The sequence below is a fragment of the Bradyrhizobium sp. CCBAU 11361 genome, from assembly GCF_028128935.1.
Lineage (GTDB): Bacteria > Pseudomonadota > Alphaproteobacteria > Rhizobiales > Xanthobacteraceae > Bradyrhizobium > Bradyrhizobium niftali.
This window is the reverse complement of the sequence record NZ_LBJZ01000180.1, coordinates 1-54,672: the sequence shown is the minus strand read 5'-3', so window position 1 is coordinate 54,672 and position 54,672 is coordinate 1. Positions and strand designations below refer to the sequence as shown.

At 65.0% G+C, this 54,672-nt stretch carries 59 protein-coding genes; 28 read left to right on the top strand and 31 right to left on the bottom strand.

The features are described from left to right. The first annotated feature begins 52 nt into the window (after positions 1 to 52). Entirely contained in the window at positions 53 to 520 is a 468-nt protein-coding gene (locus tag XI08_RS23315) for a winged helix-turn-helix transcriptional regulator (protein ID WP_271576114.1), read from the top strand. Positions 521 to 614: 94 nt separating this feature from the next. Continuing rightward, positions 615 to 1,169, top strand: a complete 555-nt coding sequence (locus XI08_RS23310) for a flavodoxin family protein (RefSeq protein ID WP_271576113.1) — start codon at positions 615 to 617, stop codon at positions 1,167 to 1,169. Positions 1,170 to 1,478: 309 nt separating this feature from the next. Here XI08_RS23310 and XI08_RS23305 read toward each other — a convergent pair whose 3' ends face one another. Beyond that, entirely contained in the window at positions 1,479 to 1,718 is a 240-nt protein-coding gene (locus tag XI08_RS23305; RefSeq protein WP_027547206.1) for a hypothetical protein, read from the bottom strand. 228 nt (positions 1,719 to 1,946) lie between these two features. Here XI08_RS23305 and topA point away from each other — a divergent pair, with 228 nt between their 5' ends. From topA to XI08_RS23285, 4 genes are read left to right on the top strand one after another with little or no spacing between them, the layout of a single operon-like run. Beyond that, complete coding sequence (gene topA / locus XI08_RS23300) at positions 1,947 to 4,700, top strand: type I DNA topoisomerase (RefSeq protein ID WP_271576112.1); 2,754 nt, start codon at positions 1,947 to 1,949, stop codon at positions 4,698 to 4,700. Positions 4,701 to 4,707: 7 nt separating this feature from the next. Next, on the top strand, positions 4,708 to 7,056 hold the full coding sequence (rnr, locus tag XI08_RS23295) for a ribonuclease R (RefSeq protein WP_271576111.1): 2,349 nt from the start codon (positions 4,708 to 4,710) through the stop codon (positions 7,054 to 7,056). After that, positions 7,050 to 7,490: a DUF983 domain-containing protein gene (locus tag XI08_RS23290; RefSeq protein WP_271576110.1), complete on the top strand. Its 441-nt coding sequence runs from the start codon at positions 7,050 to 7,052 to the stop codon at positions 7,488 to 7,490. The genes rnr and XI08_RS23290 overlap by 7 nt, the downstream gene beginning before the upstream one ends. Before the next feature lie 26 nt (positions 7,491 to 7,516). Next, entirely contained in the window at positions 7,517 to 8,266 is a 750-nt protein-coding gene (locus tag XI08_RS23285) for an NUDIX hydrolase (protein ID WP_271576109.1), read from the top strand. Between the two features lie 56 nt (positions 8,267 to 8,322). Here the strand turns inward: XI08_RS23285 and XI08_RS23280 are convergent, their stop codons facing one another. Continuing rightward, entirely contained in the window at positions 8,323 to 8,865 is a 543-nt protein-coding gene (locus tag XI08_RS23280) for a hypothetical protein (protein WP_271576108.1), read from the bottom strand. Positions 8,866 to 9,156: 291 nt separating this feature from the next. Here XI08_RS23280 and XI08_RS23275 point away from each other — a divergent pair, with 291 nt between their 5' ends. From XI08_RS23275 to XI08_RS23265, 3 genes are all read left to right on the top strand, one after another. Further along, a complete protein-coding gene (locus XI08_RS23275; RefSeq protein WP_271576107.1) occupies positions 9,157 to 10,482 on the top strand; it encodes an LLM class flavin-dependent oxidoreductase in 1,326 nt (441 codons plus the stop codon). 207 nt (positions 10,483 to 10,689) lie between these two features. Continuing rightward, entirely contained in the window at positions 10,690 to 10,857 is a 168-nt protein-coding gene (rpmG, locus tag XI08_RS23270) for a 50S ribosomal protein L33 (protein ID WP_007603295.1), read from the top strand. Between the two features lie 703 nt (positions 10,858 to 11,560). Continuing rightward, a complete protein-coding gene (locus XI08_RS23265) occupies positions 11,561 to 11,842 on the top strand; it encodes a DUF3551 domain-containing protein (protein ID WP_333928011.1) in 282 nt (93 codons plus the stop codon). 21 nt (positions 11,843 to 11,863) lie between these two features. Here XI08_RS23265 and XI08_RS23260 read toward each other — a convergent pair whose 3' ends face one another. After that, positions 11,864 to 13,102: an MFS transporter gene (locus XI08_RS23260; protein ID WP_271576106.1), complete on the bottom strand. Its 1,239-nt coding sequence runs from the start codon at positions 13,100 to 13,102 to the stop codon at positions 11,864 to 11,866. Between the two features lie 129 nt (positions 13,103 to 13,231). Between XI08_RS23260 and XI08_RS23255 the strand changes: the two genes are divergently transcribed. Next, on the top strand, positions 13,232 to 13,849 hold the full coding sequence (locus XI08_RS23255; protein WP_333928009.1) for a TetR/AcrR family transcriptional regulator: 618 nt from the start codon (positions 13,232 to 13,234) through the stop codon (positions 13,847 to 13,849). Between the two features lie 295 nt (positions 13,850 to 14,144). Here XI08_RS23255 and XI08_RS23250 read toward each other — a convergent pair whose 3' ends face one another. Both XI08_RS23250 and XI08_RS23245 read right to left on the bottom strand, forming a co-directional pair. Continuing rightward, positions 14,145 to 15,518: a PleD family two-component system response regulator gene (locus XI08_RS23250; protein WP_271576104.1), complete on the bottom strand. Its 1,374-nt coding sequence runs from the start codon at positions 15,516 to 15,518 to the stop codon at positions 14,145 to 14,147. A 14-nt stretch (positions 15,519 to 15,532) separates the two neighbouring features. Then, positions 15,533 to 15,898, bottom strand: coding sequence for a response regulator (locus XI08_RS23245; RefSeq protein ID WP_027547216.1), 366 nt, complete (start codon positions 15,896 to 15,898; stop codon positions 15,533 to 15,535). A gap of 237 nt (positions 15,899 to 16,135) precedes the next feature. On the opposite strand from XI08_RS23245, the gene XI08_RS23240 reads away from it, so the two are divergent. Both XI08_RS23240 and XI08_RS23235 read left to right on the top strand, forming a co-directional pair. Beyond that, positions 16,136 to 16,447, top strand: coding sequence for a DUF3572 domain-containing protein (locus XI08_RS23240; protein WP_011087883.1), 312 nt, complete (start codon positions 16,136 to 16,138; stop codon positions 16,445 to 16,447). Further along, positions 16,444 to 17,748 (top strand): DNA polymerase IV, encoded by a 1,305-nt coding sequence (locus tag XI08_RS23235; protein ID WP_271576103.1) that lies wholly within the window; start codon positions 16,444 to 16,446, stop codon positions 17,746 to 17,748. The genes XI08_RS23240 and XI08_RS23235 overlap by 4 nt, the downstream gene beginning before the upstream one ends. Before the next feature lie 16 nt (positions 17,749 to 17,764). Here XI08_RS23235 and XI08_RS23230 read toward each other — a convergent pair whose 3' ends face one another. Next, complete coding sequence (locus XI08_RS23230) at positions 17,765 to 17,920, bottom strand: hypothetical protein (RefSeq protein WP_271576102.1); 156 nt, start codon at positions 17,918 to 17,920, stop codon at positions 17,765 to 17,767. A gap of 199 nt (positions 17,921 to 18,119) precedes the next feature. Between XI08_RS23230 and XI08_RS23225 the strand changes: the two genes are divergently transcribed. Next, a complete protein-coding gene (locus XI08_RS23225; RefSeq protein WP_271576101.1) occupies positions 18,120 to 18,527 on the top strand; it encodes an ACT domain-containing protein in 408 nt (135 codons plus the stop codon). Between the two features lie 68 nt (positions 18,528 to 18,595). Next, complete coding sequence (locus XI08_RS23220) at positions 18,596 to 19,006, top strand: nuclear transport factor 2 family protein (RefSeq protein ID WP_271576100.1); 411 nt, start codon at positions 18,596 to 18,598, stop codon at positions 19,004 to 19,006. Here the strand turns inward: XI08_RS23220 and XI08_RS23215 are convergent. The 3 genes from XI08_RS23215 to XI08_RS23205 all read right to left on the bottom strand — a co-directional run bounded on the left by XI08_RS23215 (position 18,983) and on the right by XI08_RS23205 (position 21,023). Continuing rightward, positions 18,983 to 19,423 carry a MerR family transcriptional regulator gene (locus XI08_RS23215; protein ID WP_271576099.1) on the bottom strand — a complete coding sequence of 147 codons (441 nt, stop codon included), beginning with the start codon at positions 19,421 to 19,423 and terminating at the stop codon, positions 18,983 to 18,985. The genes XI08_RS23220 and XI08_RS23215 overlap by 24 nt on opposite strands. 58 nt (positions 19,424 to 19,481) lie before the next feature. Beyond that, positions 19,482 to 19,883 (bottom strand): RidA family protein, encoded by a 402-nt coding sequence (locus tag XI08_RS23210; RefSeq protein WP_027547220.1) that lies wholly within the window; start codon positions 19,881 to 19,883, stop codon positions 19,482 to 19,484. Between the two features lie 294 nt (positions 19,884 to 20,177). Beyond that, complete coding sequence (locus tag XI08_RS23205) at positions 20,178 to 21,023, bottom strand: cell envelope integrity EipB family protein (RefSeq protein ID WP_271576098.1); 846 nt, start codon at positions 21,021 to 21,023, stop codon at positions 20,178 to 20,180. 246 nt (positions 21,024 to 21,269) lie between these two features. On the opposite strand from XI08_RS23205, the gene XI08_RS23200 reads away from it, so the two are divergent. From XI08_RS23200 to XI08_RS23185, 4 genes are all read left to right on the top strand, one after another. Beyond that, positions 21,270 to 21,737 carry a RidA family protein gene (locus tag XI08_RS23200; protein WP_271576097.1) on the top strand — a complete coding sequence of 156 codons (468 nt, stop codon included), beginning with the start codon at positions 21,270 to 21,272 and terminating at the stop codon, positions 21,735 to 21,737. Positions 21,738 to 21,747: 10 nt separating this feature from the next. Beyond that, the gene (locus XI08_RS23195; protein WP_271576096.1) at positions 21,748 to 22,494 is read left to right on the top strand and encodes a glycerophosphodiester phosphodiesterase; all 747 of its coding nucleotides are present in this window, start codon (positions 21,748 to 21,750) and stop codon (positions 22,492 to 22,494) included. Between the two features lie 218 nt (positions 22,495 to 22,712). After that, positions 22,713 to 23,969, top strand: a complete 1,257-nt coding sequence (locus tag XI08_RS23190; RefSeq protein WP_271576095.1) for a GNAT family N-acetyltransferase — start codon at positions 22,713 to 22,715, stop codon at positions 23,967 to 23,969. A gap of 59 nt (positions 23,970 to 24,028) precedes the next feature. After that, positions 24,029 to 24,457 carry an HIT domain-containing protein gene (locus tag XI08_RS23185; RefSeq protein ID WP_271576094.1) on the top strand — a complete coding sequence of 143 codons (429 nt, stop codon included), beginning with the start codon at positions 24,029 to 24,031 and terminating at the stop codon, positions 24,455 to 24,457. Between the two features lie 121 nt (positions 24,458 to 24,578). On the opposite strand, the gene tsaA is transcribed toward XI08_RS23185, so the two are convergent. The 4 genes from tsaA to XI08_RS23165 form a co-directional block, all read right to left on the bottom strand. Continuing rightward, complete coding sequence (gene tsaA, locus XI08_RS23180; RefSeq protein ID WP_011087894.1) at positions 24,579 to 25,070, bottom strand: tRNA (N6-threonylcarbamoyladenosine(37)-N6)-methyltransferase TrmO; 492 nt, start codon at positions 25,068 to 25,070, stop codon at positions 24,579 to 24,581. Between the two features lie 31 nt (positions 25,071 to 25,101). Next, entirely contained in the window at positions 25,102 to 25,452 is a 351-nt protein-coding gene (locus tag XI08_RS23175) for an AzlD domain-containing protein (protein WP_027548116.1), read from the bottom strand. Next, entirely contained in the window at positions 25,449 to 26,189 is a 741-nt protein-coding gene (locus XI08_RS23170; protein ID WP_271576093.1) for an AzlC family ABC transporter permease, read from the bottom strand. The genes XI08_RS23175 and XI08_RS23170 overlap by 4 nt, the downstream gene beginning before the upstream one ends. 235 nt (positions 26,190 to 26,424) lie before the next feature. After that, positions 26,425 to 27,447 (bottom strand): lytic transglycosylase domain-containing protein, encoded by a 1,023-nt coding sequence (locus tag XI08_RS23165; RefSeq protein WP_271576092.1) that lies wholly within the window; start codon positions 27,445 to 27,447, stop codon positions 26,425 to 26,427. A gap of 39 nt (positions 27,448 to 27,486) precedes the next feature. On the opposite strand from XI08_RS23165, the gene XI08_RS23160 reads away from it, so the two are divergent. Next, entirely contained in the window at positions 27,487 to 28,503 is a 1,017-nt protein-coding gene (locus XI08_RS23160) for a TRAP transporter substrate-binding protein (RefSeq protein WP_271576091.1), read from the top strand. A gap of 70 nt (positions 28,504 to 28,573) precedes the next feature. Here the strand turns inward: XI08_RS23160 and XI08_RS23155 are convergent, their stop codons facing one another. The 8 genes from XI08_RS23155 to XI08_RS23120 all read right to left on the bottom strand — a co-directional run bounded on the left by XI08_RS23155 (position 28,574) and on the right by XI08_RS23120 (position 34,442). Next, positions 28,574 to 28,774 carry a hypothetical protein gene (locus XI08_RS23155; protein WP_011087899.1) on the bottom strand — a complete coding sequence of 67 codons (201 nt, stop codon included), beginning with the start codon at positions 28,772 to 28,774 and terminating at the stop codon, positions 28,574 to 28,576. A 44-nt stretch (positions 28,775 to 28,818) separates the two neighbouring features. Beyond that, on the bottom strand, positions 28,819 to 29,061 hold the full coding sequence (locus tag XI08_RS23150) for a hypothetical protein (RefSeq protein ID WP_027548121.1): 243 nt from the start codon (positions 29,059 to 29,061) through the stop codon (positions 28,819 to 28,821). Positions 29,062 to 29,121: 60 nt separating this feature from the next. After that, positions 29,122 to 30,420: a glycoside hydrolase family 130 protein gene (locus tag XI08_RS23145; RefSeq protein WP_271576090.1), complete on the bottom strand. Its 1,299-nt coding sequence runs from the start codon at positions 30,418 to 30,420 to the stop codon at positions 29,122 to 29,124. A 34-nt stretch (positions 30,421 to 30,454) separates the two neighbouring features. Further along, positions 30,455 to 32,740, bottom strand: coding sequence for a glycosyltransferase family 4 protein (locus XI08_RS23140; protein WP_271576089.1), 2,286 nt, complete (start codon positions 32,738 to 32,740; stop codon positions 30,455 to 30,457). Next, entirely contained in the window at positions 32,737 to 33,663 is a 927-nt protein-coding gene (locus XI08_RS23135) for a class I mannose-6-phosphate isomerase (protein ID WP_271576088.1), read from the bottom strand. The genes XI08_RS23140 and XI08_RS23135 overlap by 4 nt, the downstream gene beginning before the upstream one ends. A gap of 12 nt (positions 33,664 to 33,675) precedes the next feature. Next, complete coding sequence (locus tag XI08_RS46420) at positions 33,676 to 33,837, bottom strand: hypothetical protein (protein ID WP_442869855.1); 162 nt, start codon at positions 33,835 to 33,837, stop codon at positions 33,676 to 33,678. A gap of 75 nt (positions 33,838 to 33,912) precedes the next feature. Next, positions 33,913 to 34,161 carry a hypothetical protein gene (locus XI08_RS23125; protein WP_271576087.1) on the bottom strand — a complete coding sequence of 83 codons (249 nt, stop codon included), beginning with the start codon at positions 34,159 to 34,161 and terminating at the stop codon, positions 33,913 to 33,915. 86 nt (positions 34,162 to 34,247) lie between these two features. After that, positions 34,248 to 34,442: a hypothetical protein gene (locus XI08_RS23120; protein ID WP_135177275.1), complete on the bottom strand. Its 195-nt coding sequence runs from the start codon at positions 34,440 to 34,442 to the stop codon at positions 34,248 to 34,250. Positions 34,443 to 34,743: 301 nt separating this feature from the next. Between XI08_RS23120 and XI08_RS23115 the strand changes: the two genes are divergently transcribed. Beyond that, positions 34,744 to 35,382 carry an HAD family hydrolase gene (locus XI08_RS23115; RefSeq protein ID WP_271576086.1) on the top strand — a complete coding sequence of 213 codons (639 nt, stop codon included), beginning with the start codon at positions 34,744 to 34,746 and terminating at the stop codon, positions 35,380 to 35,382. Here the strand turns inward: XI08_RS23115 and XI08_RS23110 are convergent. Continuing rightward, the gene (locus XI08_RS23110) at positions 35,379 to 36,419 is read right to left on the bottom strand and encodes a phenylacetaldoxime dehydratase family protein (protein WP_271576085.1); all 1,041 of its coding nucleotides are present in this window, start codon (positions 36,417 to 36,419) and stop codon (positions 35,379 to 35,381) included. The genes XI08_RS23115 and XI08_RS23110 overlap by 4 nt on opposite strands. A 19-nt stretch (positions 36,420 to 36,438) precedes the next feature. After that, positions 36,439 to 37,455 (bottom strand): carbon-nitrogen hydrolase family protein, encoded by a 1,017-nt coding sequence (locus tag XI08_RS23105; protein WP_271572424.1) that lies wholly within the window; start codon positions 37,453 to 37,455, stop codon positions 36,439 to 36,441. Positions 37,456 to 37,652: 197 nt separating this feature from the next. On the opposite strand from XI08_RS23105, the gene XI08_RS23100 reads away from it, so the two are divergent. From XI08_RS23100 to XI08_RS23080, 5 genes are all read left to right on the top strand, one after another. Beyond that, the gene (locus tag XI08_RS23100) at positions 37,653 to 38,609 is read left to right on the top strand and encodes a helix-turn-helix domain-containing protein (RefSeq protein ID WP_271576084.1); all 957 of its coding nucleotides are present in this window, start codon (positions 37,653 to 37,655) and stop codon (positions 38,607 to 38,609) included. Positions 38,610 to 38,713: 104 nt separating this feature from the next. Then, on the top strand, positions 38,714 to 38,950 hold the full coding sequence (locus tag XI08_RS23095) for a hypothetical protein (protein WP_027548131.1): 237 nt from the start codon (positions 38,714 to 38,716) through the stop codon (positions 38,948 to 38,950). A 115-nt stretch (positions 38,951 to 39,065) separates the two neighbouring features. Beyond that, entirely contained in the window at positions 39,066 to 40,091 is a 1,026-nt protein-coding gene (locus tag XI08_RS23090; protein ID WP_271576083.1) for an aldo/keto reductase, read from the top strand. A 182-nt stretch (positions 40,092 to 40,273) separates the two neighbouring features. Then, complete coding sequence (locus XI08_RS23085) at positions 40,274 to 41,695, top strand: MFS transporter (protein ID WP_271576082.1); 1,422 nt, start codon at positions 40,274 to 40,276, stop codon at positions 41,693 to 41,695. A gap of 127 nt (positions 41,696 to 41,822) precedes the next feature. After that, entirely contained in the window at positions 41,823 to 42,281 is a 459-nt protein-coding gene (locus XI08_RS23080) for a PEGA domain-containing protein (protein WP_271576081.1), read from the top strand. Positions 42,282 to 42,351: 70 nt separating this feature from the next. On the opposite strand, the gene clpA is transcribed toward XI08_RS23080, so the two are convergent. Together clpA and clpS are read right to left on the bottom strand one after the other, a co-directional pair. Then, a complete protein-coding gene (gene clpA / locus XI08_RS23075; protein ID WP_027548134.1) occupies positions 42,352 to 44,760 on the bottom strand; it encodes an ATP-dependent Clp protease ATP-binding subunit ClpA in 2,409 nt (802 codons plus the stop codon). Positions 44,761 to 45,053: 293 nt separating this feature from the next. After that, positions 45,054 to 45,386, bottom strand: coding sequence for an ATP-dependent Clp protease adapter ClpS (gene clpS / locus XI08_RS23070; protein WP_027548135.1), 333 nt, complete (start codon positions 45,384 to 45,386; stop codon positions 45,054 to 45,056). 487 nt (positions 45,387 to 45,873) lie between these two features. Between clpS and XI08_RS23065 the strand changes: the two genes are divergently transcribed. Beyond that, entirely contained in the window at positions 45,874 to 46,194 is a 321-nt protein-coding gene (locus tag XI08_RS23065; protein WP_271576080.1) for a hypothetical protein, read from the top strand. 77 nt (positions 46,195 to 46,271) lie between these two features. Here the strand turns inward: XI08_RS23065 and XI08_RS23060 are convergent, their stop codons facing one another. Beyond that, positions 46,272 to 46,610 carry a phasin family protein gene (locus XI08_RS23060; protein ID WP_027548137.1) on the bottom strand — a complete coding sequence of 113 codons (339 nt, stop codon included), beginning with the start codon at positions 46,608 to 46,610 and terminating at the stop codon, positions 46,272 to 46,274. Between the two features lie 389 nt (positions 46,611 to 46,999). Between XI08_RS23060 and XI08_RS23055 the strand changes: the two genes are divergently transcribed. Beyond that, positions 47,000 to 48,832: a D-alanyl-D-alanine carboxypeptidase gene (locus tag XI08_RS23055; RefSeq protein ID WP_271576079.1), complete on the top strand. Its 1,833-nt coding sequence runs from the start codon at positions 47,000 to 47,002 to the stop codon at positions 48,830 to 48,832. Between the two features lie 220 nt (positions 48,833 to 49,052). Here the strand turns inward: XI08_RS23055 and XI08_RS23050 are convergent, their stop codons facing one another. The 4 genes from XI08_RS23050 to XI08_RS23035 all read right to left on the bottom strand — a co-directional run bounded on the left by XI08_RS23050 (position 49,053) and on the right by XI08_RS23035 (position 52,854). Further along, positions 49,053 to 49,778: a DnaJ domain-containing protein gene (locus tag XI08_RS23050; protein ID WP_135177286.1), complete on the bottom strand. Its 726-nt coding sequence runs from the start codon at positions 49,776 to 49,778 to the stop codon at positions 49,053 to 49,055. A gap of 75 nt (positions 49,779 to 49,853) precedes the next feature. Beyond that, positions 49,854 to 50,603: a hypothetical protein gene (locus XI08_RS23045; protein ID WP_027548140.1), complete on the bottom strand. Its 750-nt coding sequence runs from the start codon at positions 50,601 to 50,603 to the stop codon at positions 49,854 to 49,856. Positions 50,604 to 50,723: 120 nt separating this feature from the next. Next, entirely contained in the window at positions 50,724 to 51,584 is an 861-nt protein-coding gene (locus tag XI08_RS23040; RefSeq protein ID WP_027548141.1) for an alpha/beta fold hydrolase, read from the bottom strand. A 346-nt stretch (positions 51,585 to 51,930) separates the two neighbouring features. Continuing rightward, positions 51,931 to 52,854 carry a division plane positioning ATPase MipZ gene (locus tag XI08_RS23035; protein WP_271576078.1) on the bottom strand — a complete coding sequence of 308 codons (924 nt, stop codon included), beginning with the start codon at positions 52,852 to 52,854 and terminating at the stop codon, positions 51,931 to 51,933. A gap of 283 nt (positions 52,855 to 53,137) precedes the next feature. Between XI08_RS23035 and panC the strand changes: the two genes are divergently transcribed. After that, positions 53,138 to 53,989 carry a pantoate--beta-alanine ligase gene (panC, locus tag XI08_RS23030; RefSeq protein ID WP_271576077.1) on the top strand — a complete coding sequence of 284 codons (852 nt, stop codon included), beginning with the start codon at positions 53,138 to 53,140 and terminating at the stop codon, positions 53,987 to 53,989. Between the two features lie 83 nt (positions 53,990 to 54,072). On the opposite strand, the gene XI08_RS23025 is transcribed toward panC, so the two are convergent. Continuing rightward, the gene (locus tag XI08_RS23025; protein WP_027548144.1) at positions 54,073 to 54,513 is read right to left on the bottom strand and encodes a DUF1489 family protein; all 441 of its coding nucleotides are present in this window, start codon (positions 54,511 to 54,513) and stop codon (positions 54,073 to 54,075) included. Positions 54,514 to 54,672 lie beyond the last annotated feature (159 nt).

Here is a 54,672-nt window from a genome sequence, read left to right as displayed (position 1 = left end):
CACAAGCGCGTGATCACCACCGGAATCGGGCGAACGCGAAAGGACCAAGACGATGGTGAAACGAACCAGCTTCGAGGGCGATACCTGCCCGATCGCGCGCTCGCTGGAGGCGATCGGCGATTGGTGGTCACTCTTGATCATCCGCGAGGCGCTGTTCGGCCTGCGCCGCTTCGGCGAGTTTCAGAGCAAGCTCGGCATGGCCAAGAACATTCTGGCCGCGCGGCTGCGCGCGCTGGTCGATCACGGCATTCTGGAGACCGCCCCCGCCTCCGACGGCAGCGCCTATTCTGAATATGTGCTGACGCCGAAGGGCCGCGGCACCTTCCCGATCCTGGTCGCGCTCCGGCAATGGAGCGAGGAATTCGACGACCACCCCGAGCAGATCGCAACCATTCTGGTCGATCGCGCGAAGGACCGCCCGGTGCGCAAGCTGGAGCTGCGCGCCGAGGACGGCCGGCTGCTCAGCCAGGCGGACACCGCGGTGAAGCCGCGGCCTGCGCCGCGGCGGCGATCGGCCTGACGACGCACGGCTGCCACGACACGACTGCGTGGGGGGACTTGTACAAAATATCGACGGCGTCAAAGATGGCTGAACATCCCAAAGTGGCGCCGCTATGCCCCTGCTCGCGATCGTCTATTTTTCCATCTCGGGCACCACTGAGAAGCTGGCGCATGCGGTGGCGCGCGGAGCGGATGGCACGGCGGACGTCGCACTTTGTCGCATCACAGGCAGCGACATCGTGTCGGGCCGCTTCCAGAACGAGAGGTTATTGGAAACGATCGACCGCGCCGGCGCGGTCGCATTCGGCAGCCCCACCTACATGGGCGGACCCGCGGCCCAATTCAAAGCTTTTGCGGACGCTTCGAGCGACAGATGGAGCAAGCAAGCCTGGGCCAACAAGATCGCAGCCGGGTTCACCACGGGCGCCTGCGCAAGCGGGGATCAACTCCACACGCTGACCTACTTTTCCATTCTGGCCGCACAGCACGGCATGCTCTGGTGCGGGCTTGATATCCCCGGCGGAGAGGATCCAAGCGGCCGTAACCGTTTGGGCAGCCAGCTTGGCCTGGCGACCCACCTGGTCGACGGCGCGTTGCCGCAGAGCGACGCCAGCACAGCCGAATATCTCGGCCAGCGATTGGCCAGAATAGCAAGCCGCAACGGCTAGCCTCAGCGTCATTGCGAGCGCAGCGAAGCAATCCAGCGTCTTTCCGCGGAGGCAGTCTGGATTGCTTCGCTACGCTCGCAATGACGGCGTTGAAGCAGCATGCTCAAATCTCTCACCGTCACCCTGAGGTGTGAGCCGCGGTGCGCAGCAGCGCGAGCGAGCCTCGAAGGGCGACGGCCCGGCTGTATCCCGGCCGTTCATCCTTCGAGGCTCGGCTTGCGATGCGTTCGCATCTCTAGCCTCACACCTCCAGCGACGAGCGCTACGCGCTCGCGCGGGGATGACGGGGCTGATATTGGCCGCGCCCCCTCACGACAGCTTGCGCCTGGTGCGCAGCCGCAGGTGCTCGTCGGCCTCCAGCTGCGTCATGCCCAAGAGATAATGCAGCACGTCGAGCCTGTGGCGCTCGGCGAGCTTGCGCAGCACCGCCACCTGCTCGGCGATATAGGCCACCGCCTCGTCGGCGCCGCCCTCCCCCGGTTCCTCGTGACGCGAGCCTCCCGGCGCGCCTGATGCGGCGCGCGCCCGTTTCCTTCCTGGCTTAGTCACCAGACCCCACCCCGAATCCATGCCCCGCGGCAACATTACGCCCACATCGATCGCAACTCCAAGGTGGTAATTTGCAACTTTCTCGATATGAAACTTTTCCCATCGCGGCGGCTTTCTACACCCCTCGATTTGACAGCGACGGCCTCACCACCCATGTTCGGTTCGAAACGGCCGACCCGAATCTCGTCGAATTCGGCCCAGAATTTCCCCGTAAGTTACTGGAACTACATGAATATCGTCATTGTGGAGTCGCCGGCGAAAGCCAAGACGATCAACAAGTATTTGGGCTCGTCCTACGAGGTTCTGGCCTCGTTCGGCCATGTCCGCGACCTCCCGGCGAAGAACGGTTCCGTCGATCCAGACGCCAATTTCAAGATGATCTGGGAGGTCGATCCCAAGGCGGCCGGCCGGCTCAACGATATCGCCAAGTCTCTGAAGAACGCCGACCGCCTGATTCTCGCCACCGACCCTGATCGCGAGGGCGAGGCCATCTCCTGGCACGTGCTGGAGGTGTTGAAGGAGAAGCGCGCGCTCAAGGACCAGAAGATCGAGCGCGTGGTGTTCAACGCCATCACCAAGCAGGCGGTCACGGACGCGATGAAGCATCCGCGCCAGATCGACGGCGCGCTGGTCGACGCCTATATGGCGCGCCGCGCGCTGGACTATCTCGTCGGCTTCACCCTCTCCCCCGTGCTGTGGCGCAAGCTGCCTGGCGCCCGCTCGGCCGGCCGCGTGCAGTCGGTGGCGCTGCGCCTCGTCTGCGACCGCGAGCTCGAGATCGAGAAATTCGTGCCGCGCGAATATTGGTCGCTGATCGCGACGCTGCTGACGCCGCGCGGCGATGCGTTCGAGGCGCGCCTCGTCGGCGCCGATGGCAAGAAGATCCAGCGGCTCGACATCGGCACCGGCGCGGAAGCCGAAGACTTCAAGAAGGCGCTGGAAGCCGCCGCCTACGCGGTCACCACGGTCGACGCAAAACCCGCCCGGCGCAATCCGCAGGCGCCCTTCACCACGTCCACGCTGCAGCAGGAAGCCAGCCGCAAATACGGCTTTGCGCCGGCGCATACGATGCGCATCGCCCAGCGCCTCTATGAAGGCATCGACATCGGCGGCGAGACCACCGGACTCATTACTTATATGCGTACCGACGGCGTGCAGATCGATCCGTCCGCGATCACCCAGGCGCGCAAGGTGATCGGCGAGGATTACGGCAACGCCTACGTGCCGGAGGCCCCGCGCCAGTACCAGGCCAAGGCCAAGAACGCCCAGGAAGCGCACGAAGCGATCCGCCCGACCGACATGTCCCGCCGCCCGGACAGCATGAGCCGCAAGCTCGATTCCGATCAGGCACGGCTCTACGAGTTGATCTGGAAGCGCACCATCGCGAGCCAGATGGAAGCGGCCGAGCTCGAGCGCACCACCGTCGACATCACTGCGAAGGTGGGCGGCCGTACGCTGGAGCTGCGCGCCACCGGCCAGGTCGTCAAGTTCGACGGCTTCCTCGCGCTCTACCAGGAAGGCCGCGACGACGAGGAGGACGAGGACTCCCGCCGCCTGCCCGCCATGAGCGCCGGCGACGGCCTGAAGCGGCAGTCGCTCGCCGTCACCCAGCATTTCACCGAGCCGCCGCCGCGCTTCTCGGAAGCCTCGCTGGTCAAGCGCATGGAAGAGCTCGGCATCGGCCGGCCCTCGACCTATGCCTCGATCCTCCAGGTCCTGAAGGACCGCGGCTACGTCAAGCTGGAGAAGAAGCGCCTGCACGGCGAGGACAAGGGCCGCGTCGTGGTCGCGTTCCTCGAAAGCTTCTTCAGCCGCTACGTCGAATACGACTTCACCGCCAATCTGGAAGAGCAGCTCGATCGCATCTCCAACAACGAGATCTCCTGGCAGCAGGTGCTGAAGGATTTCTGGAGCGGCTTCATCGGCGCCGTCGACGAGATCAAGGATCTGCGCGTGGCGCAGGTGCTTGATGTGCTCGACGACATGCTCGGACAGCACATCTACCCGCCCCGCGCCGACGGCGGCGACATCAGGCAGTGCCCGAGCTGTGGCAATGGCCGGCTCAATCTCAAGGCCGGCAAGTTCGGCGCCTTCGTCGGCTGCTCGAACTATCCGGAGTGCCGCTACACCCGCCAGCTTGCCGCCGACAGCGAGGCGACCGCCGACCGTTCGCTCGGCCAGGATCCCGACACCGGCTTCGACGTCTGGGTCAAGGCCGGCCGCTTCGGGCCCTATATCCAGCTCGGCGAACAGAAGGACTATGCGGAGGGCGAGAAGCCGAAGCGCGCGGGCATCCCGAAGGGCACCTCGCCCGGCGATGTCGAGCTCGAGCTTGCGCTCAAGCTGTTGTCGCTGCCGCGCGAGATCGGCAAGCATCCTGAAACCGGCCAGCCGATCACCGCCGGCCTCGGCCGCTTCGGGCCGTTCGTGAAGCACGAGAAGACCTATGCCAGCCTCGAGGCCGGCGACGAGGTGTTTGACATCGGCCTCAACCGCGCGGTGACGCTGATCGCGGAAAAGGTCGCCAAGGGCCCGAGCCGCCGCTTCGGCGCCGACCCCGGCAAGGCGATCGGCGATCATCCGACGCTCGGCACCGTCACCGTGAAGAGCGGCCGTTACGGCGCCTATGTCACCGCGGGCGGCGTCAACGCGACGATCCCGGCCGAGTTCGAAAAGGACACCGTCACGCTGCCGCAGGCGATCGCGCTGATCGACGAACGCGCGGCCAAGGGCGGCGGCAAGACCAAGGCGAAGAAGGCGAAGCCGGCCAAGGCCAAGAAGGCCGCAGCGAAGGCCGCCGACGGCGATGATGCCGCGCCCAAACCCAAGAAACCGGCCGCGAAGAAAGCCGCGGCCAAATCCGAATCCACCAGCAAGGCGCGCGCCGCCGTGTCGTCGACCGCAAAGACGTCGCCGACCAAGGCCGCCGCCAGCAAGAATCCTGCAAATACTCCGGCCAAGAAGAGTGCCGGCAAGAGTTAGAGGTTAAGTGAAACGCAAGAATGACCGTGGCTTTCCCGACAGGCAAGCCATCGTCGCCTTCATCAAGGCAAATCAGGGAAACGTCGGCACCCGCGAAATTGCGCGCGAGTTCGGCCTGAAGAACGCCGATCGCGTCGAGCTCAAGCGCATGCTGCGCGAGCTCGCCGACGACGGGACCATCAAGAAGAAGCGCCACAAGGTCTCGGAACCGGACACCCTGCCATCGACGCTGGTCGCCGACATCACCGGCCGCGACTCCGATGGCGAACTGATCGCCTCCCCCACCGAATGGGACGAGGTCGAAAGCGGCGAACCGCCAAAAATCCTCATCGTCATGCCGCGCCGGCCGAAGCCCGGCACCGCCGCCGGTGTCGGCGACCGCGCGCTGCTGCGCGTCGAGCGCCTCGACGAGGCCGAAGGCCCGGCCTATCGCGGCCACATCATCAAGGTCTTCGACAAGGCCAAGAGCCGCATCCTCGGCGTGTTCCGCGAGTTGCCCGAAGGCGGCGGACGGCTCGTCCCCGTCGACAAGAAGTCTGCCGACCGCGAGCTGAACATCGCCGCGGCCGACACGCAGGGCGCGCAGGACGGCGACCTCGTCAGCGTCGACATCATCCGCTCACGCGCCTTTGGCCTCGCCTCAGGCCGCGTCAAGGAGAAGCTCGGCTCGGTCAAGTCGGAGAAGGCGATCAGCCTGATCGCGATCTACGCGCACGACATCCCGCTGCAATTCCGCCCCGCGGCAGAGCGCGAGGCGGAAGCCGCAGAACCCGCGAACCTGAAGGGACGCGAGGACTGGCGCGACGTCCCGCTCGTCACCATCGATCCGCCCGATGCGAAAGATCATGACGACGCGGTGCATGCGCAGGCCGATGACGATCCCAACAACAAGGGCGGCTTCATCGTCAACGTCGCCATTGCCGATGTGAGCTTCTACGTCCGGCCCGGGACCGCGCTCGACCGCGACGCGCTCGACCGCGGCAACTCGGTCTATTTCCCCGACCGCGTCGTGCCGATGCTGCCGGAGCGCATCTCCAACAATCTCTGCTCGCTGGTGCCGGGCGAGCCGCGCGGCGCGCTCGCGGTGCGGATGGTGATCGGCCCCGACGGCCGCAAGCGCTCGCATACCTTCCACCGCATCCTGATGCGATCGGCGGCCAAGCTCAATTACGCGCAGGCGCAGGCCGCGATCGACGGCCGGCCGGATGACACCACCGGCCCCCTGCTCGATCCGATCCTGAGGCCGCTCTACGCCGCCTATGCCTGCGTCAAGCGCGCCCGCGACGAGCGCGATCCGCTCAATCTCGATCTGCCCGAGCGTAAGATCCTGCTCAAGAGCGACGGCACCGTCGATCGCGTCGTCGTGCCGGAGCGTCTCGATGCGCACAAGCTGATCGAGGAGTTCATGATCCTCGCCAACGTCGCGGCGGCGGAAATGCTCGAGAAGAAGTCGCTGCCGCTGATCTACCGCGTGCATGACGAGCCGACGCTGGAGAAGGTCCACGCGCTCGCGGAGTTTCTGGAGACGCTCGACGTTCCCTTCGCCAAATCAGGCGCGCTGCGCCCGGCCCTGTTCAACCGCGTGCTGGCGCAGCTCGAAGGCCACGACCACTTCCCGCTGGTGAGCGAAGTCGTGCTGCGCGCGCAGGCGCAGGCCGAATATTCCGCCGAGAATTACGGTCATTTCGGCCTCAACCTGCGCCGCTACGCGCATTTCACCTCGCCGATCCGCCGCTATGCCGACCTCGTCGTGCACCGCGCGCTGGTCCGCGCGCTCGGCCTCGGCGAAGGCGCGCTGCCGGACAGCGAGACGCCGGAAAGCCTCGGCGAGGTCGCCGCCCACATCTCGGTGACCGAGCGGCGCGCCATGAAGGCGGAGCGCGAGACCGTGGACCGGCTGATCGCCCATCACCTCGCCGACCGCATCGGCGCCAGCTTCCAGGGCCGCGTCTCCGGCGTCACGCGCGCCGGCCTGTTCGTCAAGCTCACTGATACCGGCGCCGACGGCCTGATCCCGATCCGATCCCTTGGCACGGAATATTTCAACTATGACGAGAGCCGCCATGCCCTCGTCGGCACGCGCAGCGGCACCATGCATCAGCTGGGTGACGTGGTCGACGTCCGTCTGATAGAAGCAGCCCCCGTCGCAGGCGCGCTGCGCTTCGAGCTGCTGTCGTCGAGCGGCGAGACCGCGCCGCAGGGCCGCAGGCGGCCTGGTCCGCAATGCCGCCCCTCGTTCAAGGCGCATCCCGGACGCAGTCCGGCGAAGAAGCACAAGCCGGCGAAGCCGAAGAAGCCCGGCAAGGGCAAGAAGAACAAAGGAAAGGGCAAGGGCCAAAAGGGCAAGGCATGGTGACGATGAGCACGGCCCCAAAGATCTGGACGCGCGAGACCGGCCTCGTCGAGAAGCGCGACGTCTGGACGGCGATGAAACGCGGCTTCCGCGGCCGCTGCCCGCGTTGCGGCCAAGGCAAGCTGTTCCGCGCCTTCCTGAAGACTGCTGATCATTGCTCGGTTTGCGGCCTCGACTTCACGCCGCATCGCGCCGACGATTTGCCCGCCTATCTCGTCATCGTCATCGTCGGCCACATCGTGGTGCCCGGCATCCTCTGGATCGAGACCAATTACACAACGCCGGTCTGGCTCAGCTTCGCAGCCTATCTGCCCTTCACGTTCTTCGCCTCGCTCGCGTTGCTCCAGCCGGTCAAGGGAGCCGTGGTCGGATTGCAATGGGCTCTGCGCATGCACGGCTTTGACGACAACCCTCCGGATGGTATTCCGCCGGTGTAAGCAAATAAGAAGCGTTGGGTGAGGACATGACGGATACGGCGCAGGTAGCGGACAAGGCAAAGGTCCACGAGGAGAAGGAAGCCGACCATCATCCCTATTTCCGCCCGAAGGATGCGGCGACACTGATCCTGGTCGATCGCAGCGGCAACATTCCAAAAGTCCTGGTCGGCAAGCGCCACGACAAGGTGGTGTTCATGCCCGGCAAGTTCGTCTTCCCCGGCGGCCGTGTCGACAAGGCCGACTACCGCGTCCCGTGTGCTGCCCCCATCACCTCCGAGCTCGAAGCCAATCTCGCCAAGGGCAGCCCGAAGACGCCGGCCTCACGTGCCAAGTCGCTGGCGATCGCCGCGATCCGCGAGGCCTGCGAGGAGACCGGCCTCTGCCTCGGGCGCAAGGCCGAGGGCAAGGCCAGGCTCGAAGGCCCGTGGCAACCATTCGCTGATGCGGGCCTGCTGCCCGACCCCTCGAGCCTGTTCCTGATCGCGCGCGCCATCACCCCGCCCGGCCGCGTCAAGCGGTTCGACACGCGCTTCTTCACCGCGGATGCCTCAGCGATCACCCACCGCGTCGAGGGCGTGATCCATGCCGATGCCGAGCTGGTCGAGCTGGTCTGGGTCGAGCTCGGCTCGAAGCCGCTCGCCGATCTGCATCCGATGACCCGCAACGTGCTCAACGAGCTCGACACGCGCCTTGCCACCGGCCCGCTCCGCCACGATGCGCCGGTGCCGTTCTTCCATTTCTACGGCGGCAAGATGCAGAAGGATATTTTGAGCTAGGCCGTCATTCCGGAGCGCGCGAAGCGCGACCCCGGAATCCACGAGGAAGTTCCTTCTCAGTCCGCGTCCGGCTCGGTGCCGATATAGTCGCGCGCCGGAAGTTTGAGCGCCCGCCCGAGTTCGTTGGCAAGCTTGTCGGCCTCCTCGCGCCTGGTGAAACTCATCAGGTTGATCGGCTCGGTGCCCTTGCTGCCGCAGAGATTGACGTCATAGGTCGTCAGATCCGCGTCGTAGTCGTCGGTGATGCTGATGAAATGATAGTCGGCGAGATTGCGGTGCTTGCGAATATTCAGCGGGCCGAACTGGCTGGTGATGACGATCTGGCGCAGCGTCTCGTTGAGCACGACGAAATAGCGGAAGGTTAGCAGGATCAGGCCGGGGATGCCGACGAGCAGCCCGAGGCCGGTGAACACCAGCACCGGCACGAGGTCATCGGCGAGCCGGCCGAAGCCGGAAAAATCCTGGCGCAGGCCGAGCGCGACGTTCCAGAGCAGATAGCTGCTCGCCGCCAGCAGCGGCAGCGACAGCAGCCGGCCGATCCAGGGCATGGGGCGGTCGATGCGGACCATGCCGCCATCCACTGTCATCGCGCCTGCCATTCAACGTCTCCTCACGAGGTCATGGCTTGGTCGGAGCGAGCGGCGGATTGGTTCGAGGGAGCGTCCCCCTTTCTCCCCGTCATTTCGGGGCGCCGCGTAGCGGCGAGCCCGGAATCCATCGGGCCGCAGAGACTGCCGAGCGATGGATTCCGGGCTCGCGCCAAGGGCGCGCCCGGAATGACGTGCTGAGAGTTGATCGAAAAACAAAATAATCTTCCCGCCTCCCCCAATGGCAGAGTTCCTCCGCGTCCCTATGTCTTTGCGAACGACACCCAGAACGGATACGGGGCGATGGCACAACGGCAACTCAAGCTTGGCGCGTTCATGCGCCCGATCAGCATCCACACCGGCGCCTGGCGCTATCCGGGGGCCTGGCCGGACGCCAATTTCAATTTCGGTCACATCAAGACGCTGATCCGGAAGCTCGAGGCCGGCAAGTTCGACGCCTTCTTCATGGCCGATCATCTCGCCGTGCTGAACATGCCGATCAACGCGCTCAAGCGCAGCCACACGGTGACATCGTTCGAGCCGTTCACGCTGCTGTCGGCGCTCTCGGCCGTCACCGAGCGGATCGGCCTGATCGCGACGGGCTCGACCACATTCGACGAGCCCTATCACGTCGCGCGCCGCTTCGCCTCGCTCGACCATCTCAGCGGCGGGCGTGCCGGGTGGAACATCGTCACTACCTCGAACCCGGACGCGGCACTGAATTTCGGTCTCGACGACCACATGGAGCACGCCGAGCGCTACAAGCGCGCGCGCGAATTCTATGACGTGGTCACGGGCCTGTGGGATTCCTTCGCCGATGACGCCTTCGTGCGCGATGTCGAGGATGGGCTGTTCTTCGATCCTTCGAAGATGCACACGCTCGATCATGACGGCAAATATCTGAAGGTGCGCGGGCCCCTCAACATCGCCCGCCCGGTGCAGGGCTGGCCGGTGATCGTGCAGGCCGGCGCCTCCGAAGACGGCAGGCAGCTCGCGGCCGAGACCGCGGAAGCCGTGTTCACCGGCGGCGGCAGCCTTGCCGACGGGCAGAAGCTCTATGCCGACATCAAGGGCCGCATGGAGAAGGTCGGCCGCGATCCCGAGCATCTCAAGATCCTCCCCGGTGCCTTCGTCGTGGTCGGGGACAGCGTCGATGAAGCCAAAGAGAAGCGCGCTTTGCTCGACAGCCGCGTGCACTACGACAGCGCCATCGCCTCGCTCTCGGTCATCCTCGGCACCGATGCCTCCGGCTTCGATCCGGACGGACCGCTCCCCGAAATCCCCGAGACCAACGCCAGCAAGAGCGGCCGCCAGCGCATGGTCGATCTCGCCGCGCGCGAAAAACTCACCGTGCGCCAGCTCGCCCAGCGCGTCGGCGGCTATGGCGGGCTCGCCTTTGTCGGCACCGCCAAGACCATCGCCGACCAGATGGAGGAATGGCTGGTCGGGCGCGGCTCGGACGGCTTCAACATCATGTTCCCGTTCCTGCCCGCCGGCCTCGACGATTTCGTCGACAAGGTGGTCCCGGAGCTCCAGCGCCGCGGGATTTTCCGGAAAGAGTATGAAGGGACCACTTTGAGGGAGAATCTGGGCCTGCCGCGGCCGAAAAACCGCTTCTTCGAGGGGTAATCGGCCCGATTTGAGTGGTTTTGGAGCCCTAGAGCCCCTACGGGGCTCTAGGTTGTTGTTTTTGACGCGTTTTCTTGACGCGAACCGGTGCCCACGTCGCTGGAAAACGCTTCGAAACCTTGACATCAGGCGGTTTCTGGCTAGGTTGCCGGCCAACGCGGGCCGTTTGGCCGGCTCCAGATTCCCTTCATTTCTGAGGTTCAGAACATGGCCAAAGCGGTCACCATCAAGGTCAAGCTCGTGTCCTCGGCCGACACCGGCTTCTACTACGTCGCCAAGAAGAATTCGCGCACCATGACCGACAAGCTGGTCAAGAAGAAGTACGACCCGGTCGCGCGCAAGCATGTCGAATTCCGCGAAGCCAAGATCAAGTAAGATCGCGGGATACGCTGAAGGACTTTGACGGGGCCTCACGGCCCCGTTTTTATTTGTGCCGCTCTCGTGTCCCGGGCGCGCTGCTGCGCAGAACCGGGACCGAGAAAGCCGCACAGCACGATGCAAAGGCATGGGCCCCGGCTCTGCAGCGCAGCGCATTGGACGATGCTTCGCATCGCCAGCAGCGCTGCGCTGCGTCCGGGGCACGAGCGCTGAGCCAGCGGCGTCCCTGACGGCGGCAAACCAAGTGTGACCCACCTCAAAGAGCGCAGTAACGGGATTCAATATTTCCAGCGGGATCGTTGCATGAATTTGGTCCATTCCCGTGAAGAGCCATTTGCCGTTGCTGGATCCGCTGCGCCTCGGGGCCGCCTTCGGAGTCGCCATTCTTTGCGCTGGGGATCTGGCTGTTCATATCCGCGAACAAACAATTGACGGCGCTCGAACAGGTCGCCGTTGCCGTCACATGTCTTTCGGGCGCCGCAGAAACCTACTTCTTCGCGTCCTTCTTTTTGGAGTCCATCCCGCCATCTCGGATCAATCGGCCCTTGTGCCAATCATGGTCTGGGCGGCCGCGGTGCTCCTCATTGCCCTCGCCGCGAACAGGGCAGGCGCTCTCCTAGGCAGCGGCCAGCCAAGCTGGACCGGCGCCTTATCCAGGCTCCAATTGTTTTCAGAATGCTCTATGATCTGTCGGCTTTAGATGATGGAGGGTCGAATGCGACTCGCTTTGTTCGTTGTATTCACGCTGGTGGGGCTTTCGTCCGCCGCAAACGCTGAACGCGACTATCCTTGGTGCGTCTTCGGTGGCCAGCTCGGCTATTCCGGCGACTGCATGTATGTGACGAGAGAGCAGTGCCTGGCATCGGCGTCCGGCCGGTCGAACACCTATTGTGATATCAACCCGCGCGTGAGGTTCAGGCAGGAAGCTCCGCGTTGGACGACGTGCGACTCCCAGGGTCGCCGATGCGCGCCAAAACCGTGAGCCTTGTGAGCTCGCGTCCGGTTAAGCCGTCCGCAGCACCGGCGCCGGCGGTTGCGACGGCCGGATCAGCGCGAATGCGACCTGCACGATGCCGCCGGCGAGGCCCAGCGCCACGCCGATGCGCCAGGCCATCGTGTACGAGCCGAGCGCGTCATACAGCACCCCTCCCCCGTAAGCGCCGAGGAAGCTGCCGATCTGGTGGCTCATGAAGGCAAGGCCCTGGATCATGGCCTGCCAGCGCAGGCCGAACATCTCGGCGACCGCGCCTGCCACCAGCGGCCCTACTCCCATCCACAGGAAGCCCATGATGGCGCCGAACAGCAGCGTCGAGAACGACGTCGCCGGCAGCATGAAGTACCAGGCGAGCGCGAGCGAGCGCAGGATGTAGATCGCGCCCAGCAGCGCCAGCTTGTTCCAGCGCTGGCCGGCCCAGCCGAAGAACAGCGAGCCCAGCACGTTGAAGCCGCCGATCATGCCGAGCGTCTGCGCGCTCAGCATCGGATCGAGACCGCAGATCGCGAGATAAGACGGCAGATGCGTGGTCAGGAACACGAGCTGCATGCCGCAGACGAGATAGGCGCAGGTCATCACCACGAAGGAGGCATTGCCGAACGCCGTCTTCGCCGCCGTCGCGGCCGTGGCATCGCCGATGTCGTCGGCGGACGGCTTCGGCAGCGGAATCCCGTCGACGCGCCCGGCATACCAGGCGGCGGGGATCATCAGCACCGACATGATGACGAAGCCGGCGAGCCCGACGCGCCAGCCAAAGCCTTCGTTGAGCAGCTGCCCGATCGGCGCCGACAGCAGCGCGCCGAGCGAGCCCGCGCCGGAGACGATGCCGAGCACGGTGGAGCGCACCGTCTCGGGCACCGCGCGCGCCGCCACCGACATCGCGATCGCGGCCGCCGTGCAGGCCAGCGACGTCCCGATCAGCACGCCGGCGCCAATCATGATGCTGACGAGCCCGTTCGCGGTCGCCATCAGGATCAGGCCCACGATGTACATCAGCGCGCCCACGATCATGATCGGGCGGAAGCCGTAGCGCACCGTCATCGCGCCCGCGAGCGGCTGGAGAAAGCCCCAGGCGAGGTTCTGCACGGCCAGCGCCAGCGTGAAATCCGAGATCGAAATGTGGATGTCATGTGTCAAAGGCTGCATGAAGATCCCGAGGCTCTGCCGCAGCCCCATGCTCAGCGTCAGCATGATCGAGGCGCCGATCAGGATGGGCAATGTCGGACGCAGGACCTGCAACAGGGGCATGTTCTTCTCCCTCGTCGGCGCGGCACGCGCACCGGCGTCTGCAATATCAGTTGATTTTGGTTACACAGACCTGTGTACTTAGGCTATGAAAGGCGAAGGCTGTCAAGCGAAGAGGACGCGCGCTGTTGCATGGCTCCCCCGCCGACCAAACAGACGATGAAAGAGCGGATCCTCGAGACCGCCGACAAGCTGTTCTATCTGCAAGGCATTCGCGCCATCGGCGTCGACACCATCGCGGCCGAGATCGGCATCTCCAAGCGCACGCTCTACAACCACTTCCCCTCCAAGGACGCGCTGATCGCGGCTTACCTCGAGCGCCGGTTCGTGCAGCCGCGTCCGTCCGACAAGCCGCCGGCCAAGCAGATCCTCGCCACCTTCGATTCGCTGGAGCGGCGCTTTGCGGCCAAGGATTTTCGCGGCTGCCCGTTCGTGAATGCGGTCGCTGAGCTCGGCCCGGCGGACCGCGCCGTGAAGAAGATCGCAATCGCCTTCAAGGAAAGCCGCCGCGTCTGGTTTCGCGAGCGGCTCAACGAGCTCGGCGTCACGGAGGCGGATGCACTCGCCACCCAGCTCGTGCTGCTCGTCGACGGCTCCATCGCCCAGGACCTCGTGCGCGACGACCCCGCGATGGCGCGCGCCGCGAAGGAAGCGGCGACCGTACTGCTGCGGAATGCGGGGGTGGATGTGGGGGATGGTGGTGATGGTACGGTGAAGCAGGTGAAGCAGCACAAGCGCGCTCCACAATAATCGCTGTCGCCGTACCTTACGGTGTCATCACCCGCGAAGGCGGGTGATCCAGTATTCCAGAGACAGTGAGGCTAGAACCGAGAGGCCGCGGCGTACTGGATTCCCCGCCTTCGCGGGGAATGACAGCGGAACTTGTGGAGCTTCGCGCCACACCACCCGCACTTCTCGATCCTACTAAAATGCGCCTGTCTTGCCCGACGAGTGAAACGGCGTTGCCACCTGCGCAAGTCATTGATCCGACTAGCGCCGGCTACTGTGCATGGGGTTGTTTTCGCAGTTTTTGTTGCAGCCGGCCTCACGCCGCCTGCGACACCACGCGGTTGCGGCCGTCGTGCTTGGCTCGATAGAGCGCGGTGTCGGCGCGCTTGAGGACGTCGGCGACCGCCTCGCCCTTCTGCTCCAGCGTGGTGAGGCCGATCGAGATCGTGACCTCGATGCGCTTGGTGCCCTTGTGGATCGCGAACGGTTCGCCCGCGATCGAGCGGCGCAGGCGCTCGGCGACCATGCCGGCGACATGGAGATCGGTCTCCGGCATCACGATGACGAACTCCTCGCCGCCGTAGCGGCAGGCCAGATCAATGCCGCGGATCGACTTGCGGACGCGCACCGCGAATTCGCGCAGCACGTCGTCGCCGGCATCGTGGCCGTAATTGTCGTTGATCGACTTGAAATAGTCGATGTCCAGGATCATCAGCGCCAAGGGCTTGCCGCGGGTCGCGGCCTGCTCGGCGAGGGTCGCCAGATGACTCTCCATGTAGCGGCGATTGTGCAGGCCGGTGAGCGCGTCGGTGATCGCCATCTCGATCGAGTTCTGCACGTTGTCGCGCAGATGATCGGTGTAGCGGCGGCGGCGGATCTGGGTGCGGGCGCGCGCCAAGAGCTCGGTCTTGTCGATCGGGCGCAGCAGATAGTCGTTCACGCCAATCTCGAGGCCGCGGAGCAGCCGCGTCGAGTTCTCGGGGTCCGCGATCGCCAGGATCGGCACGTGGCGCGTGCGCTCCAGCGAGCGCGCCTGGCTGCAGAGCCTGAGGCCGTCGAAATTGTTGAGGTCGAGCGAGACGATCAGCAGGTCGTAATTGCCCTCGGCGGCGTGGAACAGCGCTTCGGTCGGGTTCGGCTCGACATCGACGGTGTGCTCGGCGGCGAGCAGGCTCGCCAGCCGCTCATAGGAGGACTGGCGGTCGTCGACCAGGAGGATGCGACCGCCCTTGCCGGTGTCGGCGACCGCAGTGCGCTCCGGCGCCTGCATGCCGATCTCGAGCGAAGTGATGGCGCGCATGCGCAGCTCGTCGGTCATCATCTTCAGCCGCGTCAGCGAGCGCACGCGCGCGATCAGCACGACGTCGGAGACGGGCTTTGTGAGGAAATCGTCGGCGCCGGCTTCGAGCCCGCGGTTACGATCGGAGGGGCTGTCGAGCGCCGTGACCATCACGACGGGGATGTGGTGCGTGGCCGGATCGGTCTTCAGGCGGCGGCAGACCTCGAAGCCGTCCATGTCGGGCATCATCACGTCGAGCAGGATGATGTCGCATTCGGCGCGGCTGGCCAACACCAACGCCTCGGCGCCGTTCGAGGCGGTCATCACGTCGAAATATTCGGCGGACAGGCGGGCTTCGAGGAGTTTGACGTTGGCAGGAACGTCATCGACAACCAGGATACGCGCGGACACTTTGCACTCACTTCCTATCCGATGAAACGCCGGACCGTCTCAATGAATTTGCCGACCGAGATCGGCTTGGACAAATAGGCTTCGCAGCCGCCCTCGCGGATGCGCTCTTCGTCGCCCTTCATCGCGAAGGCCGTGACCGCGACGACGGGAATGGCGCGCAGCTCCGGATCGTCCTTGATCCAGCGCGTCACCTCCAGGCCCGAGACCTGCGGCAGTTGGATATCCATCAGCACGAGGTCGGGCCGCATCTTCCGAACGAGATCCAGCGCCTCGTAGCCGTTGCTGGTGCCCGTGGTCTGGTAGCCGTGCGCCTCCAACAGGTCGCGGAAGAGCTTCATGTTGAGCTCGTTGTCTTCCACGATCAGGACGGTCTTAGCCATCCCGTCCTCCTGATTGGCACGAAGCCCGATACATGTGACGCCTCAGGCGCCGCTCCCCGGCGCTTCGAAAACTGGATTCAAACTAGCCTCAGATTCGCTCTAGTTTCGTTAAACCCGAGGGGCCACTTTCTGCGATGTGGTTTCCAGTTGCTTGTCGGGGGTCGCAAGACTCAGGCGCGAGACTCGGGCATATTCCAAAGTAGACACTGAAAGTTAACGGAAAGGCAAACTGGCCCCTTGAAAAAGCCTGTTCACAACCCCCGCGAAGTCGCTGAAATCGTTGCGATTCAGGCATTGTCCTTTGTCGCGGGCGAGCCCGAGCGGCTGGGCCTGTTCCTGGCCGAGACAGGTGTCGGCCCGGAGACCCTGCGGAACGCCGCCTCGGACCCGAATTTCCTCCTCAGCGTCCTCGATTTCGTGCTGCGCGATGATGCGACCGTGAAGGCCTTTGCCACGGCCTCGGAGCTGCATCCGACCAACGTCGCCGCGGCGCGGCAGGTGCTGGGCGATGCGCTCGGCGACCGGACCTGGGAGCGCGACGTGCCGTGAGCGTCCCGGAGGCGGCCGGGCCCCGCTGCTTCTGCCGGGATTGCCTGGCCGATCTGGATGTTGACGTGCAGAACCTGGGCGTGCGGCGCTGCTCGGCTTGCGGTTCCCCCCGCCTCGTCCGCCACCGTGCGCTTTCGAGCCTGACCATCGCCCATATCGATTGCGACGCCTTCTACGCCACGGTCGAGAAGCGCGACAATCCTGATATCGCCGACAAGCCCGTCATCATCGGCGGGGGAAAACGCGGCGTCGTGTCGGCCGCCTGCTACATCGCACGCACCTATGGCGTCCGCTCCGCCATGCCGATGTTCAAGGCGCTGGAAGCCTGCCCGCACGCGATCGTGATCCGACCCGACATGGCGAAGTACGTCCGCGTCGGCCGCGAGGTGCGCCAGGCCATGCAGGCGCTGACGCCGCTGGTCGAGCCGCTCTCGATCGACGAGGCCTTCCTCGACCTCTCCGGCACCGAACGGGTTCACGGCATGATCCCGGCAAAGGTGCTGGCGCGGTTTGCCCGCAACGTCGAACGCGACATTGGCATCAGCGTCTCGGTCGGCTTGTCCTGCAACAAGTTCCTCGCCAAGATCGCCTCCGATCTCGACAAGCCGCGCGGCTTTGCCGCACTCGATCAGGAGGAAGCGCGTTCGATGCTGGCTTCGAGGCCGGTCGGCTTCATCTTCGGCGTGGGCCCTGCGACGCAGGAACGCCTTGTGCAGCGCGGCTTCCGCATCATCGCCGACCTTCAGAAGGCCGACGAGATCGAGATGATGCGGCAATTTCCGAGCGACGGCCGCCGGCTTTGGCGCCTTGCCCGCGGCATCGACGACCGCCGCGTCGAGCCCGATCGCGGCGCCAAGACGATCTCCAGCGAGACCACGTTCGAAACCGACATCCGCGATTTCGCAACGCTGGAGAAGATTCTCTGGCGCCTCTGCGAGAAGACGTCGTCGCGGCTGAAGAGCAGCGAGCTCGCCGGCTCGACCGTCACGCTGAAGCTGAAGACTTCCGACTTCCGCCAGCGCACCCGGTCGCAGTCGATCGCAGCGCCAACGCAGCTCGCCGCAAAGATCTTTTCGATCTGCCGCGAAATGCTGGCCAAGGAGATCGACGGCACCGCCTTCCGCCTGATGGGCGCCGGCGTTAGCGCATTGCGCGAGGGCTCGCCCGCCGACGACACCGACATGCTCGACCGCCGCGCCGCCTATGCCGAGCGCGCCGTCGACAGCCTGCGCAAGAAGTTCGGCAGCGCCGCGGTGATCCGCGGCATCGCCTATGATGGGCCGGAGAAGGCGCGGGAGTGATCGAGCCCTGCTCAACTCAGTCGCGTTCGAAGATCCGTGCCCCCGGATAGACGCGCCTGGCATACTGAACGACCAACTGCCGATCCTGATTTTCCAGGAACGGGGTTCGGATCTGACAAGACCCGACAATAAGGTGCCACAAGCCGTTGAGCTTTCGAATGACGACGTTCATTTGAGTCTCCTCGCAGTGACCCGAGTGGACTCAAATTGTAAGAATCTCCCGCCGTCGCTCAATTGTACCAGCGTAAGGTCAGCGTATGAGAAGGATTAGGAAAGATATACAAAGGTATGTCGGCCATGGTTCCAACAGCTTCCGGCGTCGATAGCTTCGCAAGGGCTCAAACGGTCCTACCCGTCCAGGGGCTGGCAACGTGACAGGCGAACGCGACCTCAACGCGCTGTTGAGAAACATGAAGCCGGAGATGCTGGACGGCACCTTCGTGTTTTGCACGATCCCACCCGGCGAGCCCATTCCCGCAGCGGTCAACCCACTGCTGACGTTCCGCGAGCAGGAAGGAACGACGCTGGTGATCCTGCGCGAAGAGGCCGAGGCGTCAGGCTTACGCCACGCGTTTGCCTCGCGCCTGATCACGCTGACGGTTCACTCCGCACTCGATGCGGTAGGCTTTCTGGCGGCCATCACGGCGCGACTGGCCGAAGCCGGCATCAGCGTGAATGCCGTTTCGGCCTTCCATCACGATCATCTTTTCGTGCCTGCCGACAGGGCCGATGAAGCGATGGCTCTCTTGCATGACAGGTTCAGTCCGAAACAGGTTTGATTGAGCTTGATCTAGAGCATGCTCTAGCCTGTAAAGCGATGGCTGGCCTCGATTCAAGGAGACAGCCCATGACAGTGACCGACAACAAGGCGCTCATTCAGGACATCATGGACGCGCGCGCACGTCGCGACCCCAACCCGTTCATCGCCGCGATGGCAGATGACTTCGTCTGGCGGATCACCGGCTCGACGGCCTGGTCCGGCGAGTATGTCGGCAAGGCCGACGTGCTGGAGCGCCTGATGAAGCCTCTCCACCGACAATTCAGCGCTCCCACCAGCCTCACGGCATCCCGCATCATTGCTGAAGGCGATTACGTCGTCGCCGAGTGCCGGGGCAATGCGACGACGCTTGCCGGCGAGCTTTACGCCAACACCTACTGCTTCGTCATTCGCATGGCGGACGGAAAACTGCGCGAGCTGACCGAGTACATGGACACCGCATTGGTCGAGAGGGTGCTAAGGCCGCCCGGCAGCCAATGAGGCCGGCGCAGACTTGAGACCTCCATGCGGTGACACGGCGGGTCTTTCCCCACCGACGATCCACTCCTGATAAAATTCGACCTTGGCTTCGATGAGCGCCAAGGCCTGCGACCAACGGTGGATATTGTCCTGCACGCGCTGCTGGTGGGCTGCGAGCAGCGCGTGACGCTCGTTCAACGTTGCTTCGCCTCGTTTCGCAAGCGTCGCATATTCGCGCATCTGCTTGACCGACATGCCGGTGCCACGCAGGCGCTCCATCAGATCCAACCAGCCAACGTGAAAATCGCTGTAGACGCGCCGTCCACCGCGATCCCTGATAACGCCGGGGATTAAGCCCTGAGCTTCGTACCAGCGGATGGTGTGAATACTGCGGCCCGTTCGGCTGGCGACCTCTCCGATGCGAAGCTCCCGCGACATGGTCTTCCCTCTCGTTCGAAACCGCCTCGCAAGGCTCAACACATCCTGCGCGGTCTCCTCAATCAGCGACCGCCACCGCCTCGATCTCGATCAGCCATTCCGGCGCGGCCAGCGCGGTGACGCCGACGAGGGTGGAGGCCGGCGGCTCCATGCCTTCGAAGAAGGCGGAGCGGGCCTTGCCGATGATCGGGCGCAGCTCCGGCTTGTAGTTCACCACGAAGGTCGTGATCTTGACGATGTTGGCGTAGCTCGCGCCGGCAGCTTTCAGCGCGAGGCCGAGATTCTGCATCACCTGCGTCGTCTGCGCGGCGATATCGCCCTCGCCGACGATCCGCCCCTCCTCGTCGGTCGACACCTGGCCCGAAATGTAGATGGTGCGCGCACCCGTGGCGGTGACGACGTGGGAATAGGCCGGATTGTGGTGCAGGCCGCTGGGGCGGAGATGGTCGAGCTTGGGCATGGTGCTTGCCTCCCGGAGTTTGTGGTTGGGAGGGAGCGTAGCTGGAGAGGGCGCTGAGGGCTAGCCCGTCATTGCGAGGAGCTCTTGCGACGAAGCAATCCAGAATCCCTCCGCGCAAAGATTCTGGATTGCTTCGCTGCGCTCGCAATGACGACACCGAGTGAGAGCCGACAAACAACTCTCGCCGTCATTCCGGGGCGGTCCGCAGGACCGAACCCGGAATCTCGAGATTCTCAGGTGCGCAATTGCGCACCATAGTTCTCGCTTCGCGAGCCCCGGAATGACGATCGACGCTCAATTACAGGGCTTGCTGTCCTTCACGTCGAACTTGCCCATCGCGCCGGAGATGACGAAATCATTGTAATCGAGCACGAGCTGGCGCGAGACGCCGTTCTCATAGAGCTCGAACGCCATTGCATAGATCGGTGTCTGCTCGCCTTCCTTCTGCTGGGCCTCGCGGTCGAAATAGCTGACAGTGACGGGCCAGCGCTTGAGCGATTTCATGTGCTCGTCCGTGGTCGACGGATCGATCGAGCTGGCGCGGTCGGCGGGGATCGCTTGGCCGATCACGGTCAGCGTGTTGTAGACCTTCTGGCCGTCGTCGGAGCCGTCATAGACGGACAGTTCGAGCAGCGATTTGCCGTCCCTGGCGGCGGCGATGATGCGCTGGATCTGCTCGGTCGGGAACACGATCTTGCCGTCGAGCGTAAAGCTCCTCGGCGCCGGCAGCTTCAGCTTGACGTTGATGTGGTCGCCGTCGCGCTCCGCCGAGCCGTCGACCCGGCCGGCGTCGGCCTCGTTCATCCGCGTCTCGATCTTGAAGCGGTAGCTCTTGCCCGCGGCATCCTCCCAGGAATTGGAACGGAGGTCGCTGAGCGTGACCTTGCCCTCGCCGCTGTCGAGCTCGGAGACCTGGCGGAATTCGGAGGTGTAGCCCTCGCAGGAGCTTCCGGTGAAGTTGTAGAGGATGCGGCCGCGCGCGCTGTTGACCGAATTGGAGCGCGATTTGACGAGGCTGAGGTCATAGAGCGCCTGATGCGCGAGGAACGGACCGTTGGCGGCCAGCGCCCCGCCTCCGGGGCCACAAGCGGCCGCCGCGAGCGCCATTACACCGAGCGAAGTCCGGAAAAGGTGCATCATGTCTGTTCCTTGAAGATGCGTCCTTGGGGACAGCAGATTCGACATTTTAATGACCGTTCCATTGCGTCGCAACTGAGGCCGTTTCACGTAAAGTTGCGGCCCTCGCCCTGAACCTCCTGCCCTGCCTCAACAAAATGCAGCCCCTTGGGGTTGCTTGCATGTGGCGGCACGATGGGCGAAACAGGACGCTCCCGGGCACCAATGGGCCGCGCCGGGGTGGATGATTTTTGGACAACGAGGTCGAAGATGGCGGGCACGGTCGAGCAGAAACTGGCGGAACAGGGCATCAAGCTGCATGAGGCCCCCACCCCCGTGGCCAACTACGTGCCGTTCGTGCGCACCGGCAATCTGCTGTTCGTCTCCGGCCAGGTCTGCTTCGATCCTGCCGGCAAGCTGATCGCCAAGGGCAAGCTGGGTGCCGGCGTCTCGATCGAAGACGGCGTCGCGGCCGCGCGCGGCTGCGCCGTCAACCTGCTCGCCCAGGTCAAGGCGGCCCTGGGCGATCTCGACAAGGTCGCGCGCGTGGTACGCCTCGGCGGCTTCATCAACTCGGCGCCGGACTTCCTCGACGGGCCGAAGGTGCTCAACGGCGCCTCCGACCTGATGGTCGCCGCCTTCGGTGACAAGGGCCGCCACGCCCGCACCACCGTCGGCGTCGCCTCGCTGCCGGCGGATGCGGCGGTGGAGGTCGAGGGCGTGTTCGAGGTCGCCTGAGGCCAGCATCGTGCGTGCCCCTGATTGGCTGACAGCCCGGCCGGTCGCCCATCGCGGCCTGCACGACATTTCCCGCGGCATCGTCGAGAACATGCCGGGCGCGGTCCAGGCCGCGATCGCGGGCAATTTCGCGATCGAGGTCGACATCCAGCTCTCCGCCGACGGCGAAGCCATGGTCCATCACGACCATGCGCTCGGCCGCCTCACCGAGGCCGCCGGCGAGGTGGTCGAGAAGACCGCCGCGGAGCTGAAGGCCATCAAGTTCAAGGATACGGACGAGCGGATGATGTCCCTGTCCGACCTCTGCGCCATGGTCGCCGGCCGCGTTCCGCTGGTGATCGAGGTGAAGAGCCATTTTGGCGGCGACCGCAAGCTGGTGAAGCGGATGGCCGAGGTGCTGGCGTCCTATCAGGGCCCGGCGGTCGGCATGTCCTTCGATCCCGACCAGGTGCTGGCCTTGCGCGAGCTGCTCCCCTCCCGCCCGCGCGGCATCGTCGCGCAGCGCAGCTATGAGGACGAGTACTGGGCGAAGCTCACCGAGGCGCAGCGCGACGGCATGCTGTACCTGCGCCACGGCTTCCAGACCCAGCCGCATTTCGTCGCCTTCAAGGTCGACCACCTCCCGGCACCCGCCCCCTGGGTCGCCCGCAATGTGTTCGGCTGCGCCCTGCTCGGCTGGACCGTCCGCACGCCCGAGCAGCGGACCCGGGTCGGGCAGTATGCGGACCAGATGATCTTTGAGGGGTTCGTGCCGTAGGGCTGGCACGCTCCCTCCACCGTCATTGCGAGGAGCTCGCGACAAAATTGCGAAGCAATCCAGAGTCCCTCCGCGGAGACGCTCTGGATTGCTTCGCTTCGCTCGCAATGACCGTGATTGTTGAGGGATATTCGCGCACTCACTAGCATCCCGGTCGCGACGACATGTGAGTTCCCGCCCTCTTGAAGTCGCTGCTGCAATGCACGATCTTGGACGCGATGGCATCATCCGAAATCACGCTCGAGGCCGTACCGTCCATTGGCGAAGTGTCGCCCGAAGATTGGGACGCCTGCGCAAATCCCGGCAAGGCTCTTATCGAAAAGGCCTGCAACGGGCATGGCAAGGGATCCTCATCCGGGCTCCCAGGCGATTCGGCCGGTTTCTTAAAGCCTGCCTATAACCCGTTCGTCTCGCACGCGTTTCTCGCCGCCGTCGAGAAATCGGGTTCGGCGACCCTCCGCACCGGATGGGGACCCCGGCATCTCGTCGCCAAGATCGACGGCCGCGTCGCCGGCGTCGTGCCCTGCTATCTGAAATCGCATTCTCAAGGCGAATACGTCTTCGACCGCGGCTGGGCCGACGCCTATGAGCGGGCCGGCGGGCGCTATTATCCGAAGCTTCAGGTCTCGGTTCCCTTCACGCCGGCCACGGGTCCACGGCTGCTGGTCCGCGACGGTGTCGACCGCGAGCGCATCACGGAGGCGCTGGCGAGCGGGCTGGTGGCGCTGTGCGGCGTCAGCAAGGCTTCCTCGGTGCACGTCACCTTCGCGCGGGAAGCGGAGTGGAAGCTGCTCGCCGGGCACGGCTTCCTCCAGCGCACCGACCAGCAGTTCCACTGGCACAACGATGGGTTTGCGAGCTTCGACGATTTCCTCGCCACCCTGAACTCGCGCCACCGCAAATCGATCAAGCGCGAACGCCGCGACGCGCTCGCGTCCGGCGTCACCATCCACTGGCTCACCGGAAAAGACATTACCGAGGAAGCCTGGGACGCCTTCTTCGAATTCTACATGGAGACCGGCTCGCGCAAATGGGGCCGCCCGTATCTGACGCGCGCGTTCTTCTCGCTGATCGGCGAGACCATGAGCGAGGATGTGCTGCTGGTGATGGCCCGCCGCAACGAGCGCTGGATTGCGGGCGCGATCAACTTCATCGGCTCGGACACGCTGTTCGGCCGCAACTGGGGCGCGGTCGAGCATCATCCGTTCCTGCATTTCGAGGTCTGCTACTACCAGGCGATCGATTTCGCGATCACACGCGGCCTCACACACGTCGAGGCCGGCGCGCAAGGCGAGCACAAGATCGCGCGCGGCTACCTGCCGAAGACGACCTATTCCGCCCACTTCATCGCCGATCCGGGCCTGCGCCGCGCCATCGACGACTATCTCAAGCGCGAGCGCGCCTATGTCGCCGAGGCCGGGCGGGAGCTCGCCGAACTCGGCCCGTTCCGGAAAGGCGCGGACGAGGCGCCTTGACGGTTCGATGCGCTGGTGACAGTAAGCGCAAAATTCCGAGGAGCCGCCGAGGAGCTGCCATGACCGCCTACGACCCCAACAACATCTTCGCAAAGATCCTGCGCGGCGAGTTTCCCTGCCACAAGGTCTATGAGGACGAGCACGTCTTCGCCTTCCTCGACATCATGCCGCGGGTGCCCGGCCATACGCTGGTGATCCCGAAGGCCCCTGCCCGCAACATCCTCGACATCAAGCCCGACGAGTACGCCCATGTCGCCCGCGGCGCGCACAAAATCGCCGCAGCCGCGATGAAGGCGTTCAAGGCCGACGGCATCACCGTGCAGCAGTTCAACGAGCCGGCCGGAGGACAGGTGGTATTTCACCTGCACATGCACGTCTTGCCGCGCCACGACGGCGTGCAAATGCTGCCGCCCGCGAGCCGCAAGGAAGACGTCAAGGTGCTGGAAGAGAATGCGACCAGGCTGATCGCGGCGCTGAAGGCGGGCTGAACGTTTCCACACTGTCATTCCGGGGCGCGCCTTTTGGCGCGAACCCGGAATCCATTCCACCACCATCGCCGTTGCCTGATGGATTCCGGGCTCGACGCTTCGCGTCGCCCCGGAATGACGACTATTCCGTCTGGAAATCCCCGGCTTGCGGCGCGGCCAGTGGCGTGAACTCGCAGCGGTCGGGCTTGATGTCGATCAGCGGCGTGTTGTCGAGGCAATCGAGCCCGCGCACCAGAATGGCATTGCCCTCGATGCCGACCAGCTTGACGATCGAGGTGCCGATCGGGTTCGGCCTGACCGGCGAGCGCAGCGAGAACGTGCCGCGGGTCTTCTCGTTGTTCTTCGGGCTTTGCAGGATGATGTCGCGGCGCGACTTGTCGAGCCAATAGAGCACTTCGAGATTGCTGTAGAAATCGACGCCCTTGATGGCCGGCACGAACGGCTCGAAGATCTCGAGGCGGCAGATCGGGCCGTCGTGCCGCCCCTGCCGCGGCGTCTCCAGCCGCGACGTCCAGGGCGTGCGGATACGGCCAATGAAGACGAGACCGGCATCCTCCGCGGGCGGCAGCTCGATGGCGACCTCGCCCTCGCGGAGCTCGTTTTCGCGAACCATATTTCCTGTTCCTTGCTGTTCGCCGGCGGTTTTAGCCCAACCACCACTTGCCGGCCAGCATGAAGACTTCGCCGGCGACCACGCCCGCAAAAATCGAGCGGCGCGTCAGCAGGAAGACGACGAGCCCGGCGCCGACCGCGCCATAGCGCAGGACATCGGGCACGCTCGCCAATGCGCCCGGCGGCTCGACCACGATCTGGGCGATGACGCCGGCCAGGATGGCGGTGGCGACCGCCCTCACCCAAACCAGAAGCTCGGAACCCTCGTCGATGCCGCCGCCGAACCACAGGCCCAGCATGCGCCAGATCTGGTTGGGAACGACGCCGGCGACGAACAAGACTGCGAGCGCATGCCAGTCGCCGATGAGCTGTGCAAAACTCATGCGCGCACCTCCCGCCACCAATGCACGCCGTAGGCGATCGTGCCGGCCACCACGCCGCTGACGAGGATGTCGAGGCCGGAGTTCATCTTCGCCGCCAGCGGATAAAGCAGAATCCCGAGCGCCAGCGCGACCACGTCGGCCACCTCGCGGCTGTTGCGCGCGGTCGAGAACAGGAAGGACAGTGGGGTCAAGAGCAGGATCGCCGCTCCAAGCGTCTGCGTCAGGTTGGCGGCGAGGAAATAGCCGACCGTGTTGGCGGTGAGGCATACCGAGACGAGACCGCAGCCGAGCCCATGGACGAAGGCGATGCGCCGCTCGCGCGGCACCTGCGGCAGGAAGCGGTGGCATTCGACCCAGAGCGTCACGGCGGTGAGATGCGCGGCGAAGACCAGTTCGCGCCGTTTCGTCTTCGGCGTGCGCATCAGCGGCAGCACCGAGACCACCATCGGAAACAGGCGGATCGCACTGACCGTCACCGCGATCGCCGATTGGATGACGGTCGCGCCCGAGCCGAGCGTCGTGATCAGGATGATCTGCGCCGGGCCTGCCCAGACGAACAGCGTCGAGCAGAGCGCCCAGAGCAGGCTGAAATGGCTGTCGTGGGCGAGCGCGCCGATGCCGAGATAGGTCACGAACAACACGATGGTGAGGATCGTCTGCGTGATCGAGCGCAGCCCCCACGCAAAGGCGCGCCAGGGACTTTGCCATTGAGGTGAATCGAGCGGGGGAAGCGCCACGGAACGGTCGGCCTGAATGAAGAATCGTGACCGCATAACGGGCAACGCGCGCGGCCGCGTCAAGGAAGGGCGCGGCGGGGCTGGCATGCGCGCGGCTAACACCCACGCTGTCATTCCGGGGCGCGCCCTCTTGGGCGCGAGCCCGGAATCCATTGAGCCGCAGAGATTGCCGCTTGATGGATTCCGGGTTCGCGACATCGTCGCGCCCCGGAATGACGGCGGGAGAGAGTTGCCCCTACCCGCTCACCCCCCTATTCTTCAGCACGAAGCAGGCGCCGCCAGCCTTGCGGATGCGGTTGCAGAGATCATCCGCCTCGCTGCGCGTATCGGCGCCGATGCGCACCTGGTAGAACGCGCGCGTGCCGCGGCTGCGCATCACCGAACTCAGCAGGCTCGGATCGCGCTCGCCGATCACCGCGCTCAGCCGCGTGACGGCGCGGGAATACATCGCCAATGCCCTGTTGCGGTCGAAGCCGGCGGCGAGCTGCACGCCCCAGATCTTCGCGGCGGCCAGCTCCACATGCTGCTCGAGCTCGGCGACGAACGGATTCGGCGCGCGCTTCAACAGGGCCATGAGATCGCGGCAGCTCGTCGGCGGCGCGCTCGGCGGTCCCTTGCCGGTGCTGCCGGCCTTCGCCCAGGCCTCCACCGTCGCACCGGTGATGGCATAGACGTAATTGCGGGTCTGCTCCGGCATCGGACCGGTGCCGGCGAGCCATTCCTGCACGCGGCGCGGTCCGGCATTGTAGGCGGCTGCCGCAAGTCCGAGATTGCCGAACTGGTTGCGCAACTCGTTGAGGAATTCGGCGGACTTCGGCAAGGCCTGAACCGGGTTGAAGGGATCGAGCAGCCCGCGCTCGCTCGCGGTGCCCGGCATGAACTGCGCGATCCCCTGCGCATGCTCGCCGCTGCGCGTCATCGGGCCCACCGCATCGGCCTGGAAGCGGCTCTCCTGCCAGATCACGCGGGCAAAGAATTCCAGCGGCAGATTGGCGTCCCGCGCAGCCGCCTCGACGATCAGGCAGATCGATTCCCGCGTGTCGCTCTCGCGCGCATCCGCTGCCTTTTGCGGCGGCGTCGCCTGCTCCTCCACGCTCGGCACCGCGACGTTGGTCCCCGCGGGCGAGCTGTCCCCAGCCGCGACTTCTGTCGCAGAGGCGAGCAGCGCGGCAACGACGAGTGATGCAATTCGCGCCAACACTGCCCACGCATCGCTGTGGCGAACGCCGGCGCGGCATGCGAGAAGATGATCCGCCATGTTGTGGCATCGTGCCATGGTTTGACGAGTTGCCAATATATGCTGCCTGCCCTGCTTCTCCCAATGCGCTCCCCCGCCAAACGGATCCGCGCGATCCTTGCCCTCGCCGCCCTGGTCCTGTCCGCCGCGCCGGCCCTGGCGCAGGTCAGCTGGCGAATGACCACGGAATATCCGCAAAACAACATTTCCGGGATCGGCCTCACCACTTTCGCCGATCGCGTGGCGGCGCGCACAAACGGTTTCGTGACCGTGGCCAATGCCTTCGACAATGAGCTCAAGATCAACTCGGGCGAGATGCCACGCGCTGCGCTGGACGGCCGGATCGCGGGCGGCGATGCCTTTGCGGGCGCGCTGTCCGGCCTCGACCCGGTGCTCGGGCTTTCGACCCTGCCCTTCCTGGTGCAATCGGTCGACATCGCCCGTGCCACCAATGCGCGGGCACGCCCGCTCTACGAAAAGGCGTTCGCCGCCCGCGGTCTCAAGCTGCTCTATCTGACAATCTGGCCGGCGACGGGCCTCTGGTCGGATCACGCGCTCGCAGGCGCCGACGATCTGCCCAAGCTGAACCTGCGGGCCTATGATGCCAATTCCAGCGCGGTGATGCGCACGGCCGGGGCCAATGCGCAGTTCCTGCCGATGGACAAAGCGCTCGCCGGATTGAAGGAGCACCAGTTGAATGCGTTCCTCACCTCCGGCGACGGCGGCGCGGGACGCAAGCTCTGGGACTTCCTGCCGCATTTCACGGCGATCAACTATGCGATGCCGGTCTCGATCGCCTTCGTCCGCAGCGAGGCGTTCGCCGCGCTGCCGGAGCCGATGCAGCGCGAGGTGATGGCTGCGGCGGCCGAGACCGAGCAGAGGCAGTTCGCGCTGCTGACCCATCGCACGGCGGAGAATTATGCGCGCATGCGCGACAACGGCGTCAACATCGCCGAGCCCGCGCCGCCGTCCCTCGTCACCGCACTCCGCAACGCCGCGACGGACGCGATCGCCGCCTGGGAGACCCAGGCCGGCGCGGATGCGGCGGCGATCGTCGAATGGGCACGGCAGCAATAAGGGGTCGCAGCCAACGGCATGCGACCGCTCCCCTCCGACGAGATGTCGGCTGATGTCCCGTTGCGCTGCTTCAGTTCTTGACCGGCACCAGGCTTTCGCCGCTGATGGCGCGGTCAAGGGCGTCGATCAGCGCCTGAATCTCCACGAACTTGTTGCGCGCCCGCTCGGCCGTGTCGCGCACGAAGGGAGCGGCCAGCACTTTCGCATGCGCGTCTCTGTCCTCGATCATGCGATCGCGGGCCTTCTTCAGGGTTTCAAGTCGCTCGCTCATGTAGGCTCCTCTGCAAAATATCTTCGCGATCGCAACCGGGGACTTTAGTCGAAGCCCGCCGGAAGCTCGCCTTTCCGGAAAAACACCGTTGGCTCATCGTCATAGTCACCCATTTCTGCATCGCCGCTGGACGAGAACGCAACGACGCCGAGCTTGCTCAAGGCCAGCCTCTCCGCCGTTCGCAGCGCGCCGCTTTCCGATTTGCAGACGATCGGAGAGTCGGCCTTGAGATTCCCGCCCTTGCCGGCGTTGAATGCCTGCACGACGTAGGTTGTTTGGCGGACCATGACGTCTCCTCTGACCCTGTTGGCAAACGGAATTGACGTCACCGACTGCGAACGCCGTACTCAGCGTCGCATCGCTTCCATGAGCGCGGAAATCCTGATCGTTGCAAAACTGGAGAAGGTGTCCGACACGGCATATGGCAGGATGATCTGGTCATTGTGCCTCATCGCACCGCAGGTATAGACGACGTTGGGGACATACCCTTCGCGCTCGGACGGTTCAGGCCGCAACAGCGGCTCGCTCGAACGCGCCAGCACCCTGGATGGATCGCGCTTGTCGAGCAGCGCCGCACCGATCGAATATTTGCGGACGGGGCCGACACCGTGCGTCAGCAGCAGCCAGCCTTCGTCGAGTTCGATCGGCGACCCGCAATTGCCGATCTGGACGAACTCCCAGGGAAACTGCGGTTTCAGAAGGGCCCGGCCGCCTTCCCATGTGGAGAGATCGTCCGAATAGACCAGATACAGGTTCTCGTTGTCCTGCCGCGCGATCATGGCATAGCTGCCGCCGATCTTGCGCGGGAACAGCGCCATGCCTTTGTTGTGTGCCGCAGCCCCCCGCAAAGGCGTCAGTCGAAACGACATGAAATCGCTGGTCTCGATCAATTCGGACCGGATCGCCCGCCCGCTGTAGGCCGTGTAGGTCGCGTAATAGGTCTTGCGATCGCCGTCGCTGAATTGGACAAAGCGCGCATCCTCGATGCCGTTCGACTGGGATTCGGTCACGGGAAAGATGACACGCTCGCTGAGATCTTCCTCGGGCCTGAACGTCAGCTCGACCCGGTCGCCGTCCGGGCCGGATGCGCGATGGCTGATCCGCGGGAGCGAGGCAAGGCGCGCCGTCGGATCGACGGCCAGGCTCCCGTCGGCCGCGATCGTTCCGGTTCGAAATGTCAGTGACGACACGTGCCCTTCTCCAATGGCCCGGAGACTGATGATGAAGCGTTTGTCCCCCTCGGGCGCACCGGATTGATCAGGGTGCGGCACGATGCTCGGATTGAACAAGGCTGAGGCCTCGAACGAATACTCACTGAGAAAATAGGCGCCGATCAGCTGTCGCTGGGTTTTCGAGAAGGCGCCATGCGTTGCGAAAGCATCCTCCATATCGTCGGCGCGGGCCTCGAACCTCTCCAGGAGGTTGCGATGTCGGCCCTCGAAATTGTCAAGGACGTCCGCGAGCTGGGCCGCAACGGCTTCCGAATTGAGTGCGAGAACCCGCTCGACGATATGATTTGCGCGCATCTTGTCGGTCGGGTTGAGATCGCGCGGTTCAGTCGCCGGCTTGAACGGCCGCACGATGACCCGCGCTGGATCGGGACGCAGATGAAGCCCCTGCCGGTTCAAGAAAGAAGATTGAGACACGGTATCCTCGGCTCGCTAGGTGAGAAGGTAAAGTTCAGGCGCCCACGGCGCGCAACGCTATGGGCCTCGTCAGGCTCGTGGTGATGCGTGCAAGCTGGCGCATCTCGGCAAGGCCGAGCAGATAGCAAACCACCGACTCGCCCCCGCGGTTTTCGTTGGCGCGATCGGGGTGCAAGCCATCGCGGCAGCTGCCGGTGAGCGGATCGACCAGCGCCACCGAGAGATCATTGCTGCCGAGAAACCAGGCGAAGGCCCGCGTTGCCATGGCTTTCCATTCGGCATCGCCATCCGCACGCCACGCCGTGAGGCAGGCCGCAATCGTCGCCGTTGCTTCCACCGGCTGCTGATCGAAGGCACGGGGATGTTGCCGCTGCTCGCCGAAGCCGGCGGTGCCGACCGGCCGGAATTGACCTGCCGCGGTCGTTTGTTGCGTCATGAGCCAGCGCAGCGACCTCAATCCGGCATCGAGATATTGAGGCGTTTGCGTCGCCATGCCCGTGAGCATCAGGGCCTGCGGCAATCGCGCATTGTCATAGGCCAGCCCTTCCTCGAACCACACCCAGTCCGGCGTCTCCACCGACGCCAGACAGGACATCAACCTGTCGGCGAGGGAATGCCGGACCTCCCTGGCGTGAAGATCGTCCGGCGCCACGGCGCAGTATGCGTCCAGACCCAGCAGCATGAAGGCCCACGCGCGGGGCGAGCGAAAGCTCTCCGCGATCGACAATGCCTGCGCGAACAAGGCTGCAGCCCACTGGCGCCGCGCCGGGCTCGCGTCCGTGCGCGCCGCCTCGCCCAGGGCCCATAGCGTTCGCCCGTGACTGTCTTCGGAGCCCCTGTCTTCAAGCCAGGTGCGATTGAAGCCCATGAAGTTGCGAAATTGCCCGGTGTCGGGGTTCCACGCGTGCTGCACGAAGGCGGCAAAGCGGGCCGTCAAGACCTCCGACAGGGGTTGCTCGCCCGGATTGTTGAGGGCGCAGGCCAGCAGCAACGCTCGGGCATTGTCGTCGACGCAATAGCCGTGCGCGCGATCGGGCACCGAATGCACCGCATGCTGGAACAGGCCGACATCGTCGCACATCGACAGGAAGTGGCCGATCTGCATATCCGGCGGCGCGGGGCCACGCAGCCCCGGCGAGCCCATGTCGGAGCGCGCAAAGACCTTGGGCCGGTGACCTTGCCGTGCCGTCTCGAAGACCGACATGTAACGCTCGGCCGTGCATTCCCACGTCATCATTCGGCTCGCGGCATAGGCGCGCCGGGACATCGCCTGCCGTCGCACGTCGTCGGTGAGCAATTTTGCGATCTCGCCGCCGATCGCGGCGGCATTGCCGAACGGCACCAGAACTCCGCATCCCTCGGTGAGCAGCTCGCGGGCGTGCCAGTAAGGCGTCGAAACCACCGGCTTCCCCAGTCCAAAGCTGTAGGCCAGGGTCCCCGACGTCATCTGGGCCTCGTTGAGATAGGGCGTGACATAGACGTCGCACATCGAGATGAATTCGAGCAACGTGGCCAGATCGACGAACCGATCGAGGAACACCACGTGATCGTGGATGCCAAGTTCACGCACCCGCGCCATCAAGCCCTCGCGATAGGCCTCGCCCTGGTTTCGAACCAGATTCGGGTGCGTTGCGCCGAGCACGACGTACACTGCGTCCGCGCAGCGCTTCAGGATCGACGGCATGGCGTCGATCATGACCTCGATGCCCTTGTTGGGTGATAGCAGGCCGAAGGTCAGAATGACCGACTTTCCCGCAAATCCGAGCCTGGCCTTCGCTGCATCGGACCCGACGAAGGCGACATCGGGAATGCCGTGCGCAATCACCTCGATCTTGTCGTCCGGCACCAGGTAGACGTCACGCAACAGCTCCCGGCCCTTGTTGGCCATCACGACGACCTTCGACGACGCGTCGACGATACGCTCCACGACGGCGCGTTGCTTCACCGTCGGACTGGCCAGCACCGTATGGAACGTCGTCACGACCGGCATGGTGAGGCGCGACAACAGCACCAGGATATGGGCCCCGGCCTCACCGCCGAAAATCCCGAATTCGTGCTGGAGGCACACGATATCGAACTGGCCGGCATTGAGGAAATCCGCCGCGCGCATGTAGTCGTCGATATGGCCGTCCTTGATCTGGAAGGCGACCGCCGGAGGATAGTCATAGGCCTGACCGGGATCGGTCATCGCCACGATGCTGGTCTCCAGATCCGCGCGCGACATCGAGATCGCCTTCTGCAGGTCGGTCGTGAAGGTTGCAATTCCGCATCGGCGCGGCAGCGAGTTGCCGATGACGGCGATACGGTGGAGCGGCGTCATGTCGGTACCTCGATGATTTCGTTTGATGTCGGCGCCTGGGCGGCGGCGGAATTTGTCGTCCGTCCCGTACAATCCTGCAGCAGGGATGCAATTGGATCCGGTCCCGGATATGCGAGCAGGATGCTCATCCCGCTCGCGCCAACGTCGATGCCGGTACGATCGGCTTCGATGAAGATGGCCTCTCCGACGGTCGCATTCGCCCGTCCGACGCGCCCCTTCCCGCCGATCACGAGGAGCCAGGCTTCCCGATCGGTATCGAGCTCCCAATGCGAATTGGCCTGGAGATCGATCCGCTCAAGCACGAAAGGCGGACTCGCGACGAGAACGGTCCGACCATCAGTGAGGCGCCGCGCAGGCAATTGCGTTGGCGGCGGCCCGGCATCGGAGGCGGCCACCGCGCTGTCCTCATGCAGCTCGCGCTGCCGGCCAAAATCGAACAGGCGGAATGTCGTATCGCTGCGCTGCTGAATCTCGGCAAGCACGATATTGGCGCCGATGGCGTGGATCGTGCCGCCGGGAACGAGGATGACGTCACCTTGCGCGACAGGACGCCACTGCACATGGCCCGCAATCGAGCCGTCCCTGATCGCCGCGCGCAACGCCTGCGGCGTGAGAATCCACTTCAGTCCCAGCGCAACCCGCGCGCCCAGCGGCGCCGACAGGATGTACCACGCCTCGGTCTTCCCGTTCGGCAAGCCGATGGCGTGCGCGAATTCGTCATTCGGGTGAACCTGGATCGACAAGGGCTGGCTGGTGAACAGCAGCTTCAGCAGGAGTGCCGGGCTCGCCGCACGCTCGTCCATACGCCCAAACCACAATTCGCCGACCGGATCAGCCGAAGCGTCGATGCTGCTCCAGGGACGCAGATCGACGCGGCCCCAGGGTTTGCGGGCGATCTCTACGGAGGCATGCTCGATGGTCATCTCCTGTCCGGCTCAAGCCGGCCGATGGAATGCTGGCGGCAACGGCTCGCGCACGAGCCCACTGAGATTCAGGGTCTCGTCCCATTCCCCGATGTCCGAGACCAGAACCTCGCCGACGCGATGCGCGACCATGCTGGGTCGCCCGTCATGGAAGCCAAATTGTGTATGTGACATGGCAGATCCTCCTGGTAATGGCGCTGGTTCACGCCGTCCGCCCGCTGCCACGCCCGCGCTGTCTGGTGACAAGCCTCAACAACCGCGACAGATATTCTTCAGCTTCGCCGCGGTTCGGGCCTCTTCCGCTATGAATGGATCCTTGTATGGGGCCCGAGATATGTCGTTTTCCGCGGCAATGGGCTTCTTCACCTTCGGAGGAAACGCGGCGTCGTAACAGGCGAGCCGTCCGCTCGTGCTTTCGATCGCGTGGCAGTCGGATTCACCGGCGATAGCGCCTTGCGCGAATGTGCCGAGCGTCAATACGACAAGGAGCGTTTTCATCCAGATACCTTTCCGGGCGGCGTTCACACGAGGCATTCTCTTGCGATGAACCTGGGCGCGCCATTTGACGAACCGCAGGCGTCACCTCATGCCTCGAACTGGTCGAACTCATCGGAGAGCAGAATCCGGCCTTGCGGCGTGCATATCCGCACGTCGAGATAGCCTTCCTGCAACAACTCCCTCGCCTTCTTCAAAGCGGCAGCCGTCGTGGTGCGACCCAGGCTCACATAGCCGCTTTGATCGCGCGCGCTCACCAGATATTGGAGCGGCGTCCTATCCATGCAGAAAAGCCGCAGCAGCCACCAGGAGCAACAGAAACAGCGGGACGATCACCGGCGGCACGATCCAGTCGGCCAGATTAAAGCGAGGCATGCACGCTCCTCCTCGTTCGGCGGGAGCGCTAGTGACCCTCAGTCACCGATGGATGCCATGGGAAGGGCGGTGATCCCGTGACCCTACGCTTACGCCCCGCCAATAGCGAGCTTTAAAACGGTACGCGACATCGACGGGGCGGCGTTGCCTCGGCCCGCGGCGTCGTTTAGTCAAGCAGCCGACGGCAATATCAACACGGGCACGGCCAGCATGGTTACAGTCTATTTCGATCTCGACGGCACCCTGACCAACCCGAAGCCCGGGATCACCCGCTCGATCCAGTATGCGCTCGAGCGCTTGGACCTCGCGGTGCCGAGTGAGGACGAGCTGACCTGGTGCATCGGGCCGCCGCTGCATGCCAGCCTGAAAAAGCTGACGGGAACCGACGAGCTCGCCGACCGGGCGCTGCTGCTCTATCGTGAGCGTTTTGCCGATATCGGCCTGTTCGAAAACGAGGCCTATGCCGGTATCATGGACACCTTGGCGACGCTGGCCGCGACGACGCCGCGCATGTTCGTCGCCACCAGCAAGCCCGCGGTCTACGCCACCCGCATCGTCGACCATTTCGGGCTGAAACCGTATTTCGAGCGCGTGTTCGGCTCCGAGCTCGACGGCACGCGCGTCGACAAGCGCGACCTGCTCCGCTACGCCCTCGACGAGGCAAGGGTCGATGCCGCCAGTGCGATCATGATCGGCGACCGCAGCCATGACGTGGTCGGCGCGAGGGCCAACGGCATGACCGCGATCGGCGTGCTCTACGGCTATGGCAGCGAGGCGGAGCTGCGCGACGCCGGCGCGCATCACATCTGCGCCGCGCATCCGGACCTGCTCGGCCATTGTGTGGCCTAGGCGCTGACCGTCTCCACCGCGGCCAGCATGCCCGTTTTCGGGTGACAGCCTCGATACTCGAAGAACTGCTCGTCCGCGGCCGCTACGGTAACCTCGTGGTAGAGCCGCAGTTTGGCTGACGGCCCGAGCGTCGAGAGGTATTTCATCGCCGCGCCGAAGATCCTGACGTGGGTCGGATGTGACTCTGCCCAGCGTTCCAGCGCAGCAAGGCTCTTCCACCAGCTCTGGCCGTAGGACTTTTCGCTCACGCTGCCGTCGGCGGCGAGCACATTCATATAGCGGTTGGCGTAGCAGCCGATACCGAGGCCGTCGTCGCGCAGAAAATCCATGCCCTCGCGCAGCACCGGCTCGACGTCGTCGAGATAGAGCTCTCGCTCCGACGCCTCGGTGTCACTCCAGTCCTGCCCGGACCGGATCAGGCAGAGATTGTCGTGCGCCTTCACCCGCAGCCGCGCGCCATCGCGGACCAGCTCGGGCACCCCGCCGGGTGCCATCGCGTCGGTCTGCGACAGCGGGATGCGATCGCGCATGCCACCCCAATAGGCGTGCTCCTGCACCTCGCCGCTCATGCCCTCTGCAATGACGGCGACACCTTCGGGACGGTCGAGCGAGGAGAACAGCGTCTCGTGCCGCGCCACGGCGGGACGCAGCCCCTCGATGAAGGTGCCGACGCCTTCCCGCTGCCTTCCCGTCCACGCCTCGCGTGCCGGCGCGAACCAGGCATCGAAGCGTGCGACGTCGTCCCAGTAGGCGACCGAGACAACGTTCTCATAGCCGGGCTGGTCGACATAATGCGCGCGGTCCCAATGCGGCGGACCGTTCTCCGCAGCGAAGAGAGCCGCGATCTCCTTCAGCGCGTCTGTCGCAGCCGATGGCGCCACACCGCGATACTGGACGCCGAAATAGACCATCACGACGCGGCTGACGGCGGGCTTGTAGCGCGCCACGAAGGACGGATATGGCGGCTGGTAATCGTCCGGCACGCGCTTGTGGCGCGTGCGCCGAGTTTCGAGGTGCAGAGGAATTGCGGATTCCATAGTCGTGCCCTCCCCTCGATCAGCTCGCCGCCGCGGCGATGTCCGTGGGCTCGACGGTGTCGACCGGCAGTGCGAACTGCTCGACGCGCTGGTATCGCTTCTTGTTGAGCAGCAGCCGCGTGACGTCGGGCCGCGAATAGTGCCCGGCGGGATCGGCCGCATTCTTGGCGACGCCGATGGCGCCGAGGTCGATCTCGGCAATCAGAAGGCCCTCCTGATCCGGCGCGAGCTTGTCGCCGATCTGGCTGCCGTCGGGGCCATAGATCGCGGCAAAGCCGCCGCCGACGTGCAGCAGCGCGTGCTTGTCGGGCCGGTCGCAGAGTTCGTCGATCATCGCCTGCGACACCGTCGCGCACGGCGCGAGCACGAAGCAGGAGCCCTCCACGGCATAGACACGCGAAGCGGCGTTGTTCACCTCGGCGCCGAGCGCCGGCGCGAAGGGATCGTAGAGCGAGAAGCTCGGCCAGGCCGCGACATGCACCTGCTCGTTCTGGGCGTACATCGCGTATTTCGATAGCGGCTGGAGATGCTCCCAGCAGCACAGCGCGCCGATGCGGCCGATGTCGGGCCGCGCGTGCACGGCGAGATCGCTGCCGTCGCCCTCGCCATAGACCGTGCGTTCGGCGTGGGTCGGCCGCAGCTTGCGGCGCTTTGCGATGGTCTCCCCGTCGGGGCCGATCAGCCATTGCGCGAGATAGAGGCTGCCGCCGTCGCGCTCGGACAGGCCGATCACCGCCGTCAGCTTCGCCTTGCGCACGGCATCGCGCAAGCGCTCGGCCTGCGGGCTGTCATAGGACAGCGAATTGTCGAAATAGCGCTGCACAAACCCGCGGCCGATCGCCCAGGCCGGCGAGTCCATCCAGATGTGCCAGGGGTAGCCGGGGATGAAGGCCTCCGGAAACGCGATCAGCCTGGCGCCCTTCTCGGCGGCCTCCCGGATCAGCGCGATCGACTTGTCGATCGAGGCGTCGAGGTCGAGCCAGGCCGGCGCCGCCTGCACCACCGCCACCTTGTACTTTGGATGTTCGATGCCCATTGCCGCCTCCATTGCCGGTTGATCGCAGACCTCGTCCGATGCAGTCTATTTGGCCAAGCCGGGCGGCCGGGCGCTCGACCACGGCGGAACAAAAACTCGACCGGGCGGGATCGCCGCCCCGGTACGGAACTTGCCTGCGATCAGGCCGGATCTGCGCCGACATGCGGTTTTGCTGGATGTGAAAGGGAGGCTTGCCGATGCCAATCCAGTTCACGACGGACGGCAGCCCCGGCTACCGGCGGCTCGCCCTCTGGCAGGACATCGTCTGCGACGTCTTCGTCGGGCTCGACTGCAAGTCCGATCTCGGCAGCGCCTTCCGCGGCTCGGTCACACAGGCCACGCTCGGCAAGGCCGTGTGCTCCGACGTCTGCTCCGATCGCCAGCACGTGTTCCGAACGCCCTCGCGCATTGCGCGCTCGGACCAGGATTTTGTTCTCATCGCACTCGGTAATCGCGGCGACGGCGGCGTGGTGCAGGACGGCCGCGAGACCGTGATCCATCCGGGCGAGTTCGCACTCTACGACACCACGCGTCCCTACGAGCTGAAGTTCAACGGCAGCTTCACGCAGACCATCTTCAAGGTGCCGCGCGAGATGTTGCAGCGACGGCTCGGCGGCACCGAGACGCTGACCGCGATCGCGTTCGGCACTGATGCGCCGCTCGAGCGGCTCGCCTACGACTTCATCTTCAGACTGTGCCAGACCGCGGACCGGCTCGCATCGAACAATTCCGCCGCCCTGTCGGAGCAGGCTGTCGATCTCCTGGCGATGGCGCTGAGCGAGCGGCTCGGCAAGACGCCGCTGCCGTCCTCGACGCATCGCTCCGCCCTGCTCTACCGGCTGAAGGCCCACATCCGCGCGCACCTCGCCGATCCCGACCTTTCGCTGGCGGAGACTGCGGCCGCGCTCGGTATCTCGCCGCGCTACGTGAACGACCTCCTCGCCGACGAAGAGACGTCGTTCCAGCGCCATGTGCTTGCCGAGCGTCTTGCCCAATGCCGGCGCGACCTCGCCTCGCCCATGCTCGCCCACCGCCACATCAGCGAGATCGCGTTTGCCTGGGGCTTCAACGACCTCTCGCATTTCGGCCGCGTCTTCCGCGAACATTTCGGGATGTCGCCGCGCGATTTCCGGCAGGGCCAGCTGCGGCACTGACGTTCATTCCGGTCAGCCATCATCGCAAGCCTTCGTCCTGAGCGAAGGCAGCGCTCGGCAATTCCAGATTGTCTTGGTTGGCAGCCTGCATCAGGCTAGCTCACATGAGGACTCACGCCACGATAAGCGGATCGGAGCTGTTGCTGGGCATGATCGCGATCCGGCTCGCCGCGCTGGTCGTGGTGGGCTGGAGCCTTGCGCTCCTGCCGCGGCAGGCGCGCAACGTCGAGCTCGCCTGCACGCCCTCAGTCGCAGCAGCAATCGAGAGGCAGGCTCCCGTGAAGACCGTCGGCCCGCGCCTCGTCGATACCGCGTTCGATGACATGCTTCGGCACGACTAGAGCGTTCCCGAGCAAGGCCGGTATGTGAGCGCGTGATAGGACAAGGCGCCTGCTTGCGCTAACTTCGACGCCAAGGCCGCACGGATCAATCCGCGGCCAGCCGAGGAGCACATCGATGGAATACCGACGCTTGGGCCGATCCGGCCTCATGGTGCCCGCTTTGAGTCTTGGAACCGGCACCTTCGGCGGCGTCGGCCGCCTCGCTGCTTGGGGCACCACCGACGCGAGCGAAGCGCGGCGGCTTCTGGATATCTGCCTCGAGGCCGGCGTATCGATGTTCGATACCGCTGACGTCTATTCGCTCGGCGAGTCCGAGCGCGTTCTCGGCGAAGCCATCAAGGGCCGTCGCGACAAGGTGCTGATCTCGACCAAGGCGACGTTCCGTTTCGGCGACGGGCCCAACGACATCGGCTCGTCACGGCAGCATCTGCTCGCCGCCATCGACGGCTCGCTCGCCCGGCTCGGCACCGATTACATCGACCTGTTCCAGCTCCATGGCTTCGACGCCTTCACCCCGCCTGAAGAGGTGCTCGCAACCCTCGACGTGCTCGTGCGCGCCGGCAAGATTCGCTATGTCGGCGTCTCCAACTTTTCAGGCTGGCACCTGATGAAGTCGCTCTCCGTCGCCGACAAGCATGGCTTCCCGCGCTATGTTGCCAATCAGACCTACTATTCATTGATCGGCCGCGACTACGAATGGGAGCTGATGCCGCTCGGCCTCGACCAAGGGGTCGGCGCCGTGGTCTGGTCGCCGCTCGGATGGGGACGCCTCACCGGAAAGATCCGGCGAGGCCAGCCGAAGCCCGAGGTGAGCCGCCTGCCCAAGACCGCCGATTTCGGGCCGCCCGTGCCCGATGAGCACGTCTATCGCGTGGTCGACGCGATCGACGAGGTCGCCAAGGAGACGGGCAAGAGCGTCTCGCAGATTGCGCTGAACTGGTTGCTCCAGCGTCCGACGGTCTCGACGCTGATCATTGGCGCGCGCAACGAGACGCAGCTGCGCGAAAATCTCGGCGCGGTCGGCTGGACATTGACCAAGGACCAGATCGCAAAGCTCGATGCCGCGAGCAAGGTGACCTTGCCGTATCCCTACTGGCACCAGCGCACCACCTTCACCGACCGCAATCCGCCGGCGGTGTAGAGACGGCCAACGGCCCGACCGCTCGGCTCCCTGAGCCCTCGCGAAGCGGTCCCGACCCGTTTTCCTGTGCCGGAAGGCCTGCTTCCGGCACAGGAACTGTCCGTGTCCTGCCGGGTTGCGATCCAATCTGCAATTTCCTAATCCGGAGATGAAACACGGCTCGAATCAAGCGCGCCTTCATCATGTCGTCCGCCCCCACAGTGCATGCCGACGGCCTGCCGCAGCCCCAGCGCAACCAGGCGGTCCTGACCATTGCGCTCGGCATCATCATGGCGGTGGTCGACAGCGCCATCGCCAACGTCGCGCTGCCGACGATCGCGGCCGACCTTAACGCGAGCCCGGCCTTCTCGATCTGGATTGTCAACGGCTACCAGCTCGCGATCACCATCTCGCTGCTGCCGCTGGCCTCGCTCGGCGAGATCGTCGGCTATCGCCGCGTCTATCTGGTCGGGCTCGTGCTGTTCACGCTCGCGTCCGCCTTCTGCGCGCTGGCGCATACGCTGCCGCTGCTGACGGTCGCACGCATCATCCAGGGCTTTGGCGCGGCCGGCATCATGAGCGTCAACGCGGCGCTGGTGCGCTTCACCTATCCGCGCAGCCTGCTCGGCCGCGGCATCGGGCTCAACGCGCTCGTCGTCGCCTTCTCGGCCGCGGTCGGCCCGACGCTCGCGGCCGGCATCCTCGCGGTCGGGAGCTGGCCCTGGCTGTTCGCCATCAACGTGCCGCTCGGCGCGGTGACGCTCCTGCTGGGCCTGCGCAGCCTGCCGCACACCAAGCCAGCGAGCCATTCCTTCGACTGGCAGAGCGCCGGTCTGTCCGCGATCACCTTCGGTGTCGGCATTGCCGCGATCGACAGCGTCGGTCATGGCGAGGCCGCGCTCACCTGCCTCGTCCAGTTCGCAATCGCGATCGTCGCCGGCGCACTGCTGATCTATCGCGAAACCCACATGACCTCGCCGCTGCTGCCGGTCGACCTCTTGCGCATCCCCGTCTTCGCGCTGTCGATCGCGACCTCGATCGCATCGTTCTGCGGGCAGATGCTGGCCTTCGTCGCGATCCCCTTCTATCTCCAGAGCCGCTTCGGCTATTCCGCCGTGCATATGGGCCTCCTGATCACGCCGTGGCCGATCGCGCTCGCCTTCGCAGCCCCCCTCGCCGGCCGCCTGGTCGAACATTATCCGGCTGGCCTGCTCGGCGGCATCGGGCTCACGCTGTTCGCCTGCGGGCTCGGCGCGCTCGCCCTCCTGCCGGCCGTGCCAACGCCGCTCGACGTGATCTGGCGGATGGCGCTGGCCGGCGCCGGCTTCGGCCTGTTCCAGACCCCCAACAACCGCACCATGATCGCCGCCGCCCCGCGCGAGCGCGCCGGCGGCGCCAGCGGCATGCTGGGCACGGCGCGGCTGCTCGGCCAGACCACCGGCGCGGCGCTGGTGGCGCTGTTCCTCGGCCTCTATCCAGTTGACGGGACCCGAGTCGCGCTCCTCACCGGCGTCGGCTTTGCGCTCTGCGGCGCGGTGCTGAGCATGCTGCGGCTCTCGCCCGCAGGCGCGCGCGGCGCCGAGCATGTCCGCGTGCAGGACGACCAGCGCCTGCGCGGCGAATAGAACCGGCCACGCGCAGATTCTCGACCCATCTCCACACAACCGGTGCGTGGCTTAACTATCTGGACCAATGACGTATTGCCCTCGCGCTCTGGTTGCGCTTCACAGGCGGCGGGACAAGGGGCATTTCATGCGATCATTTGGAATTGTGGCGCTCAGCGTCATGCTGGGCGGCTGCGCGTCCGTCACGCGCGGCACGACCGAGAATATCAGCATCTCATCGACACCTTCAGGCGTTGAAGCCGTCGTCAGCGGAATGGAGGTTCCGACCACCTGCACGACGCCATGCTCCGTGGTCGTCAAGCGCAACGCCGACATCTCCATCACCTTCCAGAAGGAAGGCTACGAGCCGCAGATCGTGCCGCTCAGCCGCGACATCCAGACCGGCGGCGCCGCCGGCTTTGCCGGTAATCTTCTGCTGGGCGGTGTCGTCGGCATGGGGGTCGATGCCGCGACGGGCGCGGCAACCGATCACAAGCCGAATCCGGTCATCGTGACGATGCAGCCGTCCGCCCCTGCCCGCGCACGGCCACCCGCGCCGAAGAAACCGCGGCCGCCTGCGGCACCTGCGCCTGACACCGGCACTTAAAACCCCGCATTGCGACACAAACAAAAAGGCCGGCTATTCAGCCGGCCTTTTCGATTTCATCACGCGCCGATCAAGCCTTGACCAGCGGCCCCTTGGAGGTCGGCCCCTTCGAACCGCCGGGGCCGCCCGGCTTGGGCTTGCCCGGCGGACGCTTGCGGGCGCCGGGCAGCTTTTCCTGCTTCGGCGTGACCGGGCCCTCGACGAACTCGAAGCCGATCTTCTCCTTGGTCTCGTCGGCCTCGTCCTTGACCAGGACGACGCGGACGTGGCCACCGCTCTTGAGCTTGCCGAACAGCACCTCGTCGGCCAGCGGCTTCTTGATGTGCTCCTGGATCACGCGGGCCATCGGCCGCGCGCCCATCTGCTCGTCATAGCCGTGCTGAACCAGCCAGGTCTTGGCGGGCTCGGACAGCTCGATGGTGACGTCGCGGTCGCCGAGCTGCGCCTCGAGCTGAAGCACGAACTTCTCGACCACCGTGCCGATCACCTCGACGCTGAGATGGCCGAACGAGACGATGGCATCGAGGCGGTTGCGGAATTCCGGCGCGAACTGCCGGTTGATCGCCTCGTGGTCGTCGCCTTCCCGCTTCGAGCGGGTGAAGCCGAACGCCTGCTTGGCCAGGTCCGAAGCACCCGCATTCGTGGTCATGATCAGGATCACGTTGCGGAAGTTGACCTGCTTGCCGTTGTGGTCGGTGAGCCGGCCGTGATCCATGATCTGGAGCAGCACGTTGTAGAGATCGGGATGCGCCTTCTCGATCTCGTCGAGCAGCACCACGCAATGCGGATGCTGGTCGACGCCGTCGGTGAGCAGGCCGCCCTGGTCGAAGCCGACATAGCCGGGAGGCGCGCCGATCAGGCGCGACACGGTGTGCCGCTCCATGTATTCGGACATGTCGAAGCGCAGCAGCTCGACGCCGAGCGACGCCGCGAGCTGCTTTGCGACCTCGGTCTTGCCGACGCCGGTCGGGCCCGAGAACAGGTAGCAGCCAATCGGCTTCTCCGGCTCGCGCAGGCCGGCACGCGCCAGCTTGATCGAAGCGGCGAGCGACTCGATCGCCTTGTCCTGGCCGAACACGGTGCGCTTCAGCGTCTGCTCGAGATGCTTGAGCACCTCGGCATCGTCCTTCGACACGCTCTTCGGCGGGATCCGCGCCATCGAGGCGATCGTGGTCTCGATCTCCTTGATGCCGATGGTCTTCTTGCGCTTGTTCTCGGCAACCAGCATCTGCGCCGCGCCGGATTCGTCGATCACGTCGATCGCCTTGTCGGGCAGCTTGCGGTCATGGATGTAGCGCGAGGAGAGCTGCACCGCAGCCTCGATCGCCTCGTTGGTGTACTTCAGCCGGTGGTAGTCCTCGAAATACGGCTTGAGGCCCTTGAGGATCGCGATAGCGTCCTCCACCGTCGGCTCGTTGATGTCGATCTTCTGGAAGCGCCGCACCAGTGCGCGGTCCTTCTCGAAGTGCTGGCGGTATTCCTTGTAGGTGGTCGAGCCCATGCAGCGGATCGTGCCCGAGGCAAGCGCCGGCTTGAGCAGGTTCGAGGCATCCATCGCCCCGCCCGACGTCGCGCCCGCACCGATCACGGTGTGGATCTCGTCGATGAACAGGATGGCGTTGGGATGCGCCTCGAGCTCCTTGAGCACCTGCTTCAGGCGCTCCTCGAAGTCGCCGCGATAGCGCGTGCCCGCGAGCAGCGTGCCCATGTCCAGCGAGAACACGGTGGCAGCCGCCAGCACCTCCGGCACCTCGCTGTCGACGATGCGCTTGGCGAGGCCCTCCGCGATCGCGGTCTTGCCGACGCCGGCTTCGCCCACGAACAGCGGGTTGTTCTTCTGCCGGCGGCACAGCACCTGGATCGCGCGATTGATCTCGGAATTGCGTCCGATCACCGGATCGATCTTGCCGTCGCGCGCCTTCTTGTTGAGGTTGACGCAATAGGTCTCGAGCGCTTCGCCCTTCTTCTTGGCGTCGTCGCTGCCCTTGGTCTCGGTCTCCTCGTCGACGCCGCGCACGGGGCGCGCCTCGGAGACGCCCGGCCGCTTGGCGATGCCGTGGCTGATGTAGTTGACGGCGTCGTAGCGCGTCATGTCCTGCTCTTGCAGGAAGTACGCGGCGTGACTCTCGCGCTCGGCGAAGATCGCGATCAGCACGTTGGCACCGGTCACCTCTTCGCGACCGGAGGATTGCACGTGGATCACCGCGCGCTGGATCACGCGCTGGAAACCGGCGGTCGGCTTGGCATCGTCGGCGCCATCCGTCACCAGGTTCTCGAATTCGGTCTCAAGATAGTTGACGAGGCTCGTACGGAGCTTGTCGAGATCGACGCTACAGGCGCGCATGACGGCGGCTGCATCGGAGTCGTCGATCAGGGAGAGCAAGAGATGCTCGAGCGTCGCGTATTGGTGATGACGCTCGTTTGCGATCGCTAGCGCACGATGCAGGGATTGTTCAAGGCTTTGGGAAAAAGTCGGCATTCGCGTCCTCTATGGCCCCCACCATCATGATCGTCCTCGCCCGGTCAGGCAACAACAACCTTTGTCACATATAGTTATACAAGACCGCGGCGAAAGACCGGTTCCGCGACTCGGCAGCTAGCCATCTGCGGTATTTTTCGATGCAAAACCCGTTCCGATTTGGGCGGGATCGGCGCCGGTTCAGAATTCCGTAGTTCTGCCAGCTGCAACGGACATCGCGCGCAGGCACCACGCGGCGGTCCCACTGCGACATACACAAGCAAGAGCCGGCTACGAACGCGCCGTGAGGTGACTTATTTCTTCTCCATCACGCATTGCAGCGGATGCTGGTGCTTGCGGGCGAAATCCATCACCTGCGTCACCTTGGTCTCGGCGATCTCGTAGGTGAACACGCCGCACTCGCCGATGCCGTGATGGTGGACGTGCAGCATGATCTTGGTCGCCGCCTCGACGTCCTTCTGGAAGAACTTCTCCAGCACGTGGACCACGAACTCCATCGGCGTGTAATCGTCGTTCAGGATCAGAACGCGATACAGGTTCGGCCGCTTGGTCTTCGGCTTGACCTTGGTGATGACAGAGGTGTTCGGCCCCGTCGGGCTGCCGGAACGGTTCTCGTCGTTGCTCATCCGGGGAGCGCGGGCGGCGGCGGCCGCAGGCAGGTCGAGGCTGGAAGTCAATTGCGGCATGGCTCAGGCGTTCAAATTCCCCACGGAGGCGGTGACGGCCCGCCGCGCGGCCCCGCCTTTCGGAGCTTCGCGCTGGCGCACCGCGTTTTGGGATCGCCGCTTCCAACCGGTCCGGTCCAAACCAGATCGATTGCGAGAATATGGGTCTGCCCCCGGCTCGCCGCAAGCGTGCAAGATCCGGCTGCCGCGGTCCCGATTCCCGATCCGGGCGATCCTGACCGAGGTTAGTCAATCCGGACCGGTTTGACAAAAATTTCCGCGGCGCCGTCTCGAACATGGTGACCAGGAACCCGGCCGTTAACGCGCCTGCGACGGTTTCGCGCGGGATCATCTCCGGTCTTCTACGGTACCTGCTGTTCAATCGCGTGACGCGAAATCGGGCAAAATCGGAGATCTCGAGGATTGCCGGCCTCGCCCGCCCTGCCCTGTGTCAGCCGCGTCGGTCGACAGCTCGCGCATCCTGCAGCCGCCGAACACAGGCCCGCTCCTCAATGCAGGCGGCGCTCGATCGTCGGGCACCATCACCACGTCGCAGATCAGCACCAAGGCGCAGGCCCATTTCAACCTGCTGTTCACCGGCACCAACTCGCTGCCGACGGACAGCGTCGCCGCCACCTGTACCGCGAGCACCAGCATTGATCCCACGAACACCACGCCGACGAGTGCGATCTCGGGCGTGCTGCCATATTGTGCGCGCAACACCGACAAATTCTACTTGGCCACGCCGGCGAGCCAGACCGCGCGCTGAAACGGATCCATCGCGACAAACGAAAAAGCCCGGCTGGTTCAGCCGGGCTTTCTTGCTTCCAGGATATCCAGGAAAGGTTAGTTGGCGGCCGGGGTGAACTTCGACACGATGGTCTCGACCGGCTTGAACGCCTGCTTGGCGAGATCGCTGTAGAGGCCGGCGATCTTCTGCGATTCCGCAACGAACGTCTCGTAGGAGGAGCGGGCGAAGTCGGTCTGCGCTTCCATCGCCTTGTCCAGCGACTTCACGCCGGAAAGCTTCTCGACGAAGGACTTGGTGTCTTCGAACGACTTCTTGGTGTAGTCGCCATAGGCGCTGGCGATCGCCTGGAGGCCGTGCTGCACCGAGGTCGCGGAGGCGACGCACTGCTCGAACTGCTCTTTCCCGTAGCTCTGAAAGTCTTCAACCTTGAACATTTCGGAATCCTTTTCCCTGGCTCGCGTCCGGAAGCCCCGGCTCCCTGACATTGCCCACAAATAGTGCAACGCACAAAAAAGTCAAGAATCTTGTGCGACGCACAAAAATTAGATTCAAACCGTGGAGATTCCCGGGGTTTCCCGCAAGGGTTCCTTAAGCTTTTGGAAACCGCGGACCCCTACTTTGATTCCCTGGACGTGTTCAGCTTCCGCAAGCGGCCAAAAGCCGTTTGAGAACATCACCTTAGCCAGAACAGCGGCTCAGGCCCAACGTCCCCCGCGGCGGACACCCGCGGAGGGGCAGCCTGGGCAGGTAATGATCCCGGGTCCAGTGGGCACAATTTCGCCTCACGGGCCGGTGATCAAGTCAGAAACGGGGACGGGGTTTCATGCTTCGTAAAAACTTGTCTTCCTCGCGCTTGGCGCGGGTCGGGGTTTTCGGGCTTCTTACGATCACCACCGCGGTCATCTTCACCACCGATGCTGCCGAGGCGCGGCGTCACCGCCGCCATTACGCGCACCATCGGGTGCAGCGCGATGTGTCCGAGAGCTCCAGCCCGAAATTCGCGTCGATCATCATCGACGGCAATTCCGGCTCCGTGCTCCAGGCAACGAGCCCCGACGGGATCCGCCATCCGGCCTCGCTGACCAAGATCATGACGCTCTATCTGCTGTTTGAGCGTCTCGAGTCCGGCAAGATGAAGCTCGACACCGAGATGCCGGTGTCGCAGCACGCCGCCGATCAGGATCCGACCAAGCTGAACCTGCGTGCCGGCCAGACCATCCGCGTCGAGGACGCGATCAAGGGTCTCGTCACCCGCTCCGCCAACGACGCCGCCGTGGTGATCGCGGAAGCGATCGCCGGCGACGAGGACGATTTCGCCCAGATGATGACGCGCAAGGCGCGTTCGCTCGGCATGTCCAAGACGGTCTACCGGAATGCCAACGGCCTTCCCAACGACGAGCAGGTCACGACCGCGCGCGATCAGGCTACGCTCGGCCGCGCCATCCAGGAGCGCTTCCCGCGCTACTACCGCTATTTCGCGACCTCGACGTTCAACTGGCGCGGCCAGTCGATCCGGAACCATAACCACCTGCTCGGCAGCGTCGAGGGCGTGGACGGCATCAAGACCGGCTACACCCGCGCTTCCGGCTTCAACCTCGTGAGCTCGATGCGCCGCGGCAACCGCCACCTGATCGGCGTGGTGCTGGGCGGCCGCAGCGGCGGTTCGCGCGACGCTATCATGCGCAACCTGCTCGCCGAGAATCTCGAGAAGGGCGCGACCACGCACACCGTCGCCGCAGTCACCGAGCGCAACGGCTCTGACGCCGCTGCCGAGGTCGCGGATGCGTCGGATACCCCGGCCCGCACCGCTCCGCAGGCCCAGGCCGCCGCCCCTGCTCCCGAAGCGGCCCCGTCGCGTCTTGCCTCGCGCCTGTCCACGCTTGCGGCCGCCACCGCCGCAATGCCGCCCGCTCAACCCAAGCCTGAAGCTCGGCCGACTGAATCCAAGATCGAGCCCGCGCCGCTCACCAATGGCGTGATCTCCAGCCAGCCGCTCTCGATCATCCCGGGCTCGTCCGAACCGATGAAGCCGGTCCGGGTCAAGACGGTGCAGGTCAAGGCCGGCGCCGTGAAGGTCGCCTCCGCCGCTCCGGCTCAGGTCGCGCCGCAGGTTACCAGCACGGTTGCGTCCCGCTCCGACGTCGCGGAAACCTCCGGCGCCGTCGTCGCCCGGGCCGATCTGATCAACAAGCCCGATTTCCAGAGCCAACCGGAAGCGCCGAAGGCGGACGTCGCCCGCACCGAGCTGCCGCGGCAGCCGGCCGGCTTCGGCACCGGCAACGGCGTCCTCGGCGTGCTGCCGGCTGCAACCGCCACCGCGCCCGCCCCGGCCGCTCCGAAACTCGCGTCCGCCGACCCGGCGCCGCAGCCGATCCAGATGAGCGCCACCACCAAGCCGGTCGTCACCCACAGCGGCTGGATCGTCCAGGTCGGCGCGCTCGAGAGCGAGAACGAAGCCCAGCAGCGCATCGACGCCGCGCGCAGCTCGGCCCGTGGCCTGCTCAGCAAGGCCGATCCGTTCACCGAGCCGGTCGTCGCCAAGGACAATCGCAAGCTCTATCGCGCCCGCTTCGCCGGGCTCGAGCGGGATCAGGCCGAAGCCGTCTGCCGCGCCCTGAAGCGCGCCGACATCTCCTGCATCACCGTCCGCAACTGATCTCCTGCACCGTTCGAAAAAAATGCCCGCGCCTTGCGCGGGCATTTTTGTTTTCGGCATGCGGCCGCCAAAGTCAGTTCCGCGACAACCTCTCGTCAACAATTTACGGTTAAATTTCTACTCAAGAGATCGACCACGCCGACAATGGCGGGCATCGGGGCGACGACAGACAGAGCAACGGAGCTCACGCGGTACGAGCGTTTGTAGCGTGGTGCCGGAGTTAGCCGTTATGCGTGCGAAGCAGAGTATCCTTGGCCTCGTTTACCCGGGCAGCGAGATACGTCGAGCCCCCCTGGTCGGGATGGAGTTTCTTCATCAAGGACTTGTGGGCCCGGCTGATGTCGTCACGCCCCGCTCCCGGCTGCAGGCCAAGGATCTGATAGGCCTCCTCCGCCGTCATTTTGCCGCTCGCCGCCGTGCGGCGCTGCCCCCCTGCCGCATCGCCCTGCGCGTTCTGACGCCAGGCGGGAAACCGGCGGTCCAGATAGCTTTCAAGTAAGGCCACGCTCTCGGCGTCGAACGCCGGGACCATCGCCAGCAGGCCGGCGAGATCGAACTCGTCGAGATCGTGCCCAGCGTGAGGCCCGGCAACGATCTGGCCACCGAGCCGGCCAGAATCGTGGTCGAGCCGCATGTCGAGGAATTGCGAGCGCACGCGCGAGGCCTGCCCGGACGCGGGCGCCGCGCCGCCACCGAACAGCCCGCCGATATTGCCGAAGCCGGCATTCGCCAACGGCGTCCAGCCGAGCAGCCCGGCGCCGAAGATCCCGAGCGGGATCGCGACTGCCAGCTCGCCCCGCAAGCCCGTGAAAGCCGCGACCGCCAGCGCCACCACGCCGCCGCCGAACTTGATGGTGCGCGCCAGCACCGCAGGATTGGCGGCGCGGAACATCTGAAGCAGCAGGTAAAGCGTGATAACGGCGACAGCGCCGGCGATCAGGGTCATGACCGGAATATAGGCGCCCTGTTGCCAAAAAGCATGGCGTCCTTTCGCCCGTCTGCATTTGGCGGATGTGACCGGCTACTTCATCTGGCCGATCAGCTGGGCCGCACCGCTCGCGCTCTTCGCCAGCTTCAACAACGCCTCGCGGCCGCCGGCGGCATAGGTCGCGGCTGCCCGCAACAGCTCGCGCAGCTGTGCCGCCGCGCCGGGATCGAAACGGCACCAGGCACCGCCGGTCAGGCGCGCGATCTCGCGAAAGGCCTGCTCGGCCACCGCGTCATGCCCTTCCTGAAACACAAATACCGGCACCTTGAGCATGCCGAGCTCGCCGGCCTTGGCGCAGAGCTCGTCAACCTGCTCCTCCATCGCGTCGCCGACGAAGACCACGGCCCTTACGCCCGATGCGACCGCCTCGCGCCGCGCCTCGCTCAGCACCTTGCCGATCTGGGTGTCGCCGCCGCGGCAATCGATCTTGCTCATCAGCGTCGCGAGCCTGGCGCTGTCGGAGATCCACCCCGTGGCACGGCACTCGTTGAAGCCGCGATAGTAGACCAGCCGGATGTCGAGACTGCCGAGCGCCGCGGTCTCACGAAACATGTCGGCCTGGAGCGCGCAGGCCATGTCCCAGGTCGGCTGCCGGCTCATCGTCGCATCCAGCGCGAAGATCAGCCGCCCTTTCGCGCCAGGAGCATGCGGTGACAGCGCACGCGCCTTGGCGACGAAGGCGGCGATATCGTCCGAGGTCGACGTCCCGGCCTGCGGCACCGCGCCACCTGCTTGCGGCGAGACGGCACCGCGGCCGCGCGGTTTGATAGGTTCGCCCGACATCCCTTGGCCCTGTGTGAACGCTTAATGTGGTTAGCGCGTGCAGCCCGGTCAATGTGCAAAGCCTCCGCGGGCGAGCGCCGGCGGAGGCTTTGAAAGTCGTTTCTGACTATGATTGATACGTCAGCTCTTGGCAGGCGCCATCAGGGCGACCGGACCGGGCTCGAGAATATTGGGCGGGGACGATTGCGTATCGACCGGCGCCACCTCGCTGTCAGTCGCGCTCAGGAACTTGTCGAGCATGCTCTGGATCGAGTTCTTGGCCACATCCGGACCGGTGTCGCGCATGTCGTTGTGCTGGAATTCGGTCTTCACGACCTGGATGCCGGCCTTCTCGCATTCCTCGTCGCTCGGGATCACGCCCGCATCGGCCTTGAACTGAGGATCGGTGGAGCGGAACGACAGGATCTTGAACTTGCCGGCGGTGACGAACGGCACGCGCAGATTGTCGAGCGTGACGACCTTCTTGACCTCATCCGGATACTGCTTGGCGAAGTACATTGTGATGTCGCCGCCCATGGAGTGGCCGACCATCGTCACCTTCTCGTAATCGGCGTTGGGCTGAACCTTCTTCATTTCCTGCATCGCCAGATGGATGTTGGCCACGCCGCGCAGGATCTGCGGCAACCGGCCGACATAGAGCTCGCCGGGCTTGGTCACCATCGGAGGATCGGTCGGCAAATCGTGCTGCGGGCTCACGACGAGGTAGCCGCGCGCAGCGAAAATGTTGGCGAGGAAGCCGTACTCGGTGTTCTTGACGGTGTTGCCGTGGTTGATCACGGCCACAGGCATCGTGATCATGCCGGCATCGGCCTGCATTTCCTTGTCGCGACGGATCGCGATATCGACAGGCACCGGACGGTTGTCGCGCGAAGCGTCGTAGAAGGTGATGGTCTCATGCCTGATCGCCCACTTGCTCGCCGTGAAATAGGCGACGCCGCAGAGGGCACTGACCGAAACCAGAACGGCAATTCCACGCTTCATTTTCGTCCTCAGCCTCAGGCTCTTGCGGCCTGAATCCCTGTTGAAAATCGTGTTGTTCCGGAGCTCTTCGGCCCCTGGTCGCCTATTCGCTAATATATGTCACAGGCCCGTGACAGGAAGGCCAAATATTGTGAACTGGCAGCCCTTTCATTGTGCGCCGCACACGTTTCTTGGGCACCCCCTCTCTCGTACGACTACGTCAGGCTGTAGGTCACCATAGGACGCAACCGGACTCGATTGGGTTCAATTTCGCAGTAAACGTAGAATGAAAACGGCCGAAGGCGCGCTCAGTTCCCGCGGGGACCAGCCCTATGAGGTTGCCCGGAAGTAGCCATATACCGCTAACTTAGGCGCCGAGGATGTCGTGGACCTCGAGCGGCTTGTCGACCTGGCTGAACCACTCGGCCCGGTTGGCCGCGCGGCGGCGGCCGCGCTCGTCGAGCGGCAGCTTGAGCTGGCGGAGCAGGCTCGTCACCTCCTCCCGCGCAGTGAGATGGCCGAGATTGGGCCGCATGCCGAGCGTCGCCTCGTCGATCTCGTCGAGGGCGGTGAGGCCACGCGGGAAGAATTCGCGGTAGACGACTCGTTCGGCGAAGCCGTCGACATAGCGGAAGCCGAGCCGCAGCGACAAATCCTTCAACCCCTCGGCGACGAGCTGCTTGTTGCGCGAGCCGAGCATGGACAGGCGGTTGCGCACCACGATCCAGTCGGTGCTCGAGCCGTCGAGCTGACGACGCTTGCGCCTGACATCCCGCACCATCTCGGCATAGTGGCTCTCGCCGGTGACCGCATAGTTGGCGGGGTCGACGGTGCCGAGCACGTCGAAATCGAGGAAGCTGTCGTTGATCGGCGTGACCAGCGTGTCGGCCATCGAGTGGGCGAGTCGCATCAGGTAGCTGTCGGTGCCGGGCGTATCGATGACGATGAAATCGAAACTGCTCTCGACCGCCGAGACCGCTTCCATGAACTGCTGGAACTCGGAGTTCTCGTTCTCGGCAATCTGCATGGTCTCGCCGAGCTTGATGCAGCGATGCACCGGCAGATCGAGGTCGAGCTTGGTGCGACGAGCCCAGGCGGCGCGGTTGTCGATGTAGTGCGTAAAGCTTTGCTGGCGGCAGTCGAGGTCGATGGTGGCGACGCGCTGACCGGCCTTCAGGAGCGCAACCGCGATATGCAAGGCCGTGGTCGATTTGCCGGAGCCGCCCTTCTCGTTACCCAGCACAACGACGTGCGCCGAGCCGGATTGGCCTTGGCTAGCCTGCACAAGCATGGTGATCCTCAACGCCCCTAAGCAATATCTTCGAGTTGACCGCGTCTGCGGTCAAGTGAAATGCGTGACAGGATAACGAAATCACAGCGCGTTAGTCGTCATCATGAATCGCGTCGCCGCATCACGTCTGTGATTCAGCCCACAATGTCGCGACAGCCTCCGCAGCTTTGCGCGGGATGCTGTGCCGCATCCGGATGCATGGCGTCCACGATCGCTGCTTGTTAAGGTTAGCCGGCTGCGCGGCAGGCCGCGCCCAACCCATCCGCAAGCCCCCCGAGTCCCGATGCAACGAAGCCCCCTGATCGTCCGTACGGTCCCTGCGCTCCGACGCGCCGTCGATAATCTACGCAAGCGAAAGGCCACGATCGCGCTGGTCCCGACCATGGGGGCGCTCCATGACGGGCATGTGTCGCTGGTGCGCCTCGCCAGGCGGCGCGCCAGCCGCGTCGTGGTCTCGATCTTCGTCAACCCGACTCAATTCGCCCCGACCGAGGATTTCGGCGCCTATCCGCGGACCTGGAAAACCGACATCGCCAAGCTCGCGGCCGAGGACGTCGACATCGTCTGGCACCCCGGCGTCGAGGCCATGTATCCGCAGGGCTTTGCAACCCGAATCGTGCCGGAGGGGCCGGCGCTGGCCGGCCTCGAGGACCGTTTCCGGCCCCACTTTTTCGGTGGCGTCGCCACCGTCGTCGGCAAGCTGTTCACGCAATGCGGTCCGGACCTCGCGATCTTCGGCGAGAAGGACTTTCAGCAATTGCGGGTGGTGACGCAGATGGCGCGGGATCTCGATCTCGGCGTCAAGGTGATCGGCTCCCGCACCGTGCGCGAGCGCGACGGGCTCGCGATGTCATCGCGCAACGTCTATCTCTCCCCGCAGGAGCGGCAGACCGCGACCACGCTCTACCGCGCCATGAAGGACAGCGCCGGGCGCATCCGCGCCGGCGAGGCCATCGCGCCGGCGATGGCGCGCGGCGCCGCGACAATCAAGGCGGCTGGCTTCGTGCTCGACTATTTCGAGGCCCGTCACGCCGAGACGCTGGCACAGGTCACCTCGCGCAAGGACGGCCCCTTGCGGATCCTGGTCGCAGCCAAGCTCGGCACGACCCGGCTGATCGACAATATCGCGGTCTGAAGCGCGATGACGACATCGCGCTTCAGGTTATTGTTTGAGCATGATCTTTCCGGAAAACCGCTACGCACTTTTCCGGATCATGCTCAGAGCAGCCCGAGATCGCGCAGCTCGCGCCGCATCGGCTCCGGCATTGCCGCGATGGTGCCCGCGGCGGACTTGCCGAGATCCGGCGGCACGGAATCATCGGCGAGATAGCGCCAGCCCTGGAACGGGCGCATCGGCCGCGGCGAGACCGGGATCACCTTCGGCTGCATCACGATCCGGCAGCGCCCGATGCCGTCCTTGTCGCGGAACGGCTCGATGCCGATGATCTTTTCGCGCGCGGCGACCTCGCCCTTGATCACCCAATAGAGCGACCCGCCCGAGAGGATCTCGGCGTCGCGCTTGGGCACCATGCGGGTGATGTGGATGTGATGTTGCGGCAGACCCTTCTTCTTGGCGGTCTGCATCCGTTCGGCCACCCACTCCTTCAATTCCTTGACGGAGTCGCAGCCGACGGCGAGCTTGATCAGATGGAGTGGCATGCCCCAGCATTAGCGGGCCGGCCGCAGGTTTTCAAAGCCGAACTATTCGTTATCCGCAGCCGCGGGAGCCGAAGCCGCGGGAGCCGAACCCGGCGGCGGCGCCAGCGGAACCGGTGCGGCTGCCGGCGCGCGCGCAGCCTTCGGCGCCGGCGGCCTCTT

Excerpts from the sequence above, each read along its gene's own strand:
- XI08_RS46420 (WP_442869855.1), bottom strand. The coding sequence starts at position 33,837 with ATGTCACATACACAATTTGGCTTCCATGACGGGCGACCCAGCATGGTC.
- XI08_RS23275 (WP_271576107.1), top strand. The coding sequence starts at position 9,157 with ATGGCACAACGGCAACTCAAGCTTGGCGCGTTCATGCGCCCGATCAGC.
- XI08_RS23280 (WP_271576108.1), bottom strand. The coding sequence starts at position 8,865 with ATGGCAGGCGCGATGACAGTGGATGGCGGCATGGTCCGCATCGACCGC.
- clpA (WP_027548134.1), bottom strand. The coding sequence starts at position 44,760 with ATGCCGACTTTTTCCCAAAGCCTTGAACAATCCCTGCATCGTGCGCTA.
- panC (WP_271576077.1), top strand. The coding sequence starts at position 53,138 with ATGCAACGAAGCCCCCTGATCGTCCGTACGGTCCCTGCGCTCCGACGC.
- XI08_RS23120 (WP_135177275.1), bottom strand. The coding sequence starts at position 34,442 with ATGGATAGGACGCCGCTCCAATATCTGGTGAGCGCGCGCGATCAAAGC.
- XI08_RS23190 (WP_271576095.1), top strand. The coding sequence starts at position 22,713 with ATGGCATCATCCGAAATCACGCTCGAGGCCGTACCGTCCATTGGCGAA.
- XI08_RS23115 (WP_271576086.1), top strand. The coding sequence starts at position 34,744 with ATGGTTACAGTCTATTTCGATCTCGACGGCACCCTGACCAACCCGAAG.
- XI08_RS23050 (WP_135177286.1), bottom strand. The coding sequence starts at position 49,778 with ATGACCCTGATCGCCGGCGCTGTCGCCGTTATCACGCTTTACCTGCTG.
- tsaA (WP_011087894.1), bottom strand. The coding sequence starts at position 25,070 with ATGGTTCGCGAAAACGAGCTCCGCGAGGGCGAGGTCGCCATCGAGCTG.
- topA (WP_271576112.1), top strand. The coding sequence starts at position 1,947 with ATGAATATCGTCATTGTGGAGTCGCCGGCGAAAGCCAAGACGATCAAC.
- XI08_RS23220 (WP_271576100.1), top strand. The coding sequence starts at position 18,596 with ATGACAGTGACCGACAACAAGGCGCTCATTCAGGACATCATGGACGCG.
- XI08_RS23025 (WP_027548144.1), bottom strand. The coding sequence starts at position 54,513 with ATGCCACTCCATCTGATCAAGCTCGCCGTCGGCTGCGACTCCGTCAAG.
- XI08_RS23080 (WP_271576081.1), top strand. The coding sequence starts at position 41,823 with ATGCGATCATTTGGAATTGTGGCGCTCAGCGTCATGCTGGGCGGCTGC.
- XI08_RS23260 (WP_271576106.1), bottom strand. The coding sequence starts at position 13,102 with ATGCCCCTGTTGCAGGTCCTGCGTCCGACATTGCCCATCCTGATCGGC.
- XI08_RS23150 (WP_027548121.1), bottom strand. The coding sequence starts at position 29,061 with ATGGTCCGCCAAACAACCTACGTCGTGCAGGCATTCAACGCCGGCAAG.
- XI08_RS23310 (WP_271576113.1), top strand. The coding sequence starts at position 615 with ATGCCCCTGCTCGCGATCGTCTATTTTTCCATCTCGGGCACCACTGAG.
- XI08_RS23100 (WP_271576084.1), top strand. The coding sequence starts at position 37,653 with ATGCCAATCCAGTTCACGACGGACGGCAGCCCCGGCTACCGGCGGCTC.
- XI08_RS23255 (WP_333928009.1), top strand. The coding sequence starts at position 13,232 with ATGGCTCCCCCGCCGACCAAACAGACGATGAAAGAGCGGATCCTCGAG.
- XI08_RS23175 (WP_027548116.1), bottom strand. The coding sequence starts at position 25,452 with ATGAGTTTTGCACAGCTCATCGGCGACTGGCATGCGCTCGCAGTCTTG.
- XI08_RS23215 (WP_271576099.1), bottom strand. The coding sequence starts at position 19,423 with ATGTCGCGGGAGCTTCGCATCGGAGAGGTCGCCAGCCGAACGGGCCGC.
- XI08_RS23230 (WP_271576102.1), bottom strand. The coding sequence starts at position 17,920 with ATGAACGTCGTCATTCGAAAGCTCAACGGCTTGTGGCACCTTATTGTC.
- XI08_RS23285 (WP_271576109.1), top strand. The coding sequence starts at position 7,517 with ATGACGGATACGGCGCAGGTAGCGGACAAGGCAAAGGTCCACGAGGAG.
- clpS (WP_027548135.1), bottom strand. The coding sequence starts at position 45,386 with ATGAGCAACGACGAGAACCGTTCCGGCAGCCCGACGGGGCCGAACACC.
- XI08_RS23155 (WP_011087899.1), bottom strand. The coding sequence starts at position 28,774 with ATGAGCGAGCGACTTGAAACCCTGAAGAAGGCCCGCGATCGCATGATC.
- XI08_RS23245 (WP_027547216.1), bottom strand. The coding sequence starts at position 15,898 with ATGGCTAAGACCGTCCTGATCGTGGAAGACAACGAGCTCAACATGAAG.
- XI08_RS23110 (WP_271576085.1), bottom strand. The coding sequence starts at position 36,419 with ATGGAATCCGCAATTCCTCTGCACCTCGAAACTCGGCGCACGCGCCAC.
- XI08_RS23315 (WP_271576114.1), top strand. The coding sequence starts at position 53 with ATGGTGAAACGAACCAGCTTCGAGGGCGATACCTGCCCGATCGCGCGC.
- XI08_RS23140 (WP_271576089.1), bottom strand. The coding sequence starts at position 32,740 with ATGACGCCGCTCCACCGTATCGCCGTCATCGGCAACTCGCTGCCGCGC.
- XI08_RS23210 (WP_027547220.1), bottom strand. The coding sequence starts at position 19,883 with ATGCCCAAGCTCGACCATCTCCGCCCCAGCGGCCTGCACCACAATCCG.
- XI08_RS23160 (WP_271576091.1), top strand. The coding sequence starts at position 27,487 with ATGCTGCCTGCCCTGCTTCTCCCAATGCGCTCCCCCGCCAAACGGATC.
- XI08_RS23095 (WP_027548131.1), top strand. The coding sequence starts at position 38,714 with ATGAGGACTCACGCCACGATAAGCGGATCGGAGCTGTTGCTGGGCATG.
- rpmG (WP_007603295.1), top strand. The coding sequence starts at position 10,690 with ATGGCCAAAGCGGTCACCATCAAGGTCAAGCTCGTGTCCTCGGCCGAC.
- XI08_RS23060 (WP_027548137.1), bottom strand. The coding sequence starts at position 46,610 with ATGTTCAAGGTTGAAGACTTTCAGAGCTACGGGAAAGAGCAGTTCGAG.
- XI08_RS23205 (WP_271576098.1), bottom strand. The coding sequence starts at position 21,023 with ATGATGCACCTTTTCCGGACTTCGCTCGGTGTAATGGCGCTCGCGGCG.
- XI08_RS23055 (WP_271576079.1), top strand. The coding sequence starts at position 47,000 with ATGCTTCGTAAAAACTTGTCTTCCTCGCGCTTGGCGCGGGTCGGGGTT.
- XI08_RS23090 (WP_271576083.1), top strand. The coding sequence starts at position 39,066 with ATGGAATACCGACGCTTGGGCCGATCCGGCCTCATGGTGCCCGCTTTG.
- XI08_RS23085 (WP_271576082.1), top strand. The coding sequence starts at position 40,274 with ATGTCGTCCGCCCCCACAGTGCATGCCGACGGCCTGCCGCAGCCCCAG.
- XI08_RS23135 (WP_271576088.1), bottom strand. The coding sequence starts at position 33,663 with ATGACCATCGAGCATGCCTCCGTAGAGATCGCCCGCAAACCCTGGGGC.
- XI08_RS23040 (WP_027548141.1), bottom strand. The coding sequence starts at position 51,584 with ATGAAGCGTGGAATTGCCGTTCTGGTTTCGGTCAGTGCCCTCTGCGGC.
- XI08_RS23165 (WP_271576092.1), bottom strand. The coding sequence starts at position 27,447 with ATGGCGGATCATCTTCTCGCATGCCGCGCCGGCGTTCGCCACAGCGAT.
- XI08_RS23185 (WP_271576094.1), top strand. The coding sequence starts at position 24,029 with ATGACCGCCTACGACCCCAACAACATCTTCGCAAAGATCCTGCGCGGC.
- XI08_RS23035 (WP_271576078.1), bottom strand. The coding sequence starts at position 52,854 with ATGCTTGTGCAGGCTAGCCAAGGCCAATCCGGCTCGGCGCACGTCGTT.
- XI08_RS23200 (WP_271576097.1), top strand. The coding sequence starts at position 21,270 with ATGGCGGGCACGGTCGAGCAGAAACTGGCGGAACAGGGCATCAAGCTG.
- XI08_RS23290 (WP_271576110.1), top strand. The coding sequence starts at position 7,050 with ATGGTGACGATGAGCACGGCCCCAAAGATCTGGACGCGCGAGACCGGC.
- XI08_RS23045 (WP_027548140.1), bottom strand. The coding sequence starts at position 50,603 with ATGTCGGGCGAACCTATCAAACCGCGCGGCCGCGGTGCCGTCTCGCCG.
- XI08_RS23265 (WP_333928011.1), top strand. The coding sequence starts at position 11,561 with ATGATGGAGGGTCGAATGCGACTCGCTTTGTTCGTTGTATTCACGCTG.
- XI08_RS23105 (WP_271572424.1), bottom strand. The coding sequence starts at position 37,455 with ATGGGCATCGAACATCCAAAGTACAAGGTGGCGGTGGTGCAGGCGGCG.
- XI08_RS23125 (WP_271576087.1), bottom strand. The coding sequence starts at position 34,161 with ATGAAAACGCTCCTTGTCGTATTGACGCTCGGCACATTCGCGCAAGGC.